Annotated in this window: 68 protein-coding genes (1 of these 68 cut by a window edge); 3 read left to right on the forward strand and 65 right to left on the reverse strand. The window is 48.4% G+C overall.

What is annotated here, in order from left to right; translation table 11 throughout:
* The 6 genes from QOS10_RS01025 to parE all read right to left on the reverse strand — a co-directional run.
* Window positions 1-183, reverse strand: a 183-nt coding sequence (locus QOS10_RS01025; protein WP_283593148.1) for a transposase, incomplete at its 3' end; no start/stop codon positions are given.
* A 148-nt stretch (window positions 184-331) separates the two neighbouring features.
* Window positions 332-1,267, reverse strand: a complete 936-nt coding sequence (locus QOS10_RS01030; RefSeq protein ID WP_283593150.1) for a manganese-dependent inorganic pyrophosphatase — start codon at window positions 1,265-1,267, stop codon at window positions 332-334.
* A gap of 104 nt (window positions 1,268-1,371) precedes the next feature.
* The gene (locus QOS10_RS01035; RefSeq protein ID WP_283593151.1) at window positions 1,372-1,827 is read right to left on the reverse strand and encodes an NUDIX hydrolase; all 456 of its coding nucleotides are present in this window, start codon (window positions 1,825-1,827) and stop codon (window positions 1,372-1,374) included.
* Window positions 1,814-2,332, reverse strand: a complete 519-nt coding sequence (locus QOS10_RS01040; RefSeq protein WP_283593153.1) for a DUF1836 domain-containing protein — start codon at window positions 2,330-2,332, stop codon at window positions 1,814-1,816. The genes QOS10_RS01035 and QOS10_RS01040 overlap by 14 nt, the downstream gene beginning before the upstream one ends.
* A 31-nt stretch (window positions 2,333-2,363) precedes the next feature.
* Window positions 2,364-4,808: a DNA topoisomerase IV subunit A gene (gene parC, locus QOS10_RS01045; RefSeq protein WP_408621425.1), complete on the reverse strand. Its 2,445-nt coding sequence runs from the start codon at window positions 4,806-4,808 to the stop codon at window positions 2,364-2,366.
* Between the two features lie 103 nt (window positions 4,809-4,911).
* Entirely contained in the window at window positions 4,912-6,903 is a 1,992-nt protein-coding gene (gene parE, locus QOS10_RS01050) for a DNA topoisomerase IV subunit B (protein WP_283593157.1), read from the reverse strand.
* A gap of 237 nt (window positions 6,904-7,140) precedes the next feature.
* Here parE and plsY point away from each other — a divergent pair, with 237 nt between their 5' ends.
* On the forward strand, window positions 7,141-7,773 hold the full coding sequence (gene plsY / locus QOS10_RS01055; protein ID WP_283593159.1) for a glycerol-3-phosphate 1-O-acyltransferase PlsY: 633 nt from the start codon (window positions 7,141-7,143) through the stop codon (window positions 7,771-7,773).
* Between the two features lie 93 nt (window positions 7,774-7,866).
* On the opposite strand, the gene QOS10_RS01060 is transcribed toward plsY, so the two are convergent.
* From QOS10_RS01060 to QOS10_RS01095, 8 genes are all read right to left on the reverse strand, one after another.
* Window positions 7,867-8,733, reverse strand: a complete 867-nt coding sequence (locus tag QOS10_RS01060; RefSeq protein ID WP_283593161.1) for an aldose 1-epimerase family protein — start codon at window positions 8,731-8,733, stop codon at window positions 7,867-7,869.
* A gap of 139 nt (window positions 8,734-8,872) precedes the next feature.
* Window positions 8,873-11,005, reverse strand: a complete 2,133-nt coding sequence (gene topA / locus QOS10_RS01065) for a type I DNA topoisomerase (protein ID WP_283593163.1) — start codon at window positions 11,003-11,005, stop codon at window positions 8,873-8,875.
* Window positions 11,006-11,116: 111 nt separating this feature from the next.
* Entirely contained in the window at window positions 11,117-11,974 is an 858-nt protein-coding gene (gene dprA / locus QOS10_RS01070; RefSeq protein WP_283593165.1) for a DNA-processing protein DprA, read from the reverse strand.
* 52 nt (window positions 11,975-12,026) lie between these two features.
* On the reverse strand, window positions 12,027-12,794 hold the full coding sequence (locus QOS10_RS01075) for a ribonuclease HII (RefSeq protein WP_283593166.1): 768 nt from the start codon (window positions 12,792-12,794) through the stop codon (window positions 12,027-12,029).
* Complete coding sequence (ylqF, locus tag QOS10_RS01080) at window positions 12,787-13,659, reverse strand: ribosome biogenesis GTPase YlqF (protein WP_283593168.1); 873 nt, start codon at window positions 13,657-13,659, stop codon at window positions 12,787-12,789. The genes QOS10_RS01075 and ylqF overlap by 8 nt, the downstream gene beginning before the upstream one ends.
* 13 nt (window positions 13,660-13,672) lie before the next feature.
* Window positions 13,673-13,894: a YozE family protein gene (locus QOS10_RS01085; protein ID WP_283593169.1), complete on the reverse strand. Its 222-nt coding sequence runs from the start codon at window positions 13,892-13,894 to the stop codon at window positions 13,673-13,675.
* Window positions 13,895-13,907: 13 nt separating this feature from the next.
* The gene (locus QOS10_RS01090) at window positions 13,908-14,507 is read right to left on the reverse strand and encodes a YpmS family protein (RefSeq protein WP_283593170.1); all 600 of its coding nucleotides are present in this window, start codon (window positions 14,505-14,507) and stop codon (window positions 13,908-13,910) included.
* A 4-nt stretch (window positions 14,508-14,511) separates the two neighbouring features.
* Window positions 14,512-15,441 carry an SGNH/GDSL hydrolase family protein gene (locus QOS10_RS01095; RefSeq protein WP_283593171.1) on the reverse strand — a complete coding sequence of 310 codons (930 nt, stop codon included), beginning with the start codon at window positions 15,439-15,441 and terminating at the stop codon, window positions 14,512-14,514.
* A 208-nt stretch (window positions 15,442-15,649) separates the two neighbouring features.
* Here QOS10_RS01095 and QOS10_RS01100 point away from each other — a divergent pair, with 208 nt between their 5' ends.
* The gene (locus QOS10_RS01100; protein ID WP_283593172.1) at window positions 15,650-16,813 is read left to right on the forward strand and encodes an RNA-guided endonuclease TnpB family protein; all 1,164 of its coding nucleotides are present in this window, start codon (window positions 15,650-15,652) and stop codon (window positions 16,811-16,813) included.
* A 112-nt stretch (window positions 16,814-16,925) separates the two neighbouring features.
* On the opposite strand, the gene QOS10_RS01105 is transcribed toward QOS10_RS01100, so the two are convergent.
* Window positions 16,926-17,768, reverse strand: a complete 843-nt coding sequence (locus tag QOS10_RS01105; RefSeq protein WP_283593173.1) for a DegV family protein — start codon at window positions 17,766-17,768, stop codon at window positions 16,926-16,928.
* A gap of 193 nt (window positions 17,769-17,961) precedes the next feature.
* On the opposite strand from QOS10_RS01105, the gene trhA reads away from it, so the two are divergent.
* Window positions 17,962-18,618, forward strand: coding sequence for a PAQR family membrane homeostasis protein TrhA (gene trhA, locus QOS10_RS01110; RefSeq protein WP_283593174.1), 657 nt, complete (start codon window positions 17,962-17,964; stop codon window positions 18,616-18,618).
* Here the strand turns inward: trhA and QOS10_RS01115 are convergent.
* The 50 genes from QOS10_RS01115 to QOS10_RS01360 form a co-directional block, all read right to left on the reverse strand.
* Window positions 18,604-19,104: a dihydrofolate reductase gene (locus QOS10_RS01115; RefSeq protein ID WP_283593175.1), complete on the reverse strand. Its 501-nt coding sequence runs from the start codon at window positions 19,102-19,104 to the stop codon at window positions 18,604-18,606. The two genes, trhA and QOS10_RS01115, sit on opposite strands and share 15 nt — an antisense overlap.
* Before the next feature lie 11 nt (window positions 19,105-19,115).
* On the reverse strand, window positions 19,116-20,078 hold the full coding sequence (locus QOS10_RS01120; protein ID WP_283593176.1) for a thymidylate synthase: 963 nt from the start codon (window positions 20,076-20,078) through the stop codon (window positions 19,116-19,118).
* A gap of 555 nt (window positions 20,079-20,633) precedes the next feature.
* On the reverse strand, window positions 20,634-21,734 hold the full coding sequence (locus QOS10_RS01125; RefSeq protein ID WP_283593177.1) for a LysM peptidoglycan-binding domain-containing protein: 1,101 nt from the start codon (window positions 21,732-21,734) through the stop codon (window positions 20,634-20,636).
* A 1-nt stretch (window position 21,735) separates the two neighbouring features.
* Window positions 21,736-22,173 (reverse strand): phage holin, LLH family, encoded by a 438-nt coding sequence (locus QOS10_RS01130; protein ID WP_283593179.1) that lies wholly within the window; start codon window positions 22,171-22,173, stop codon window positions 21,736-21,738.
* On the reverse strand, window positions 22,157-22,570 hold the full coding sequence (locus QOS10_RS01135) for a phage holin family protein (RefSeq protein WP_283593180.1): 414 nt from the start codon (window positions 22,568-22,570) through the stop codon (window positions 22,157-22,159). Before QOS10_RS01135 ends, QOS10_RS01130 begins: the two co-directional genes overlap by 17 nt.
* 51 nt (window positions 22,571-22,621) lie before the next feature.
* Window positions 22,622-23,248, reverse strand: a complete 627-nt coding sequence (locus tag QOS10_RS01140) for a hypothetical protein (protein WP_283593181.1) — start codon at window positions 23,246-23,248, stop codon at window positions 22,622-22,624.
* 209 nt (window positions 23,249-23,457) lie between these two features.
* Window positions 23,458-26,088, reverse strand: coding sequence for a GDSL-type esterase/lipase family protein (locus tag QOS10_RS01145; RefSeq protein WP_283593182.1), 2,631 nt, complete (start codon window positions 26,086-26,088; stop codon window positions 23,458-23,460).
* A 2-nt stretch (window positions 26,089-26,090) separates the two neighbouring features.
* A complete protein-coding gene (locus QOS10_RS01150) occupies window positions 26,091-27,062 on the reverse strand; it encodes a BppU family phage baseplate upper protein (RefSeq protein WP_283593183.1) in 972 nt (323 codons plus the stop codon).
* Between the two features lie 22 nt (window positions 27,063-27,084).
* The gene (locus QOS10_RS01155) at window positions 27,085-27,480 is read right to left on the reverse strand and encodes a hypothetical protein (protein WP_283593184.1); all 396 of its coding nucleotides are present in this window, start codon (window positions 27,478-27,480) and stop codon (window positions 27,085-27,087) included.
* The gene (locus QOS10_RS01160) at window positions 27,477-27,779 is read right to left on the reverse strand and encodes a hypothetical protein (RefSeq protein WP_283593185.1); all 303 of its coding nucleotides are present in this window, start codon (window positions 27,777-27,779) and stop codon (window positions 27,477-27,479) included. Before QOS10_RS01160 ends, QOS10_RS01155 begins: the two co-directional genes overlap by 4 nt.
* Entirely contained in the window at window positions 27,776-29,965 is a 2,190-nt protein-coding gene (locus QOS10_RS01165) for a phage tail protein (RefSeq protein ID WP_283593186.1), read from the reverse strand. The genes QOS10_RS01160 and QOS10_RS01165 overlap by 4 nt, the downstream gene beginning before the upstream one ends.
* Before the next feature lie 44 nt (window positions 29,966-30,009).
* Window positions 30,010-30,969 (reverse strand): phage tail domain-containing protein, encoded by a 960-nt coding sequence (locus QOS10_RS01170; protein WP_283593188.1) that lies wholly within the window; start codon window positions 30,967-30,969, stop codon window positions 30,010-30,012.
* 4 nt (window positions 30,970-30,973) lie between these two features.
* Window positions 30,974-35,344, reverse strand: a complete 4,371-nt coding sequence (locus tag QOS10_RS01175; RefSeq protein ID WP_283593189.1) for a phage tail tape measure protein — start codon at window positions 35,342-35,344, stop codon at window positions 30,974-30,976.
* Between the two features lie 3 nt (window positions 35,345-35,347).
* Window positions 35,348-35,620, reverse strand: a complete 273-nt coding sequence (locus tag QOS10_RS01180; protein ID WP_283593190.1) for a hypothetical protein — start codon at window positions 35,618-35,620, stop codon at window positions 35,348-35,350.
* A 71-nt stretch (window positions 35,621-35,691) separates the two neighbouring features.
* Window positions 35,692-36,228, reverse strand: coding sequence for a tail assembly chaperone (locus tag QOS10_RS01185; RefSeq protein ID WP_283593191.1), 537 nt, complete (start codon window positions 36,226-36,228; stop codon window positions 35,692-35,694).
* A gap of 16 nt (window positions 36,229-36,244) precedes the next feature.
* On the reverse strand, window positions 36,245-36,844 hold the full coding sequence (locus QOS10_RS01190; RefSeq protein WP_283593192.1) for a hypothetical protein: 600 nt from the start codon (window positions 36,842-36,844) through the stop codon (window positions 36,245-36,247).
* A 13-nt stretch (window positions 36,845-36,857) separates the two neighbouring features.
* Entirely contained in the window at window positions 36,858-37,277 is a 420-nt protein-coding gene (locus QOS10_RS01195; protein ID WP_283593193.1) for a hypothetical protein, read from the reverse strand.
* Window positions 37,270-37,812, reverse strand: coding sequence for a hypothetical protein (locus tag QOS10_RS01200; protein WP_283593194.1), 543 nt, complete (start codon window positions 37,810-37,812; stop codon window positions 37,270-37,272). The genes QOS10_RS01195 and QOS10_RS01200 overlap by 8 nt, the downstream gene beginning before the upstream one ends.
* A gap of 6 nt (window positions 37,813-37,818) precedes the next feature.
* Entirely contained in the window at window positions 37,819-38,166 is a 348-nt protein-coding gene (locus QOS10_RS01205; RefSeq protein ID WP_283593195.1) for a hypothetical protein, read from the reverse strand.
* The gene (locus QOS10_RS01210; RefSeq protein WP_283593196.1) at window positions 38,159-38,521 is read right to left on the reverse strand and encodes a phage head-tail connector protein; all 363 of its coding nucleotides are present in this window, start codon (window positions 38,519-38,521) and stop codon (window positions 38,159-38,161) included. The genes QOS10_RS01205 and QOS10_RS01210 overlap by 8 nt, the downstream gene beginning before the upstream one ends.
* A 144-nt stretch (window positions 38,522-38,665) precedes the next feature.
* Window positions 38,666-39,685, reverse strand: coding sequence for a replication protein (locus tag QOS10_RS01215; RefSeq protein WP_283593197.1), 1,020 nt, complete (start codon window positions 39,683-39,685; stop codon window positions 38,666-38,668).
* Between the two features lie 27 nt (window positions 39,686-39,712).
* Entirely contained in the window at window positions 39,713-40,333 is a 621-nt protein-coding gene (locus QOS10_RS01220; protein WP_283593198.1) for a DUF4355 domain-containing protein, read from the reverse strand.
* A gap of 166 nt (window positions 40,334-40,499) precedes the next feature.
* A complete protein-coding gene (locus tag QOS10_RS01225) occupies window positions 40,500-40,769 on the reverse strand; it encodes a hypothetical protein (RefSeq protein WP_283593199.1) in 270 nt (89 codons plus the stop codon).
* 1 nt (window position 40,770) lies between these two features.
* Entirely contained in the window at window positions 40,771-42,156 is a 1,386-nt protein-coding gene (locus QOS10_RS01230; RefSeq protein ID WP_283593200.1) for a minor capsid protein, read from the reverse strand.
* Window positions 42,128-43,738: a phage portal protein gene (locus QOS10_RS01235; RefSeq protein ID WP_283593201.1), complete on the reverse strand. Its 1,611-nt coding sequence runs from the start codon at window positions 43,736-43,738 to the stop codon at window positions 42,128-42,130. The genes QOS10_RS01230 and QOS10_RS01235 overlap by 29 nt, the downstream gene beginning before the upstream one ends.
* Before the next feature lie 94 nt (window positions 43,739-43,832).
* Window positions 43,833-45,104: a PBSX family phage terminase large subunit gene (locus QOS10_RS01240; protein ID WP_283593269.1), complete on the reverse strand. Its 1,272-nt coding sequence runs from the start codon at window positions 45,102-45,104 to the stop codon at window positions 43,833-43,835.
* On the reverse strand, window positions 45,076-45,627 hold the full coding sequence (locus QOS10_RS01245; RefSeq protein ID WP_283593202.1) for a terminase small subunit: 552 nt from the start codon (window positions 45,625-45,627) through the stop codon (window positions 45,076-45,078). Before QOS10_RS01245 ends, QOS10_RS01240 begins: the two co-directional genes overlap by 29 nt.
* 37 nt (window positions 45,628-45,664) lie before the next feature.
* Complete coding sequence (locus tag QOS10_RS01250) at window positions 45,665-45,877, reverse strand: hypothetical protein (protein WP_283593203.1); 213 nt, start codon at window positions 45,875-45,877, stop codon at window positions 45,665-45,667.
* A gap of 77 nt (window positions 45,878-45,954) precedes the next feature.
* Entirely contained in the window at window positions 45,955-46,227 is a 273-nt protein-coding gene (locus QOS10_RS01255; RefSeq protein WP_283593204.1) for a hypothetical protein, read from the reverse strand.
* Between the two features lie 17 nt (window positions 46,228-46,244).
* Window positions 46,245-46,445: a hypothetical protein gene (locus QOS10_RS01260; protein ID WP_283593206.1), complete on the reverse strand. Its 201-nt coding sequence runs from the start codon at window positions 46,443-46,445 to the stop codon at window positions 46,245-46,247.
* A gap of 1,163 nt (window positions 46,446-47,608) precedes the next feature.
* Complete coding sequence (locus QOS10_RS01265; protein WP_283593207.1) at window positions 47,609-48,094, reverse strand: hypothetical protein; 486 nt, start codon at window positions 48,092-48,094, stop codon at window positions 47,609-47,611.
* Between the two features lie 76 nt (window positions 48,095-48,170).
* Window positions 48,171-48,494 (reverse strand): hypothetical protein, encoded by a 324-nt coding sequence (locus QOS10_RS01270; protein ID WP_283593208.1) that lies wholly within the window; start codon window positions 48,492-48,494, stop codon window positions 48,171-48,173.
* A gap of 94 nt (window positions 48,495-48,588) precedes the next feature.
* On the reverse strand, window positions 48,589-48,792 hold the full coding sequence (locus tag QOS10_RS01275; RefSeq protein ID WP_283593210.1) for a hypothetical protein: 204 nt from the start codon (window positions 48,790-48,792) through the stop codon (window positions 48,589-48,591).
* Complete coding sequence (locus QOS10_RS01280; RefSeq protein ID WP_283593211.1) at window positions 48,770-49,054, reverse strand: hypothetical protein; 285 nt, start codon at window positions 49,052-49,054, stop codon at window positions 48,770-48,772. The genes QOS10_RS01275 and QOS10_RS01280 overlap by 23 nt, the downstream gene beginning before the upstream one ends.
* A gap of 24 nt (window positions 49,055-49,078) precedes the next feature.
* Window positions 49,079-49,867, reverse strand: a complete 789-nt coding sequence (locus QOS10_RS01285) for a hypothetical protein (protein WP_283593212.1) — start codon at window positions 49,865-49,867, stop codon at window positions 49,079-49,081.
* A gap of 2 nt (window positions 49,868-49,869) precedes the next feature.
* Entirely contained in the window at window positions 49,870-50,214 is a 345-nt protein-coding gene (locus QOS10_RS01290) for a hypothetical protein (protein ID WP_283593213.1), read from the reverse strand.
* Between the two features lie 220 nt (window positions 50,215-50,434).
* Entirely contained in the window at window positions 50,435-50,659 is a 225-nt protein-coding gene (locus QOS10_RS01295) for a hypothetical protein (RefSeq protein ID WP_283593214.1), read from the reverse strand.
* Window positions 50,646-50,966 (reverse strand): hypothetical protein, encoded by a 321-nt coding sequence (locus tag QOS10_RS01300; RefSeq protein ID WP_283593216.1) that lies wholly within the window; start codon window positions 50,964-50,966, stop codon window positions 50,646-50,648. Before QOS10_RS01300 ends, QOS10_RS01295 begins: the two co-directional genes overlap by 14 nt.
* 108 nt (window positions 50,967-51,074) lie before the next feature.
* Entirely contained in the window at window positions 51,075-51,302 is a 228-nt protein-coding gene (locus tag QOS10_RS01305) for a hypothetical protein (protein ID WP_283593218.1), read from the reverse strand.
* On the reverse strand, window positions 51,292-51,558 hold the full coding sequence (locus tag QOS10_RS01310) for a hypothetical protein (protein WP_283593219.1): 267 nt from the start codon (window positions 51,556-51,558) through the stop codon (window positions 51,292-51,294). Before QOS10_RS01310 ends, QOS10_RS01305 begins: the two co-directional genes overlap by 11 nt.
* A complete protein-coding gene (locus QOS10_RS01315; protein ID WP_283593221.1) occupies window positions 51,558-51,821 on the reverse strand; it encodes a hypothetical protein in 264 nt (87 codons plus the stop codon). Before QOS10_RS01315 ends, QOS10_RS01310 begins: the two co-directional genes overlap by 1 nt.
* Window positions 51,821-52,057, reverse strand: coding sequence for a hypothetical protein (locus QOS10_RS01320; protein ID WP_283593222.1), 237 nt, complete (start codon window positions 52,055-52,057; stop codon window positions 51,821-51,823). Before QOS10_RS01320 ends, QOS10_RS01315 begins: the two co-directional genes overlap by 1 nt.
* A 140-nt stretch (window positions 52,058-52,197) precedes the next feature.
* Complete coding sequence (locus QOS10_RS01325) at window positions 52,198-52,470, reverse strand: hypothetical protein (protein ID WP_283593224.1); 273 nt, start codon at window positions 52,468-52,470, stop codon at window positions 52,198-52,200.
* Entirely contained in the window at window positions 52,460-52,729 is a 270-nt protein-coding gene (locus QOS10_RS01330) for a hypothetical protein (RefSeq protein ID WP_283593225.1), read from the reverse strand. Before QOS10_RS01330 ends, QOS10_RS01325 begins: the two co-directional genes overlap by 11 nt.
* Window positions 52,719-53,138, reverse strand: coding sequence for a RusA family crossover junction endodeoxyribonuclease (locus QOS10_RS01335; RefSeq protein WP_283593226.1), 420 nt, complete (start codon window positions 53,136-53,138; stop codon window positions 52,719-52,721). The genes QOS10_RS01330 and QOS10_RS01335 overlap by 11 nt, the downstream gene beginning before the upstream one ends.
* Complete coding sequence (locus tag QOS10_RS01340) at window positions 53,131-53,493, reverse strand: hypothetical protein (protein ID WP_283593227.1); 363 nt, start codon at window positions 53,491-53,493, stop codon at window positions 53,131-53,133. The genes QOS10_RS01335 and QOS10_RS01340 overlap by 8 nt, the downstream gene beginning before the upstream one ends.
* A complete protein-coding gene (locus tag QOS10_RS01345) occupies window positions 53,490-53,807 on the reverse strand; it encodes a hypothetical protein (protein ID WP_283593228.1) in 318 nt (105 codons plus the stop codon). The genes QOS10_RS01340 and QOS10_RS01345 overlap by 4 nt, the downstream gene beginning before the upstream one ends.
* Window positions 53,800-54,639: a DnaD domain protein gene (locus QOS10_RS01350; protein ID WP_283593230.1), complete on the reverse strand. Its 840-nt coding sequence runs from the start codon at window positions 54,637-54,639 to the stop codon at window positions 53,800-53,802. Before QOS10_RS01350 ends, QOS10_RS01345 begins: the two co-directional genes overlap by 8 nt.
* Window positions 54,626-54,961 (reverse strand): HNH endonuclease, encoded by a 336-nt coding sequence (locus QOS10_RS01355; protein WP_283593231.1) that lies wholly within the window; start codon window positions 54,959-54,961, stop codon window positions 54,626-54,628. Before QOS10_RS01355 ends, QOS10_RS01350 begins: the two co-directional genes overlap by 14 nt.
* A gap of 2 nt (window positions 54,962-54,963) precedes the next feature.
* Window positions 54,964-55,372, reverse strand: partial view of a PD-(D/E)XK nuclease-like domain-containing protein gene (locus tag QOS10_RS01360; protein ID WP_283593270.1) — the 3' portion only. Its footprint extends 422 nt past the window's final position; 409 of the gene's 831 nt are visible here — the last part of the coding sequence; its start codon lies beyond the right edge, outside the window; it ends in the stop codon at window positions 54,964-54,966.

Genomic DNA, 55,372 nt, shown 5'->3' on the forward strand with positions numbered 1-55,372 from the left:
ACCAATTTCCATGTGGGCTACTGTAAAGCCGTACTTATTGGCAATTTCCCGGACTTGCTCCCGGAAGACCGCTTCAACGTGTCCTTTCAGCACTTTGTTACGGTACTTAGTACCCCAGATCAAATGGTAATTCAAATTATAGACGGATGTCCGTCCATACGTAAGTCTATTTGTATCTTTCATATTAACTATTATATCATATCTTACCGTAACCATATGCACTACGTGTAAAACAGAGGGGCAATTCATCACGTCCTTAAAAGAACGTGTTTCCTTGCCCACTTTCAAAAACGACCCGGATGAGTCATCCAGGTCGTTTAATAGTTTGATCTTAGCCTTCAAAAGCCTTCGTCAATGGTGGAACCACTTGCTTCTTCCGGGAAACAACACCAGGCAGGTTCATCCGCTTGTTGTCACCAAGCTTGTGGCCGAATGCTTCTTCAACCTTGTCAGTGTCGTCACCAACAACCAGCAGTTCGGAGTCGCTGTTCAGGATGTTCGTAGCAATCAGGATGAAGAGCTGGTAGCCATTGGCGTCCATCAGTTCGTGCATTTTCTTTTCCAGATCGGCTTGCCGCTTGAAGACATCGTCCAGTTCAACGGCATTTACTTGGCCGATCCGCATCTTGGTGCCGCCGAGTTCAAAGGTCTTGGCATCGCCATCAACAATGGTAGCGTCGTCCTTGGCGTCAACGTTGGCACCAGCCTTCAGCATTTCAACACCGTACTTCTCGTAGTCATCCACACCGGCAACCTTAGCCAGGTACTTAACGGCTTCCCGGTCATGGTCAGTGGTCGTTGGGGAGTTGAGCAGCAGGGTATCGGAAATGATAGCAGAAAGCATCATTCCGGCCAGGTTAGCAGGAATATCAATGTGCTTTTCTTGGAACATTTCCGTCAGGATCGTGCTGACACAGCCGTAAGGGCGCAGGGTTGCCCACAGTGGCTGGGCCGTGTTGAAGTTAGCCAGACGGTGGTGGTCAACCAGGTGCGTAACCGTCACCTTGTCGATGTCGCTGACACTCTGTTGTGGTTCGTTGTGGTCAACCAGCATTACCTTGTCGACTTCGTTCGCAACCGTCTTAACCACCCGGGGTGCCTTCATCCCGAACTTGTTCAGGGCAAACTTGGTTTCATCGTTTGGTTCGCCAAGGGCAACCGCCTCGGTCTCGTAACCCAATTGGTTTTGAAAGTATGAGAACGCCATCGCCGCTGTGATCGCATCAGTATCCGGCTTTTGGTGTCCAAAAACTAACTCTTTATCCATAAAAGATTCCTCCTGTTTGTTCACATTTTGCACCGATCCATTCCGTGCGTGAACCAGTCTCTAATAGTCATTTTATCATGAAGCCGGCAAACGTGCACAGCTTTCTAGCGGTTTGTCAGATATTCTTTAAGAACCGCCCACATCTCCGCGTGCTGTTGATTGAAGAAGTGCGGGGATTCGTGTAGGCCAAAGTACCGCGTCCTAACCGTCTCGCTCGGCTTAATCGGGTACTGGCGAGCAGTCGTACGCCTGACCAGGTAGAAGGCATTGACGGGCTGGACCACATCCCCATTCGGGTAGGTGTAGGTATCGTGATCCAGGATCTTCAGCAAGCGCTGCGGCTCAACTGCAATTCCCGCATCCTCCTTGAACTCGCGAACCACGGTCTGTTCAAACGTCTCGCCAAACTCCATATAGCCGCCAGGGAAGCCCCAGTCACCGGTGTCAGCCCGTTCCTGAAGCAGCACCGCTTCCTGCTCATTCACCAGGGCACCGGATGCGCTGGTCATGATCAGCGGCTGGTGCCCAACCAGCTGCCGAATTTTTCTAATGTACGCCATTTTCGCCCTCCTCATCCTGCAACTCAGCCGTAGCGGCAAAGAAGCGGTCCACGCTGGCCTTATACACAATTGCCAATGCCAGGTGGTGCAGCATCTTCTGCTGGTCGGTCCGCACGTTCGGAAAGGAAGCGGGCTGGCCGGCAAAAACCACTTGAACCGCCGCCTCCAACTCCTGGCAGAAGTAGTCGTAGGCCTCGGCCCGGCTAAAGCGGCTGTTCTGCTGGATCCGCACAGCAACCCGGAGGTCCGCCAGGGGCAGGACGTTCTTGGCAACCGCGATGAACACCAAATCTGCCAGCTGCTCCTGACCGTACAGTTTCTTGACTGGCCGTTCGATCAGGTGGTGCTTGACGTAGTTGCTCACCATGGCACTGGTCAGCCGGACATCTTCCAACGGCGCCAATTGCTCGTTCAGGTAGTCCGTCGTCTGTTCCAGGTATAAGCCCAGAGCGGGCAGCTCCGTGTACCTCGGCAGGTGCAGCAAGAGCTCATGTGCTTGTTCCATACTCATTCCTCATTTCATCGCCTGTTGGCACTTAGTTAGCTGCGCTCGGGGTCTCTTGCAGGATGTTGGCCTTCTTGAGTCGGATTTTGACCGGGGTCCCCTGGGTATCGGTATCAATGACGAAGGTCCCGTTTGACTTCACCGATCCCAGGTGGTGGTCATTGACCGCAATGTCCTGGAACATCGGCCGGTCGGTGATCACCTCAAAGTTCCCGGCAAAGTCGGCGTCGTATGCCAAGAAGTCCGCAATCCGGTGCGGGTTCCGCTTTAGCCGGTGCAATACCAGCTCGCCCCGCCGCGAACGGGCCCCGACTGCAATCTCATCGAGCGGCATCTCCTTGAATGCCCCCCGCTGGGTGATGGTAGCGATCCGCTGGCCATCCGTGACCAGGGCAAGGTCGGCCATGACATCATCGTCCTTCAGGTTGATTGCCCGCACACCAGTTGTTCGGATCCCCGTTACCGGAACGTCCGCCACGTCAAAGCGCACGGCGTACCCATCGCGGCTGATCGCCAGCAGAGACTGGTTCTTGTCGGCCGGTTCATAGTAATCGACGTTCACCAGCCGGGCCGCCGCACTCTTCAGTTTAATGGCCACACTGGCATGGCTCCGGTACCGTGAACCGGGCTGGTAGTCGGTGAAGGCCGACTGCTTGACCTGACCGTCGCTGGTCCCCATCAGGAAAGTGCCTGGCAAATCGAGACAGTCAAACAACATGGCCTTGATGATCTCCTCGTCATCAGCCAGCCCGATCGTCTGCGAAATATGCTCCCCAGTATCCTTCCACCGGGCATCGGCAATCTCGTGAACCGGCCGGTAGATGACGTGCCCCAGATTGGTAAACATGAACAGGTGGGCCAGGGTGGTTGTCTGTTCGATCAGCAGCGGGTAGTCGTCCTCCCGCAGGCCGTTCTCATCCAGGGCCGAGGCCTTAAACGAGCGCAGGCTGCTCCGCTTGATGTAACCGGCATGAGAAACCAGGACAACCACATCCTCCTTGGCCACCGTGACCTTGGTATCGACCTCCAGCTTTTCAACCTGGTCTTCGATCTTGGTCCGCCGCGGGTTGCCAAATTCCCTCTTGATCGCCCGCATCTCCTTGCGCAGGACGGTCGCCAGCTCATGGTCGTCATTTAAGATCAACTGGAATTCATCAATCTGCTTGTTCAGCTTAGCCTGCTCATCACGCAGCTCGGTGACATCCGTATTAGTCAACCGGTACAGTTGCAGGGTGACAATCGCCTCGGCCTGCTCTTCGGTGAACTGGTACTGGTCAACCAGATTTTGCTTGGCATCCTTGCGATTCTTGCTGGCCCGGATGGTCTTGATGACCTGGTCGAGGATCGACAGGGCCCTGATCAGCCCTTCAACGATGTGGAGGCGGCGCTGGGCCTTCTGCAGGTTGAACTGGGTCCGTCGCCGGATGACCTGCTTCTGGAAGGCCAGGTAGGAGGTCAGAATGTGCTTCAATCCGACCCGCATTGGCCGCTGGTCATCGATGGCCACCATGTTGAAGTTGTAGTTGATCTGCAGGTCCGTGTTTTTCAGCAGGTAGTTAAGGACCCCCTGGGCATTGGCACCCCGTTTGAGTTCGATGGCAATCCGGAGGCCGCTCCGGTCGGTCTCATCACGGGCCTCCGCGATTCCCTCAACCTTCTTGGCCAGGCGGAGGTCATTGATCCGCTTGACCAGCTGGGCCTTGTTGACCTCATAGGGAATCTCGGTGACGTTGATCTGCTGGCGCCCGCCGCGCAGGGTTTCAATATCAGTTTTGGCCCGGACAACAATCCGGCCCCGCCCCGTCTGGTAGGCCTTCTTAATCCCGTCGACCCCCTGAACAATTCCGCCGGTTGGAAAATCGGGGCCCGGGATAAACTCCATCAGCTTATCCAGGCTGGCATCCGGGTGGCTGATCAGGTAGATCAAGGCATCCAAGACCTCCCCCAGGTTATGGGTGGGGATTTCAGTCGCGTACCCGGCAGAGATCCCCGTGGCCCCGTTGACCAGCAGGTTCGGGATCCGCGCTGGCAGCACCGTCGGCTCCTTCTCGGTATCATCAAAGTTCAGGGTCATCTCGACCGTATCCTTATCGATGTCCTGGAGCATCAGGCCAGCAATCTTGCTCAAACGGGCTTCGGTATACCGCATCGCTGCCGCCGGATCCCCGTCCATTGAACCGTTGTTCCCGTGCATCTCAACCAGGGGTTCCCGCAGCTTCCAGTCCTGGCTCAACCGAACCAGGGCCTCGTAAATGGAGCTGTCCCCATGGGGGTGGAAATTACCCATGACGTTTCCGACCGACTTGGCCGACTTCCGGAAACCCTTGTCATAGGTGTTGCCATCCTTGTTCATGGCAAACAGGATCCGCCGCTGAACCGGTTTTAGGCCGTCGCGAATGTCCGGCAGGGCCCGCTCCTGAATGATTGATTTTGAATACCGACCAAAACGGTCACCCATGATCTGCTCGAGTGACATGGTCTCTACTTTAGCGCTCTTCACAAAAACGCATCCTTTCTATTCATAATTACAAAAAGAAAGAGACCGGGCAATTACTCAGTCTCATTACCGCTGGTCCTAGTTAGCCGTTCAAGCGGCCCTTGTTTTCAACCAGCTTATCGGACTCCTGGTCATCACTGAGGGTGAACTGGACATTCTTTTCGATCCAGTCCCGCCGCGGTTCAACCTTGTTCCCCATCAGGGTAGTGACCCGCCGCTCGGCCAGCTCGGCATCCTCGATCCGTACCCGAATCAGGGTCCGGGTTTCCGGATTCATTGTGGTCTCCCACAGCTGGTCGGCGTTCATTTCACCAAGTCCCTTGAAGCGCTGGAGTTGGGCCCCCTTGCCCATCTTCTTGGTCAGGCTGGTCAGCTCATCATTGGTCCAGGCATAGGTGATCTTGGTCTTAGCGCCCCGGCCCTGTTGAAGCCGGTAGAGCGGTGGCAGGGCAATGTAGATCTTGCCAGCCTCGATCATCGGCCGCATGTACTTGTAGAAGAACGTCAGCAGCAGGATCTGGATGTGGGCTCCGTCATCATCGGCATCCGTCATGATGATGATCTTGTCGTAGTTGGAATCTTCAACGTTGAACTCGGAGCCGGCCCCCGCACCGACCGTGTAGATGATCGTATTCAGCTCCTCGTTTTTCAAAACATCATCCAGCTTGGCCTTCTCGGTATTGAGAACTTTCCCACGCAATGGCAAGATGGCCTGGTACTTACGGTCCCGGCCCTGCTTGGCACTCCCACCGGCCGAGTCCCCTTCGACTAAGAAGAGCTCGTTCTTCTTGGCATTCTTGGACTGGGCGGGAGTCAGCTTGCCGGAGAGGTTGCGCTCCTTCTTGCTCTTTCGCTTGCCGCCGCGGGCCTGGTTGCGGGCCTTGCGGGCGGCTTCCCGGGCTTCCCGGGCCTTGAGGGACTTCTTGATCAGCATCTGGGCGAAGTCGCCATTTTCCATCAGGGCATAGTTCAGCTGTTCACTGACAATCCCATCGACAATCTTCCGGGCCTCGGGTGTCCCTAGCTTATCCTTGGTCTGGCCTTCAAACTGCAGGAGGCGCTCCGGAATCCGTACGGAAACTACGGCGGTCAGGCCCTCACGCACGTCGCTCCCCTCCAGATTCTTGTCGTTAGCCTTGAGGAGGCCGACCCGCTTGGCATACTCGTTGAATGTCTTGGTCCAGGCGCTGCGGAAACCTGCTTCATGGGTCCCGCCGTCCGGTGTCCGGACGTTGTTGACGAAGGAGAGGAGGTTTTCAGAATAGCCATCATTGTACTGGGCAGCAACTTCAACCTCGACCCCGTCCTGCTTGCCGTCAAAGTACAGGATCTTGCCCAGGGTATCCTTGCCCTCATTGAGGTAGGACACGAACTCCTGGATCCCATCCTTGTACTGGAACACGTCCTGCTTCTCCTGACCCGGCCGCTTGTCGGTCAGAACAATCTTGATCCCCTTCAGCAGGAAGGCCGACTCGCGCAGGCGGTTGGCAAGGGTGTTGTAGTCGTAAACGGTGGTGGTGAAGATCGCCGGGTCCGGCTTGAATGAAACGGTCGTCCCGTTCCCATCCCTGGTCTTACCCAGCTTCTTCAGGGTGCCGACCGGGTGGCCGCCATCCTTGAAAATCTCCTGATAGCGCTGGTGGTCACGAACAATCGTCAGTGTCAGGTGCGTCGACAGGGCATTGACAACGGAGGCCCCAACCCCGTGCAGCCCGCCGGACGTCTTATAGCCATCCGCCTGGCCGAACTTGCCGCCGGCATGGAGCACCGTCATGATCACTTCCGGGGTTGGCTTCCCGGACGCGTGCATCCCGACCGGCATCCCCCGGCCGTGGTCCTGAACCGTGATGGCATTATCAGCTTCGATCGTGACGCTGATCTCGTCTCCGTATCCCGACAGGGCCTCATCGACGGCATTGTCGACAATTTCATAAACCAGGTGGTGCAGTCCGCGGGCATCGGTCGACCCGATATACATCCCCGGCCGCTTGCGCACTGCCTCCAGGCCCTTCAAAACCTGGATTGAAGAATCATCATATTTTACTTTCTTTGTGGTCACAAAATGACCTCCCATAACACAATTAGTAGCGTATTAAACATATGTTCGATAAAATATTCTAGCATTGCCATTCAGCGAACGCAAATCATTTTTGCCAGTAAATCGACACAGCAGATACATATGAATAATACTCAAAACGAAGCCGTTTCGCAAATCAGAATTATAATCACCGCAAATCCAGGTGACACAAGTCGGGGTTTCATGCTATCCTTGATGAGCAATAATGCAATGAGATTGAGGAGTAAAAATTAAATGACATTCAAAATAATCGTCATGATTATCGTGGCCTATTTGCTGGGGTCCATCCCCTCGGGGCTCTGGATCGGTAAGTACTTCTACCACAAGGACATTCGGCAGCTGGGCAGCGGTAACATCGGTACAACCAACACTTTTCGAACCCTGGGGCCCAAAGCCGGCGTGGTCGTCCTCGTCATAGACATTCTAAAGGGGACCCTGGCGGCCTGCCAGCCCTACTTCTGGGGAGTCAGTGCCAGCGTCAATCCCCTTCTGATCGGGATCTTTGCCTCCCTGGGTCACACCGTTTCCATTTTTGACAACTTCCACGGTGGCAAGGCCGTCGCTACCAGTGCCGGGATCCTGCTGGCCTACAACCCGCCCCTGTTTGGAGTCGCCTGCCTGATCTTTATCGGCACCCTCCTTCTGACGAGCATGGCCAGCGTGGCCAGCATCATCGGGATCACCTCCATCTTCATTATCGCACTGTGCGAACACGACTGGATCCTGTCCCTGGTGGCCGGGATCCTGACCGCCGTAGTCCTCAACCGGCACAAAAGCAACATCAAACGGATCCTGGCCGGGAAGGAATCGATGGTTGACTTTGGGCTGGGCCACTACCTGCGCCAGCACCATCAAAATAACAAATAACAGTCCGCAAGATGGACTGCCTAAAGCTAAAGCGCCGTTCGGAATTCTCAATTGAACTTCGAACGGCGCTTTTAATTTGGGCCGGACTGTTTTTTAGAATGGCCGGATGCTGAAGTGATATTGCGCACTCTGCTGCGGAGCCAAGCGGTGCATATCCTGCTTGTGAAGGAGCCGCCCGTCCGCATTCAGGTTATCGGCAATTCCCCACCATGGTTCGATACAAACGAAGTCCGCCTGGGCCGGGTATGCTGACCAGACACCGACGTACTGGGTGCCCTGAGTTGTTACCGTCACCCCGTGTTGACTTGCTGGATCAGTCAGGGTGGCCGCAAAATTGCTCCCGGCGGTCTTAAAGATCACGGCATCATTCTCAAAGGTCTGGTGGTTAAGCGCCAGCGGCTGGTGCATATCAATCAGCTGGGGATGGTTGGAATCGTTGTAAGCCCCCTTGAGGACAACCCGGGAATATGTCTCCGCAGGCTGAACGTTTAATTGAACTTTGCCGGTATCCAGGGGCATATTGAAGCCCGGGTGAGCCCCAATCGCGTAGATCAGCGAATGCTCGGCCGCTGGGTTTTTGACCGTATAGCTAACCTGCAATTGGTCGCCAGCCAGTTTCATCGTTACTTGCAGGCTGAAGGCAAACGGAAACGCCTTCCGGGTCTGCTCATCATCGTGCTGTTCGAAGGTCACCTGGTCAGCTTGCTGACTGATGACCGTAAAGCGCCGGTCGCGGGCAAAACCATGCTGGGTCTGATGGTAGGTTCGACCATCGAAGACGTACTGGTCATCCTTTAAGCGGCCGACAAAGGGAAAGAGAATTGGCGCCTGCCGTCCCCAACTGGCCGAATCACCCTGCCAGAGGTACTCGTGAGGATCACCGTGACGCTTAATGCTGTGTAGCTGAGCCCCCAGTTCGTTCACCTGTACCGTCAATTGATCATTCGTTAGTGTAATCATTGTCCGTCCCTCCAATTGTTAAGCGCTTATCATTAAGCCTATAAAAAAGTTCCTAACCACACCATAGCAGGTTAGGAAACCCCTTTCAATGATTTTTACTAGGTAAATTTAGTAAAAGTCAATTTAGTATTTTACTGTTTTACTTCTGAACGGCCTCTTGGTAGTCGCCATTTGGACAAACCACCTGCTTGCCGCCCTTGACCTTCTTCTCAACCAGAAAGTGGCCATCCTTTGGGCACTGCCGGCCAATCGGCTTGTCCCAGGAGACAAAGTCACAGTCCGGATAGCGTGAGCAACCGTAGAAGACCCGGTTCTTCTTGGACTTCCGTTCGACAACGGTCCCCTGGTGGCACTTTGGACAGGTGACTCCAGTATCCTTGACAATCGCCTTGGTGTTGCGGCACTTTGGGAAACGTGAGCAGGCGTAGAACTTGCCGTAGCGGCCCATCTTAACGACCATCGGCGCCCCGCAAATCTCACAATCCATCCCTGCCAGTTCATCGCGCATCTGGATCTTGTCGACCTTCTCTTCGGCGTCCTTGACCTCCTTGGAGAACGGCTGGTAGAAGCTATCGACCACCTTAATCCAGTTCTGCTTACCCTCTTCGACCTGGTCAAGCTCGCCTTCCACGTCGGCAGTAAACTTAGCGTTGACGATCTCGGGGAACTGCTGCTCAATGATCCGGTTGACGATCTCACCGAGTTCCGTCGGTTCAAAGTGCCGGGAAACCAGGCGAACATAATAACGCCGCTGGATCGTATCCAAGGTCGGTGCATAGGTCGACGGCCGACCGACCCCGTTTTGCTCTAGGGTCTTGATCAGGGCCGCTTCCGTGTAACGGGCCGGTGGCTGAGTGAAGTGTTGTTCCGGATTATCACTGACCATCTTGGCTGCGTCACCCTCGTCCAGGTCCGGCAGGAGGTTGTCCTTCTCCTCACCGCGCTTGTAAACCTTGGTGAAACCAGGGAACTTGACCTTGGAACCAGTGGCGCGGAAGTCCACGCCGGCCTGCTCCAGGTCAACGGTCATCGTATCGACTACCTGCGGCGTCATTTGACTGGCCACGAAGCGCGACCAGATCAGGCTGTAGAGTTTGTACTGGTCATTGGTCAGATATGGTTTCATCTCGGCCGGGGTCCGGTAGACAGATGTTGGCCGAATGGCTTCGTGAGCATCCTGAGCTCCTTCCGGCAGCTTCCCCTTAACCGGTTTGATGGCTGCATACTCGCCGCCGTACTTCTCATGGATAAACTGGGAGGCCTCGTGCTTGGCGATCGAGGCAATCCGGGTGGAGTCCGTCCGCATGTAGGTTATCAGCCCAACCGGGGCCCCCTGTTTGATGTCGATCCCTTCATAGAGCATCTGGGCCGCCATCATCGTCTTCCGGGTCCGGAAGTTGAGCTGCCGGTTAGCATCCTGCTGCATGGTGGATGTCGTGTACGGCGGTTGCGGCTGCCGCTTGCGTTCCTTGCGTACCACCTTGGTGATATTGAAGTTCTTCCGCTTATCCAGCTTGCCCAGAACGGCCTGAACATCATCATTATTGTGGAGGCGGACCTTCTTGCCGCCCTCACCGTAGAAACTGGCCTGGAAGCGGTCCTTGCCGTGGGCAAACTCAGCATCGATCGTCCAGTATTCCTCCGGCTTAAACTGCTTGATCTCATTCTCCCGCTGGATGATCAGGTTGAGGGCTACGGATTGGACCCGGCCGGCACTGAGCCCCTTCTTAACCTTCTTCCAAAGGATTGGACTGATGGAGTACCCCACCAGCCGGTCCAAGACCCGTCGTGCCTGCTGGGCATCGACCAGGTCCATGTTGATCGTCCGGGGCTCCTTGAAGGCCTCCTTGACCGCATCCTTGGTAATTTCGTTGAAGGTGACCCGGTTCTTTTGCTTGCCATCGAGTTTCAGGATGTTGGAGACGTGCCAGGCAATGGCTTCCCCTTCCCGGTCCGGGTCAGATGCCAGGTAGATGGCCTTGGCATTCTTCGCGTCCTTGCGCAATTCCTTAATGACATCCCCCTTGCCACGGATAGAAATGTAGTCAGGATGGTAGTTATTTTCAACGTCGACCCCCATCCGGCTCTTGGGAAGGTCGCGAATGTGTCCCAGGCTGGCAACAACCTTGTATGACCGACCCAGGAACTTGCCAATGGTTTTCGCCTTCGACGGTGATTCCACGATCACCAGATTTTTCTTTGGTTTAGCGCGCCGGGTAGTCTTCCGACGACTCGTCTTCTTTGTCTTGCTTGTCGTTGTTTTGGTTGCCATAAAGTCGGCTCCTCACGTTCTTATTAATTTCTCTTCTATTATTAGCCCATTTAACCATCATCTGTCAAATCAGAAAAGGCTTTTTTGAGAAATTAACGAAAAAAGACGCAATTAGGCAAATTCGTCAATCAAGTCCTGGGCCCGTAAAATTGGCTTAGCCCCGGCGGCGATCAGTTCATTGCAGCCCAACGACCGAATCGTATCAATACGGCCGGGAACGGCACAGACATTGCGGTTTTCATCCAAAGCTATGTTGGCCGTGATTAAACTACCACTACGCCGTTTAGCTTCCACGACCAGGAGCGTCTGGACCAAGCCAGCAATCAAGCGGTTTCGTTCAGGAAAACGATAGGCCAGTGGCGGCTCACCGCGGCCATACTCTGACAATACTAGGCCCCGGTTAGCAACCGCCTGTTGAAGCCACCGATTTTCAGTCGGATAATAACGATCGAGCCCACAACCGATAATGCCGATCGTCATTCCATCGTATTCCAGCGTGATCTGGTGACTTAATCCGTCAATGCCCCGGGCCAGCCCGCTGACGACCACCAGCCGGTGTTTAACAATCTCAGGAATAAAGCCACGTAAAACTCCCGCCCCATAGGAAGAAGCATCGCGGGCCCCAACGACTCCCAGACACGGTCTCTGCAGTAGGGTCAGGTTACCAGCATAAAACAGTACTAATGGTGGACAGAAGATCTCCCGTAGCGCTGCCGGATACTCAGAATCAACAATTGTAATATGAGGATAGCCCTGGTTTAAGTTTACGGCCCGGTCCAACTCTGGGCTCGCCCAATTATTCAATAGAGCGGTCTGGGCGCGTAGGGTGATTTGACAATGCTCCATCAGCCTTGGTAGGTCATCATAGCAATGTAACTGGCGGGCGCAACACCATAGGCGGTACTTTGCAACTCGGCCCAGACCACGACAAAGACTCAGTCGTAGTAAAAAAACACGTTCTCGTAGCATAAAAAGAACCTCCTACTAGATAAGTACGAGGTTCATTCTTAAATGCATTAAATTAATTCAAATAATCTTGAACAGGTCGGAACGACCGCCGGTGAATCGGGGTTGCACCATGCGCCGCCAGTCCCGCCAGATGCTCCTTCGTCCCGTAGCCCATGTTTTCAGCCAGACCATAACCCGGGTAGACCCGATCATAGTCCCGCATCAAATGGTCCCGGTATTCTTTGGCCACGATACTGGCCGCGGCCACACTGATGCTCTTCTGATCCCCCTTAATCAGGGTCGTCTGGGGAATGGCAATCTTGAGCGGAACCGCATCCACAATCAGGTGGTCGGGCCGGTGGTGGAGGTTGTTAACCGCCCTGATCATGGCGTCCTGCGTCGCCGCATAGATGTTCAGCCGGTCAATCGTCGCGCGGTCATTCACGGCAATGCTGACCTCCACCGCCTCGTTGACGATCTGGAGGTACAGTTGCTCCCGCTCATGCCGTGTCAATTGCTTGGAATCGGTCACCCCCACCAGGTCGAAGTCAGGACGAAGGATCACGGCACAGGTGACCACCGGACCAGCCAGCGGGCCGCGGCCGACCTCATCCATTCCGGCGACGTACCGACAGCCCTGCTGCCAAAGCGTCTCCTCATAGCGGAAGCGCTGGCGAAAAGCTGCCTGCGCCTCTGCCAGCCGGTCGAGGCGCCGGTAGAACTGGGCAAGGGCCTGCTGCACCCCCTTGCGCAAGTCCGCGGCCAGGGCTTGAACATACGGGTCGGACCGGTCTGTCAGCTGGCCGAGGTGCTCTCTGATCTGCTTAACTGTCTCACTCATTGATGCCCTCCGCATTCAGGTCCGCGGGCACTTCCATGGTGATTGGTCCCAGTTTGCCCTTCCGCAGGTCAAAGATCAGCCGCTCACTGGCCCGGTCGTAATCATCCCGGAAGCCCATCTTCTGCGTAATCGTCAAGAGCAGGTCCGGATCAGTCACTTCTTCTGCCAGGTCAGCAGCACTCAAGCGATAGCGTTCCTGCAGCTTCTCCGGCTGGTGCTCCCGCAGATAACGCAGGGCAAACAGGGCCACGTCGTCCTTCGGGTAGAGACTGTCCTTAATCGCCCCGCTCAGCGCCAGCATCTGGCCCTGCTTAGCACTGGCAAATTTGTGCCAGAGGACCCCCGGGGTATCCAGCAATTCCAACTCTGCTGAAGAGCGCAGCCACTGCTGACCGGTGGTGACCCCCGGCCGGTTACCGGTGACGGCAACGTTTTTCTTGACCAGGTGGTTCAGCAGGGTCGACTTGCCGACGTTCGGCACCCCGACACACATCGCCCGAATCGGCCGCTTCTTGAGCCCCTTGGCAGCCTCCTCCGCCATCTTATCGTGGAGGATCTCCTTGCTCTTGGCCGTTACCAGCTTAGCGACATTGCGCTGGCGGGAGTCGAGGGCCAATACCGGTTGTCCCTCCTCCTTAAAAAAATCCAGCCATTCTGCCAACCGCTGCTGGTCCGCCAGGTCGGTCTTGGTCATGATCAGCAGGCGGAGCTTATTCCCGGCTGCCAGGGCAACTTCGGGGTTCTGTGAGGAATACGGGACCCGAGCATCCACCAGTTCAAACACGATGTCGACCAGCGGCATCTGCTCGCGGATCTGCCGCAGGGCCTTCGCCATATGTCCAGGGAACCATTGAATCACTGCCATACTTATTGCCTCCTTAATTCATTGCGTCCAGGTACCGCTGCCAGGCCGTATCAAAGATGGTCATCGACGGCAAGTACTCAGCATTCTCTTCCAGGTATTTAGAAATCTCGTCAAAGTCGGTTGACTGCTTGGGAAAGCTGCTGTCCAGAAAGGCATTATTGGCAAACTGCTCTACCTCATCAGCGTCAGTCGGCTTGCGTTGGGTCATCAGATAACGGTAGAAACTATCACGCATGTTAAATTTCCTCCTAGTTATTAGTTGGGACGGTGATCAGGAAACGGAACCGGCCGTCTTCCATATTGATCTCCTCTGCCGAGTACTTCAGCGAACGGTGCTTACTGTAACGGTTCAGGTCGAGGAGCACCGTCTTCTTCTTGGCGTCAATTGAAACCCACTTGGGGATGTTGTAATTCTTAGCGATGTAACCCATCACGAACTTCAGCGGGATGTTCAGCTGGCCGACGGAAAGGCCCTTCGCCTTCAATAAGACGTTGCCTTCCTTGGTCATCTGGGGGATGAAGTTAATCGCAAAGCGGACCTTAACCCCCATAAACTTGGTGTCGCCAACCAGGGTAGCATACTTCTTGCCCACGATGAAGTGGTACTTGACCCGCTCCCCCTTCAAAAACTTATTCAGGTAGTTCGCCGAGAGGGCGTTGACCTGCTTGCGATTCAACGCGACCGTTAGCGACGTGTCGGCGGTCTGGACCGGTCGGCTCACCTCGGGTGCTAGAGCAGGGGCAGCCCCCCTATGCACCACCACGGCCCCGCTGATGATAATTGCCGCCAGCAGGACGAAGAAGGCCCACTTCCAACCGTTAAAACTCTTTTTCTCTGCTCTACTCATCTGTCTACCCCTTTACGTATTCCCAACTGTGATGGTGAACCATCGCCTTAAAAAGCCGCTGGGCAATGTGTTCATACCCAGTGTGATTGGGATGGAAGTTATCATCCGTGGAAATATAGTCGTTTAAGTTCTTATCCTTGTTATCCATTACCTTGATGGCCCGGGTTTGGTTAACCTTACCATGGTTGACCTTATCCTCTTCTGCTGCCAATTGTTGCCGCGCCGCCTTCGTCCGGTACTGACCGTATGACATCAGGTGGTCGATGTCAACAAAGTACATCCGGGGATAATTTCCCATCACCTGCCGGGTCGTCTTGTTCCAGTAACCGATGGCATCACTGATCGTCGTTGCATCTGGAAAGTAAGTGTAGAAGGGATTATAGATGCTCATCACAAAAATTGGGGCATGTGGATTCTGCTTACGAACGGCCGTGAAAAGCCGGTTCAGTTTTTTACGGTAGGTCCGGCTGGCGGTCTTAACCGCACCGCTGATCTGATCGGGCGAATCCAAAGCATCCGCCTCCAGCTTCTGCATCAGGTCATTGCCACCGACTGTCATCGTGATCACGTCGGCCTGACTGAGGTCCCGCCGAATCTGCTTCTGATTATTCAACCGGTCAAGGATCTGGTCAGACCGGTCCCCACTGACCCCGTAGTTGACGGTCGTCACCGTTGTCTTACGGTAGTGGTGCTCAATCTTTCCCTTGATAATCCCGACATAGCCGCCGTTATCGGTTTCATCCCCCTGACCATGGGTGAGCGAGTCACCGAGGGCCACCAGCTTGACGTGTTTACGCTCCACGTAGCGGGGACGATGCACTTGCACGCGTTCTGTCTGGGGACTGCGCGCACTGCTGTACTGATGCCATCCCCAGCCAGCCCCTAGTGCAACAATTACCACCAACACGGCTGCTAACCATCCTTTTTTCTTCACGGACAACACCTCTCCTTGGGATAAATAAAAGCGGCCGTTTTTCATGACCGCCAGATTTTTTATTTAATTTGGGCAAGAAAACACGACCTTTTAAGGAAGTGATGAATTGCCCACCTAGCGGCCGTCAGCCACCTTTTAAATTTTTCTATATAAATTTCACTTTTTCCCTTTAATCTCCTGTATCATTGGAGGAGATTAAAGGGAAAAAATGGTCAAAGTTCTAAAGGGCATTAAGTTGCGGTTATACCCTAATCAACACCAAGTAGATCAACTCTGGCAGATGTTTGGTAATAATCGCTTCGTCTGGAATCAAATGCTGGCCATGGCTAAGGAAGGCTATCGTAACAATCCTAGCAGTCACTTTGTAAACGAGTATGGTATGAATTACCTTTTAAAGCCGCTTAAACAAGAGTATCCGTTCTTGAAACAAAACGACTCTACCAGCTTACAGGTTGTTAACCATGACTTGGCGCAATCCTTTAAGATGCTCTTCAAACATCAAGGCGGTTATCCCCGCTTCAAAAGCAAATGGGCCATCAAGCAGTCCTACACTGGTCGGTCCATTTGTCAGGTAATCGCTAACCACCGGATGAAGTTGCCTAAACTAGGCAGTATTAGAACTAGCAAGACCGGTCGAGTAGCGGGATTAAAAATCAAACGTTACACGATCAACTATGATTCAACCGGCCGCTATTACCTGTCCTTACAAGTTGAAGTATCAGCGCCACAAGCTTTGCTCAAAACTGGCAAAAAGGTTGGACTTGATGTCGGGATTGCCAATTTAGCGATCAGTTCTGATGGGATTAAGTACAAGACATTTAATGCTAAGTGGCTGAAAAAGCAAGCCATACGGTGGCAAAGCAAATATAGCCGCCGACGTCACAGAGCGACGATAGCAGTTCGCCAATGGAATCATAACCACAAGACGCTTAAAGCAGAGCTGGATGATTACCAGAATTGGCAACGGGCTAGAATCCAAAAAGCACGTTATCAGCAGAGGATCGCTAACCGACGTAAAGATTACCTGCATAAGCTGACTACGAACTTAGTTAAGCAGTATGACGTGATTGTCATTGAAGATTTGAAAACCAAGAATCTACAGCACAATCACCACTTAGCGAAAGCAATTGCCAATGCCAGCTGGTATGAGTTTAGGACCATGTTGGCGTATAAATGTGCCTGGCACGGTAAAGAACTAATTGTCGTCAAGCCTAACTATACCAGCCAAATCTGTTCCAACTGTGGGCACCATAGCGGGCCTAAACCTTTGGCAGTCCGTGAATGGACCTGTTCACAATGTGGTACTCACCACGATCGGGATATTAATGCGGCAGTTAATATCCTTCATAAAGGACTAAAAGCCGGTGGTTAGGGACTAGCCATGGTAAAAGAGCGAAGTTCTGTAAGTTAGGTTTTCAGAATGATACAACATCTTAAATACTACTTCGTGTTCCCAGAAGCTCGGTCATTTGTGACCAAGTAGTTCACTCAGTATAGTAAAGAAGGCAGCAAGCACCCATTCCGGCATGGGTCGCAATAATCGGCACTGTCTCCCGAACAATGATCTTAATGTTTGGATAGAGCTTGCTCAAAGCTTCCTTCAGCCGGGCTACTTCCTTATCAGCCTGCACGTGGGAAATCCCAATGGCCTTAACCTTGGGGCCCGCCGCCATTTCATCTAACAGTTTATCCCATTCCTTATGAATGGCCTTGGTTCCCCGGCCCTTCATCAGGATATGGATCTCCCCCCCGGAAACCTGCAGCATTACCTTAATGTTCAGCAGGCTGGACAGGGCCCCGGCAAACTTACTGATCCGGCCCCCGGCAACCAGGTTATGGAGGTTATCAATTGCGAGGTAGAGCTTGCTCTTGTTGAGGACGTCCTTCATCTTGGCAATGGCGTCGTCCACAGTTCCGCCATTTTCAAGAACCTGCGCCGCCTCCACAATCTGAAAGGCCATTCCCTGGTCGGTCGTCTGGGAATCATAGACCGTCACCTTGGTTTTCGAGATCTCCGCCGCCTGTTCAGCTGCGTGAACGGTCCCGGAGATAGAGGCCATCATCGTTACACAGAGAACCTCGCTGCCATCTGCACCGAGCTTATCGAAGACGTCTACAAACTTGCCGATTGGCGGCTGGGACGTCTTCGGCAGGGACTTGGCATTTTTCATCATCTCAGGGAACTGCTCATTAGTAATAGTTTCCCGTTCCGTGTAAACCGTTCCGTCAATCATCACTGTCAATGGAACAATTGTAATGTTGTATTTTTTAATCTCTTCCTCGGTCAAGCCGGCGGAAGAATCACAAACTATTTTTACCTTTGCCATGGAAAATCTACTCTCCCTGTGTGTAATATCTATGTTATAATCTATCTAGTTATCAAAACTAGATATGTAGTTTATAAAACCATTATACACATTTTTTAAGTGTTGAATCATTAAATTCGTTAATATTCAGCCTTTAGTATAGCAAATATCATTGAAGAATTCATCGCTGATCAGCCAGAAAGGGGTAATTATCATGATCAGGAAATCAACTAATCCGCACCGCCCACAGAATCGTCAGGAGCTTTTAATAGAAATTGCCAACGCGGTGACCCACGGGATTGGGGCAGGATTAGCAATTGCGGGGCTGGTCTTTTTGATCATCCGGGCCGCCCACACTGGAGACCCGATGCGGATCGTCACCTTCACCATCTATGGCAGCATCCTGGTCCTCTTCTACCTCTCGTCGACGCTCTTTCACGCCCTCTACTTCACCCGGGCCCGGCACCTCTTCCGGATCTTTGACCATGCGATGATCTTCATCCTGATCGCCGGAACCTACACCCCCTACTGCCTCGTCAGCATCCGGGGCTGGGCTGGCTGGACCCTCTTTGGAATCATCTGGGGGCTAGCCGTGCTGGGCGTGGTCTACAAGAGCATCTGGCTCAAGCACAAGAGCGCTCTCTCAACCCTGATTTACGTCCTGATGGGCTGGATGTGCATGTTCGCCTTCGTGCCCCTCTGGCGTGCGCTGGGTCCTGTCGGCTTCGGCCTGCTCCTCGCCGGGGGCGTGACATTCACCCTGGGGACCCTGCTCTACAGCCGGCCGACGCGCTACACGCACCTCATCTGGCACCTGTTCGTCCTGCTGGGGACCGGTTTCATGTACTTCTCCATCTTATTTTACGTTTAACTGCCAATGTTCAAACCAACAGGTCGGCTGGGTATCGCCATCAGCGGTGACGGCCTGCCGATCAGCCAAGTGCCACCGGGAATAATCGACCGGTGGCATTTTTGTATCACCGTGGTAGTGACCATTGATCACCGTCCGCTCCAGGTCCGTCGCCATTGGCAAGAGGGTGCTGAAGACCCCCGCACCACCGATGACGCAGGCCGTCTCATCGGCAGGCAGCTGGTCAAGATAGTGCTTTAGGCCTGGTAGGTCATGAACTACAGTGATCCCGGGAACTGCCAGACTGCGGTGCGTCAGGACAATGTTTTCGCGGTGCGGCAGCGGCCGGCCGATTGACTCGTAGGTCCGGCGCCCCATGATGATGGGGTGGCCAGTCGTCACCTGCTTAAAGTGCCGCATGTCGGCTGGCACATGCCAGGGCAGGGTATTATCCTTGCCAATCCAGCCGTCCAGGTCTTCAGCCCACACAAAACTGATTGCTGTCATATGACACCTCCTCAGACTGCAACCGGCGCCTTGATGGCCGGCTCGTGCGTATAGCCCTCCAGCTTGATGTCCGTCATCTCATACTGGTCAACCGGCTTGGGCTCATCAGGCAGGATCAGCTTTGGGGCAGCGTGCGGCGTCCGGGAAAGCTGTTCTCTGACTTGATCGAGGTGGTTGTGGTAGATGTGGGCATCCCCCAGAGTGTGCACAAAGTCCCCCGCCTTGAGACCGCACTCGTGGGCAATCATCTCCGTCAGCAGGGCGTAGCTAGCGATGTTGAAGGGAACCCCCAAGAAGATGTCTGCGCTGCGCTGGTAGAGTTGACAGCTCAGCTTGCCGTCGTTCACGTAAAACTGGAACATGGTGTGGCACGGTGGCAGGGCCATCGAAGGCACGTCCTCAGGATTCCATGCCGAAACAATCATCCGCCGGGAGTTCGGCGTTGTCTTGATCTGGTGAATCACGTTGGCCAGCTGGTCAATCGTGTCCCCCTGGCTGGTCTTCCAGTGCCGCCACTGGCTACCATAGACCAGCCCCAGGTCACCATACTTCTTGGCAAACTCGTCATCGTCCAGGACCCGCTGACAGAAGGCCTTCTTCTCGGCCAGGTACTGTTTCTTGAATTCGGGATTCTTCAGCCAGCGGTGGCCAAAGTCCGTCATGTCCGGGCCGTGGTATTCTGAGCTGGTGACCCACTTCTTAAAGGCCCACTCATCCCAGATATGGTTGTGGTGCTGGAGGAGGAAGCGGATGTTGGTGTCCCCCCGCAGGAACCAGAGCAGCTCACTCTTGATCAGGCCAAATGGCACCTTCTTCGTGGTCAGCAACGGGAAGCCCTTGCTGAGGTCAAAGCGCATCTGATAACCGAAGACGGAGCGCGTCCCCGTTCCCGTCCGGTCGGATTTTTCGTGACCGTTTTCCAGAACATAGCGGGCCAGATTGAGGTACTGCTGTTCGTTAGTGTTTTCTGCCATTTTTGTCATCATACTCCTTGCTTTGGTTGGTAATAATATAACACAATATCGCAGTTGACGTTGGTCACTTATGGGCCAGTTTAGAAGCACAAAAGCCGGCGGGATCGTCCTGCCGGCTTTTTTAGAATTGTGTCAAAAAGCTTGTTTTTAGTACGATATTTTCCCTAAGTACCAATATTACAATGCTCAACGACAGCTCGCGTTTATTCGTCCACAAAATATTGTGTGAAATCAGCTTTAATTTGATTGGGTTGTAAAGCCTAGATATATAATAGGAAAATAACTTTTCTATTTTGCTTTGGCACAAATTGGGCTGAATGCCTTTGAATTTTTTGTGCCAAAAATATGCCAAGTATTACAAGACGACACCCTCGAATGAAGGTGCCGCCTTTTTAGAATCCAAGGTGGCGGCCTTTAGATCCTCAAAATAATCCTATTATAGCTACCCTATATCACATATGAGTTACATTCATTATAGCATAAAAAGCCCGGGCGACTATTGCGTTATCCGCAACGGTCACTCGGGCTGTTAACTTGAGAGGCGATTTCGCCTCCTTAAATTTGAATTGTTTGACCTACATAGATCACATTCGGGTTAGCAATCCCGTTCTTCTGTGCTAGTGCTTGCCAAGAAGTGCCGTGCGATGCTGCAATGCCACTCAAGGTGTCACCTGCTTGGACCGTGTAGGCATTCGACTGGCCACCAAGCAGGATCTTCTGGCCAACGTAAATCACGTTCGGGTTAGCAATCCCGTTAGCCAATACTAAGGCTGAAACTGTCGTACCGAACTTAGCTGCGATCCCAGATAAGGTATCACCAGCCTGGACATAGTACGTGTTTTGAGTCGTTGGTTGTCCCGTAACTTTCAGCACTTGCCCAGCCCAGATACGGTTTGGATCACCAATGCCGTTGATGGCTGCCAGCGTCTGGTAATTTGTACCAAACTTGTTTGCAATCCCGCTTAGAGTATCACCGGGCTGTACTGTGTAGGTTCCCGTTGCAGGGTGACCAACGTGTACCACTGGCTTAGGAGCAGGAACCGTTACGCTAGGAACAGAGCCACTGGCAATTAATCCAGTAAAGGCACCACTGAAGTCGTAGCTAGTATCCACACCCATAATCCCGTGATCGGTGTACTGCCAAGCGGTTGCATTGTCGATTCCGAGGTCGGTGATTCCATAACCGGCAAGCCAGATCTCACGACTACCGAAGCCGTGTGAGTTCAGGATCCCGCCAGTGAAGAAGGACTTCATTGAGTAGATACCAGTACGCTTATAGCCTAGTGCCTCTAATTCTTGCAGGAAGGCCAACGAGGCCGCCTGATAGTCAGTAGCTGAATGGACTTCCGCATCATCAAGCATAAGCGTGTCATCGTACATGCCAAATTGCTTAGCGATCTTGACAAAGAAACGAGCTTCGTTCTGGGCGTCCCCGACTGACGTGTAGCGGGCGAAGTGGTAGCAACCCACTGGGAAGCCAACGGCTAAACCATTACGGATCTGCGCTGCCGCCTTCGGGTTGACGTAAGCAGAACCATCTTCGCTCCCCTCGGTCAGCTTAACGATAACACCAGCAGCCCCGTGTGCTTTCAACTGCTGGAAAAAGGCTAGATCACTACGATTGTAACTGGAAAGATCGACGAATTGCTTATGCATCTTACTTATCCCCCTTCATAGTATCAATCGCGGCAACAGTACCAGGGACAAGGCCGGACACTTTTTGTCCCAAACCGTCCTGACTTTGATCTGGAATTGTGGTAGGCGTCAGTGGCGACTTCTCATAGGCCGCCTGGATAGCCGTTTCAATGGCATTGAGATCAACGTTCTTAATCCCCTGTCGATCCAGTGCTGACTGAACAATCTGGGTTGCTTGAGCAAACTTTTCATGGCCTGCCATATCTTTGCCAACCAGCGAGTTGACGGCATCGGCGGCCAGCTGTCCGGTCAAGATCCACCGTTCTCGAGCAGTCGTAGTTTTGGCGTGCTGAATCTTGCTCCGGACCAGTAGCTGCCCTTCTTTAACGCCAAAATAAAAAGCCGTCGAGATAACGGCTGTAATCACGTATTCCGGAATTGCGTTAATGATTTCGTTCATGATGTTCCTCCTTGTATTCATCGCTCAGCTTGTAGATATACTTCTTGATCCAATCAGGCAATGGTAACCCCATCTGCCCGAGATTCTCCATGATTGAAACAACATAAAAGAGGATGTAGAACGTCGTCATGGCGTCCGCCGCGCTCTTCATGCCGTTGACATCCAGCATCGGGTAAAGAGTCAAAAGGATTAGCAGGACTACACCATGCTTGATCATACCGTTGATCCCCTTGCTTGAGGTCGTATGATGGCTGACCAGGCTTCGTGCAAGCCCCGTCAAGATGTCGATGATGATTGCCCACACGAACCACCAGATCAGCCGATTATCTTCCATGCTTTGAAAATGCTGGATATACGCTTGATGATATGGCTGCATAGCAGCTAGATATAAGTGCACCCGTTCTCACCTCCTTGAGGTAAAATAAAAAGCGCCCTTAACAGGTCGCTTTTATTTCATACTATTCCAAAATTTTAAAAATTCTTGAAAATCGCTAAATAATCTTCGCTTCTCTTCCATATTGTCTAAGCTATCAATTAACCTACTAATTGCTTCTTCTTTTATGGATACAACATATTCATATTGAGCTTTAGGGTTATCTTTTTTATACTCAACATACTTATTAGGATAATACATTCCTTGATTACAAGCTTCATTAACTGATAAAGCAAAGTCATTAGCAATTTTACTTTTTACATATTTAATAAGATGTTCATCTTTTTTAGATACATGGCTTTTTATATAATTATAGAATTCAATGTCTGACCGCCAATCTGGCAGTCCGCCTAAAAACTGGCTTCCGGCTAAGTTTAGTAAACTGTTTTTCACCAAAATATTGTTCATTTCAGTAAGTTCTTTTGCTTTTTTATTTGCATCGTTAATAGCTGCTTGCATTTTACTTATTTGCTTATCACTTATCCTCCATTGAATTATAGAGAAATATGCAATTATCAAAGTGATTAAAGTAACCAAGATCCCGACAGTCCACATATACCATGTATTCTGCCGATTAATCTCATCATATAAGTGTGAAATTAAGTCACTATCGCTCATACCTGCAGTTACTAATAAATTCATAAAGGTGACACCTACACTATTTTAGAATATATATAGATCCTAACACATAGATAATTCCCACTACCAATGTTATTCCAGAAAAAGTACTAGTAATTTTCCACAATTCCACCTATACCACCCCTCCCTTCATCGGCCGCCCATAAGAAAAGCCCCGCTCGTTTGAGTGAGGCTTTTCTTATGTATTGTGTATTTCTGTGGCGACTATATATCTATTTTCTAAACGTCTTATAGTAGTCTAAATGGTCTATCATACTCTGGCCAATCAGGCGTTCAAAAGCTTCAGCCATTGAAGCATAAACTGGCCCAGTAGGATGACCCCCAACCATATTGTCCTTGTAAAAAGATGAGTTAAATAGCGGATCATCTAGCTGAACTATCACTGGGATAGTGAAATGATTTGCGATAGTTGTAATCGCTTCATTGAATTTTGTAGCAATATCGCTACTGTCGGCAATGGTTGCAATAACAAGCTTTGCTTGCGGAGCTTTTGTTTGAATAGCCTTGATGATCTTCCCATAATTACCATAGAAAGTGTCGGATCCAGTGTCAATATCAGCTTCGCTACCGATGTAGGAAACTCCTAAAGCTTCATCGTTAATGCCTAAAGCAAGGATATAAAAGTCTTGGGCATCACTGGACTGCATCAATGGCAAACACTTTGGATTCGTCAGCCAAGTGCGAGTCGACATTCCACCCTTACTAAAGTTTGTTCCGGTGAACCCGTCCTTGCGAGCAAGTATTTGTAGCCAACTGATTTCGTAGTGGTCAACATATTTTCCATCAAAAGCAAGCTCTCCTGATGCATAAGAGTCACCTACGACACCTACTTTCTGGAACAAGGATAGCGTAGGTAGGATCATATCATTGCTATGCTCGTCTACGCTGTCTGACCTCCATGCTCCCCATTGTCCACTAGCACCCCAGCAAATACGATGATACATGACATTATTATTATCAATAGCGATTTGGATTCCTCCGAGAGTGTCATTGATTGATGATTCTGTCCGTACTGTCAACCCTCCTGTTATATTACTAATAGGAGGTAAATTCTTAATTTGCTTAATCTTATCAGGAGTTTCCGCAATCGTAACCGTTTGACCTGTTGGGAATGTATTCAAATCATCATATGGGGAACCAGTTTTTACATTGGTCATTTTCCCAGATTTGTAAAAATCTCCGTCAGCTAACAACCTCCACGGATGATATGCGTTTTCTCCACCCCACACAATTCGTTCATAAATATCATTTGTATCAACGACAAATACTTTTTGGATAGTCCCCGAGTCATTAGTGCCTACAGATTCGGTTGAGATCGCTGCACTATACGAAGTCCCAACTAACTGAGAAGGAATGTTTTTCAGATCACCAATATTATCGGTAATTAATACTTCAGAGTTAGCCGGGAAAGTATTGAGGTCTTTGTATACGTCATGTGGAACGTTTGCTCCCGAATATTGGATATAATTTCCGCTTCGAATACTGTGCCAGCTCTCATAGGCCGCTGGATATCCCCACGCTACACGATAGTACACGTCTCCGTTTGAATTAAAAAGCATCTGTACAGCACCCGAAACCGCTTTAGGATTAATGGACATTGTAACGACCGTCGCCCCGTTTGAAGATCCAGATAAAATAACGGGCGCATTTTGTACGGATGAAATATCTGAGTCATACGTAACAATTCTATTAACCGGTAAAGTATTCAAATCGTTATAAGGTTCAGAAGAGGCATCAGCTAATACATTATTCCCTACCAACGCGTTATCAAGTTGTTGTCTGTCGCTTGCAGCTAGCGCTAACCCTTGATACTGCCCACAATCTTTCCAAGCCCCACTTACATAGAGCCACATATGCCCGGTATCAACAGTCACCATAATGCCAGGATTACCATTCGGATACTTAGCTTCCAGTGCTGCTTCATTTTCAAATGCCTCGGGCTGTAGGTCCATTTTACTAAGATAATCAATAACAAAATCTTGCCGAGCTTTGGTAGCGATGCTGGCATCTTGTTGCGCATCTTTCTGCTGTAATGCCGCATAGTTAGCATTCGCATTAGACTTATCTTCCTTGCGATCGATATTGAAATCTTGCTTGTTTTCCCGATCACTCAGAGTCATGAACCGCCCACGAGCATCGCCGACTTCGCCCTGGAGATCATGAATTTTGCCGGAGTTGTCATTAGCAAGTTGCTTGGCTTGAGTAGCGGTAGCGGCAGTGTCGCCAGCCACATTACCTTTGGCTTCGGAGTTGGTCTGCTTAATCTCATCAAGCAGGTCATCGCCTTGCTTCTTAACCCCATTCAAGTAGTCAGTGGCTTGCTTGTTGGCATCATCGATAATCTGCTGAGCCTTCTGCTTAGCATCATTGAGTGAAGCCTGCCCCTTGTCGGAGTAGTCCTTCATGATCTTTTCCATCCGACTGTCATAGCTAACATCATCTGAACTATCGACATCTGAATCGTTAGGCAGGACATTCATCTTGACGTTGACGGTGGAGATCACTGAATGATCATCATTGTTGACTACCCGAAACATTGTCTTATCGACATCATAAGCACCAGGGGTCTTAAAAGTACCCGTTGGAAAAGTAAAGGTGACGTTACCCGTGTATGGGTCGTCACCTTTTGTTGATTCGTCAACTGTCCCTGATACATAGATCTTCTTTTTATCCGAACCTTCTGATAAAAAGTCCATGCTCTTACCACGCATATCTTCATCATCACCGTTATACATCAGGTGGAATGGTAGCTTTAAATCACCATCGCCAACTCGTGGGTTAAGCACACCCGTTAAATCAACCGGTTCAGTAGAAGCCTTTGCTAAATCAACTGTAATTCGCACGATTAGTTACCTCCTTTTAGCTTGTTAACATCAATCTGCAACGTATTCACTTGATCGGCCAGCTTAGATAAATCCACACCATTGACCAGCAATGCACCTTCAATTGTTAAGCCATTTTGCATTACCGCACCCTGTTTAAAAGTGTTTTGGGCTTGGAAAACGTTACTTTGGTTTAGCACGGGCGCCATCGTGTTCTGAATGGCTTCCGTATTGGCATCCAGTGCCTTATCCAGCAGCTTATCCGAATCTAAGATCCCTTGTGCCAGCTGGTTAGCTTCATCCAGCTTGCTCTTGATGTCGGCCATCTCAGTATCAAAGTTCTGCGTATGGTCGGTGAGAGCCTTCTGGAAAGTATCGTTCATCTGTTGCTTGATATCATTGACATCTTGCTTGAATTCTTCAAAAGCCTCCCGGTTCTTGGCCTTGCACTCCAGAAGCATCTCTTCCATTTCACTAACGTAAACTTCTTTTGCATGGCCCATTCGAGCTAAGCCGGGAAGCACCTTAAACCAGATAGTAACCCCTGAAATTCGACTTTCATCATTAGGATCACGAACACCGATATATCCCTTGAAGATCCCTTCCTTCGGGAACATCTCATCTGGGAACTTGTATGTAGCTCGCCCGCCTTCGCCAAAGTTAATTGGATCGCCGTAGAAGCTAACTGGGTCCGACCCAGGATCAAGTTGGATCTGCCCTTGATCGTTAACATAGTAATTTCCAACGTTACCTTCAATGTATGGGCTTAACCCTTTAAGATTTAACAACCGCCCTTGTTGGTACCAAGTCACTTGGAGTTGTGCATTGTTATCAGCAACCCGTGCCTTGAAGTAAGGCGTTAGGTCCCAAATATCAGTACCTTCCTTAGCGATATCAATTGCAATCGTGTAAATCACTCGGCCGTTGTTATGCGTTACATGAAGGATGCCATCTCTAGCATCCTTCAGTTGCTTTTGTCCAATTTCAACCGGCATCTGTTTCTCATTCCTTTCCTCTTTAGCTAACCTCATTGTCAATTACGTCATGTGGTAAATCGGCAGCAACTTCAGCTTTGTCGTCATCCACCGTAACATCATCATTGATCTCAACTTCACTTGGATTAGGCGTGCTGCTATCAAGTGGAATTTCATCCGTGTCATTGATGTATTCCATGCCGAAGATGATGCCATTGAGCTTCTTAATCTGCCGTTCAAGCGATGACGTGCGAGTTTGAAGATCAATGATGTTGTTCTCAGCTGTTGTGAGTCGAGTGCCCAATTCCTTAATATCGTTCAAGGCAGACTCAATTTTAGCGAAATTATTTTCAATCGCTTTGAAATTTTCTGTTAATTGCCCGGGAAGCTTAGCATTAGTCGTCAAATCTTCCACGTGAGGCAGATGAAATTCGTTCACTTCTTGTCACCTACTTTCTCTACTGGCGTAAAAATTGGTTTCCCATCATCGCTTACGGATAAATAAAAAGCCGTCCCATTGGGCGACTTCATTTTAATGTGTTCAAATGGTAGTTCTGCGATTCTTTTAGTGTCACGTTCATGGTACATCTTACCGTCAGCGGTAAATTCAACTACTCGTGTTACACCATTGTCACTAGATGTGATTAGGCCAGGGAATCCCCGATTGTCGGTGCCTTCTTCAAGGATGATTGGAACATACCGGACTGCCGGTTGCTCAACATTATTAATGTCACTCATGACCAGGTCACATCCTCTCCGTTCGTGTAAGCGGCAATCTTCGCCATCTGCTCAGCCGTGTAGCTCTTTGGCTTGGACGGCTTCGTATTTGGATTGGCGAAGTGATTTTCTTCCTTTGTTCCAATTGCCACCTCTCGACTGCCCTGTGCGGTTGTGTGGTTTAACTCGCGGAAAGCCTGTGAGATAGCAGAAATAAAGCTCTTCATGGCTTCACCAGTGTTGTTATAGGTCAGCTCTGGCGCTTCATTCTGGTTAAACGGATTACCGCTTACCCCCATCAACATGGCCCAGGTATCGAGTGGCATTTCAGGTGCAATTACCCGGATCTGATCGCCCAAATGCACATCCTGCCAACTGTCGGCTGTTGTAGATAGCGAAGTCGGTGGATCATGCTTCACCGTGTTAGCAACATAGGTTTTCAGCGTGTTCATATCGTAGATACTGTCCTGCACAATCGGCGGCCCAACATGGACGCCATACTTATCTTGGCTGTCCTTGTCGATGTAGTGATAGTACAGCGAGTAGTAGCTCTCCGTCGTGGTGCTGGTACTCGTGCTCCCGCTATCGCCAGATGGTGAAATGCTACCGCCACTCTTAATCATCGCCTGCGGGTCTAGCCAGGTGCCGTCGTTGCTAAAAGCGTGTCCAAACGCCTGTTTGACGTCCATACGGGTGATTCCAATGTGGAGATGGTCAGTTGTCCGGTAGCCGATTACATCGCCTGTATGGACCTCTTGGCCGTAGCCAACAGTGATGTTGTTCTGACTACTGAATGCTTCCTGGTATTCGACGTTGAGGCCAGTGCTATCAGTGATTACCAAGTACCATTTAATCTCACTACCACCCCAGGTGGCCGCTGTCGTAACCTTGCCGCCGTGAATGGCGTGGACCTCGTTGCCTGGGTGGTCAATAGAGCCAAAGTCAAGACCATCATGGAAACCGTTAATACGGAAACCACCGCCGGGCTGAACCCCGAAAAGCTGTCCGCCAGAGAAAGTACCTTCACCACAAGGGAACGGCCAGCCCCAGTTGTTATCGGTAGCTGGTTGAGCCGTGATTGTAGCCTTAGATACTGGTGCTCCAGACGGTGACCAACCGTGTCGTCCGGTGATCTGGTTACGCCAGTTAGGTACGTTCATCAAGGCAATCAGTTGGTCAAGGCCATGCCAGATATTCGTATAAGGTGGCCGGCAGTAGTAGTTAAAAGTGCCCTGTTTGAATTGCAGAAGCCCCATCGCTATCCCGTCTGGCAGACCATCGTCGCCACCTTTGGCATCTTCTCGACCGCTGGACTCCAGATTGATCTGGGCTTTGATTAGGTCAATGTCGGCTTGTGACAGCTTCTCGCCTACTAACCCGGCGGCGTTCTTGATAACAGGTGTCCAGTCGCCGTTTACAGGCTCACTTACACCGTTACCACCAGCAGATACTGAGGTGATGTCCTTTTCAACCTTACCGCCGTATACCCAGCAGTCGTTGACAAGATCGTTCCCGTCGCTCTGCAAGTTAGCGGTGGTCATGTTGTTAAGGTAGCGGAACACGTTGTCGGTGCGGTTCTGGAAGCTCGGTAAGTCACGAACAACAAGTGTAGCCTGACCGCTTGGGTACCAAAACGCACCATACGACGCGATATTGCTTCCGAGCCATTCAAACAATGAACCGGTGGCTTCTGCTGGCATCTGAGGGAAGCTCCCCTTGATGTCTAACGTAACCCCAGCGTTGTTGTTATCGATGAACTTATGTAGCTGGTCCTCTAGCTTATAGGCTTGCTGAACATCGGTCTGTTTGACCGTCACCGTTGTACCCGGCTGTTGATTGCCACTATCATCGCCGGAGTCATCACTACTGCCGCCAGAATCGTCGCTGCTATCACCGGATCCACTGACGTCGGGGTTATTCTCCGTTGGCTGTTTAGGGTCCAATCGAATATTCTTCATCTGGTCAATCAGAGCGTGATTAGCAGTGATCTGCAATGTTGGCAAGCCGTTCTCGTCCAGACCCTTCGTAAGCTGTTGAATCGTATAAAGGTTTCGATTGAACCAGATATAGCGCTTCATCTGGGCCAGATTAAAGACGTCCTTGTACTGATCTGTGTAGGTCATGGTAAAGGAGATCTCAAACGTTGAGCTGACTTGCCAGTTGATCTTGAACGAGTTATAGAGGTCGTTAAAATCAACATATTCCATCACATCGTCGCTATGGTTGTTTAGACCATTTGTAATTCCAACTCTCATGAGAACCACCAGAATGGAAAGTCAAAGCTGACTGTTCCTGCGAAGTTGTCGATCTGAAAGTCATTCTTACCAATGTCAAGGTGAATGGCTCCATCATCAACGTTCAAAGTGTCTGACTTGCCGTTTAAGGTTGCACGAATGCCATCAACCATAAACGTTCCGTCAAAGTTAGACGCCGAGTGGCTGCCATTATCACCGACAATTCCGCACCGCGTCAGGTAATCGCCAGTAGTCTTGTTAGTGATCTTCAGATTGCCGTCAGAATGGCCTTTTAAGATCATCTTGAAAGGATGGCCCCGACGGTCCGGGTCGATCATGACGTTGCTCAGATTGTAGACACTGAACTGATTAGTTGTGAACGTGTACTGCGGGTCGACGTCCTCCGGCATGTTGTTACCAACACCCCAGACATCATCTGGATAGTCCTGCGACGTGCCTAATGAACGACTCAGACCATACAAATCGGTAAAGGTGACAGTGCAGGTCCACGTCTTCTCGTTGGTGTACGTTGGCTTATCCATTTTGGCCAGCACGTAGTAGATCCGGTGCGGCCAGTTGGCAAAGCAGATCCAGTAGGCTTCACGGGCCACCAGGAACTGCTGTAACGAATCATAGGCCAGCATAGCGTCCGTTTCGTCAACGCCCCGATAGAACATCGACATGGTGAAATCACGAGTATCGTAGGTAGTCGACAGTAGACGAGAGCCATCTTGCAGGCCAATCTTACGCAGATTGTTAGTCCGTGTTGCTGGTTGCACGTCCGGTGCCATTGTGCAGTAGACACCATCAAGTGTTGGCACGTCGAAGCAACTCGTCCACGTCTTGGCATCCTTACTGATGGCAAACTCGACCGGTGTAAAAGCCGGATATTTTCTAGCTCCCTGACCGACCTCTGTTGGCCTTAAGGAGGGATAAGCGGTCGGCTTGTCCTTTCTTTTGGAAAATACCTCAATCAAATAATCATCTCCTTTGACGCGCAAAAACCCTAGCACCATAGGCATTGATTGGCTTTGCTACATCTTCAACTTGAACATATGGATGTATGTTAATGTTGTCGAGCTTTTCGACCGCCTGTTTAACCAGACTAACCATGAGATTTTCACTGTCGGTTGCAGCGCTAGTTTGAAGAATAGCTGGCCGAACTTGAGGAGCACCAAACGAAGGCCGAATAGCTCCAATATTGCGATTGCGACTTACAATATCCGCCATCGCTTCGGTAGCTAATTGCATTGCATTAGGCTTATTAGGGTTAATGATGTACTCATCACCATCTTCAGCAACCCAACCATAGCTTGGCTGAAGCAAGTGGCCACCGTTGGCCCAACCGTGACCGTTGCCGATATTGCCCCAGCCACCTTCGCCACCGTGATTAAGGGCGTTAATGGCAGCAACAATCTGGTCAAACCCTTTGTTGATGTCGCGATACTTACCAACTGCCCACGTGTTGAATGTAGAAGGTATAAATTGCAGTAGCCCTTGTGACGGATGACCAGCCGCAGCATTGCTATCCCAATGGTTAGTGACAACCTCACGGCCACCAGATTCCGTTTGAATTTGGCGGAGTAATTTGCCGATTTGTCCTTCAGACAAATGGACGTGCAGTACACGAGCCGCCGACTTGATAACCGGTGTCCAGTCACCATTAACTGGTTCCTTGATAATGCCTAACAAGTCTTTCAGCACGTTAGCAATACCACGCGAGAAGCCAATTGCAGTTGCTTTACCAAACGATGGAACGATCGGCACATTTGAGTCCCAGTTAGTTACTCGCAAGACTAAATCTTGTGAAGCTTTTACAGGGTTGTCCATAAATTCTTGTGCAATCTTGTCCTGTTCATCGTCTGACAAAGTACCGTCAGCGTAGTGTGGAACGTTCATCGCAGACAAAACGGTGTGTGAAGGCTCAGCCGGCAGAACTTGTGCTCCTGGTTCCAACGTGACTATTCGGTTAAGACCAGAGAAGATCTTCCAGCCTTGCGATGGTTGCCATACAAGCTCTTGCTTATGCTGACTACTACCATCGTTGATGACTGCCAGTCCACCTGGGTGTGCACCACGAATTCCGGTACCATTAGCGTAGTGAATGGTCGATAGCTTCTTATCGCCACCAAAGTCACCAATAACACCATTAATGGCCGAGATACCAGAATTTAAGCGGCTAACAATTCCGGACATAGCTCTCTGAGCGATACCTGGCAGCTTGCCAAACTCGCTACTCATCGAGCTAACAACACTTGACGTCCAGCTCTTCCAGCTACTTAAAAAGCCACGAGTAAAGCTATTTTCATGGCTTCTAATTGAGTTGAGTCGGCTGTCAACAGTCCTGTTTACTCGTGACAAGCTCCGACTAGGATACCGATCGATATTGTCCCATGTGTCTTTCCAATCACGGTTAAAAGCACGATCGAATGAACGCAGGGAACTTTCAACTTGCCGTGTCATCGTCTGGAAGCGGCCAACGAAACTATGCTTGCCGCTCATTGACTTGTCGGCTTCGTTCATTTGCTTAGCAAGTTCTTTGCCAAACTTATATCTTTGAACGGTCTTGGTCAGTGACTTAACGCTGCTCTCCAGTCGATCAAGTGGGTTGTTCTTACCCTTAAAGCCTGATAACGATTTATCAAGCGACTTGAACGAACGAGAGGAGTTTGCCAAAGGCTTATCTAAGTTTTTCCAGTATTTAGCCGCATCCTTGATCGTTGGATTAAGGCTTTTAAGGTTCTTACTCATACTCCGAAGCTCTTTTGTTGGGTCATTCTTTTTAACGACCGATTTGAGAGTCTTCAGAGTGTTTGTATATGCCTTAACGGCGGCATTCATTCGCTTGATATTGGCAATGTCTGCCTTTGAATAGTGATTACTACCCAAGGATTTAATCTCATGCTGGCTTGGCTCTTTAGAATGGCCGGAATGCGACCCTTTTTTGCCGATGGTTTTATCCCACCAGTTGCCCATGCCTTTCCAGAACGATTTCCATCCTTTGCCTATCGTCGACCAGACTTTGCCCCAATCATGCTTGACAAAAATATCGTTTAGAACTTTACCGATGCTGTTGCCAAACTTTCCAACAGATGGCCCTATCTTGCCGCCGATTGTACGACCAATAAGGCCACCAAGTGCAGCGCCGGCCGGGCCACCAAAGAAGAAGCCAATACCGGCACCAATTCCTGCACCAGCAGCCTTACCAATGTCACGTGACCTAGTAGCCCCATTGTGAGTTGTAAAGGCTCCGGTTATGTCCTTGACAAGATCATACGCTTCAATCGCTAACCCTATTCCAGAAAGAATACGACCACCGAGTGAACGACCAACCTGCGCAAATCGAGAAGAATTGGTTTTAGCAGCAAAACGAGTAATGAAATTACCGCCAGCTGTATCACCGACTCGTAATGCCTCAGTTGCGGCAGGAGTAAACAAGCCCTTGAGCCATCCCTTACCTCTTGAAATCTTGCCTGCAAGGCCAGCTAAAAAACTACTTCCTGCTTTCTCACCAGACTTTTTTGCAGCAACTCCTTCAACTGCCTTGGTCATTGCTCCACCAGCACGGCGATTAGCTAAGTCGCCCAGCAACGATCCAGTAAGGGACTGTTTCCCACCCAAAGTGGACAACATTAGCATCCCTTTATACAGCTCGTTGATTGCCTTAGCACTCGCCATGATTTTAGATGCAACAAAATACGTCGCAAAAATACCACCCAAAGTCTTGAACAGTGGAGTTAGTTTGGCGATCTCTGTCAAATCAGTAGCAATTCTGTGGGTGGTATCACCTGCACTGGATAACGGGTGACCAGTCAAGATTCCAAGGAAAGTTGATAGCGTCTTAAGAGCGCCTTCGCCAATAGCTAAGCCAATTTTCCCAAGTGCTTCCGCAATATCCCAAAGATCATGACCGTGAGCGACCAGATACTTAGCAACAGCATTACCAAAGTTGGCCGTCTCTTTACTAAGTGCATTTATTTCTCTCTGTGCTCGTTTAGTAGTCAAGCCTTTAGCAAGAGCTTCTGATGCATTAGCGATGGCAGGCATAAACGCCTGACCAAGCTGCATTGTTACAGCCTGAATAGAAGTCTTGGCCCGAGCCATCTCCATTTTGACAGTCTGACTGTTCTTCTTAGCAAGCTTAGCAACATAGTTATCCTGTTCGGCTTTCTTAATTTGCCCTTCTAGCTCACGAAGTTGCTTGGTGTTAGAGGCAAGAATATTAGCGGCATTGCCACCAACAGTACCGAATATTTGATTCATCGTCTTTAATCGGTTAGCGCCTTTAATTCCTGCATCATTCATTCCCTTGTTAATCATCGAGAATATTTCAGGAATGGACTTTAGCTTGCCAGACTTAGTTTGGAAGTCATCAACAGACAAGCCTAATCGTTTTAATGCTTGCGTTCCTTGTGGAGTAATTTTGGTAATATGCTGTAGCACTTCTTGAAGTGAAGTACCCGCTTTATCTGCTTCAAGCCCGTTATTAGAAAGAATACCAATTGTTGCTGAAGTTTCACGCAATGAAACACCTGCTTGGTGTGCAGATGATCCAACGTATTCCATAGCAACACCCATTGACTTGAAGTCAGTAGCGGTAGCATCTGATGCGTAGGCTAAATCGTTAACGACTAGCTTGGTATTATGCAGCATCTTACCGGTACTGTTGGTTTTCATTCCGAACTCTTCAATGGTGTTCGAAGAAACCCGTACAACGTCTGAGAAGTCATCACCTGAAGCAACAGAGGCTTGTAGTTCAGACTTCATAACGCCTAATGCTTCGACAGAAGTATGCCCACGCTTTATCAAATCTTGGTATGCATCCGCAATCTTCTGTTGGCTAACGCCATATTCAAGCGAATATTTACGACCATCACGCTGCATTTGGTTAACGGCACTAATTGCGGTCTTGGCGCGCTCACCACCAGTAACAATAAGGTTTTGAGTGGTCTTATAGGAGCTCTGGAGGTCAACAGCTTGTTGTGCTCCCTTGGCTGCTGCAGCGCCTAGTCCAGTGAATGCCGCAACACCAGCAGCTGCCATCAAATGAAGCGATTTTCGTATCCCTTCAGCGCCACGATGGATATGTTCAAAGCCAGAATTAACACTGTTCATACGAGCATTCATAGATTCAATTCCCGAAGCCGTGAACTTTGTGTTATGTGATTTAGGGACTTTATTAGTTTCGTCCTTTATCTTTTTAATCTTCTGGCTTGCCTGATCGTCAGCACCAACTTTGATGTTTTTACCTTGATCATGCTGAAGAGACATGTACTCGGCTTGAATCTTCTGCAGTTCCTGGACCGCATTACCGATCACATTGATATCAATGTTGGTTCCATATACAGCCATCTATTAACCTCCTTTCTGCCGTTTTTTCATATCGAAGACTTTAGCGAATGCATCAGCTTGCTGAACTTCCGCATTGTTCACGTCTAGAAGCATATCTCTGTGTGCCTTATCTATCTGGTCCAGTTTTTGATCGATCGTCTGCTGGATAGCCGCGTTAATCTGACTTAGGGCACCATTATCGAGGTTGATCCACTGCGTCATAAATGGCACTTGTTGGAGCATATTTGACCATTCAACACGTTGATTAAGCTGCTGTCGCTCGTAGCCTTCAATCATTGCATCAAGGAGGTATGGGTTTAGTTGGTCAAAATCACTAATTGAAGTGATTCCGGCCCGTTCGCGAGCAATTACAAGGTAATCCCGGTATCCTTTAGCATTTTTTCGAAGTTTTTGAGCATTGGATCGAATTGGTTTTTGGAAGCTTGGTACAGTGCTACTTGTTGATCGTACTGTTCCTTTGCTTCCTTCTTCGCTGCCTTTGCCGGCTTCTTTAGTTCCTTGTACAGCTTGTCTAAGTTGTCTAATTCTTCCTTGATGGAGCTCATCCATTGCTTCATCGAAACCTTGAAAAAACCAAAGGCCGTCAATTCTGCCATTGTCTGTTCGGCAACCTTATCAAGGCCCTTTTCGCCTAATAGGTCAGAAACAGCATCGAATACCTTACCGTAGTCTGGCTTTTCATTACCCAGGTAAGCTAAGCCACCGTTAATAATGTCAACCAAGACACGAGGGTTCTTAGTTGCCAGACCAGTGAACAGGGTATCGAAAATAGCATCGTCTTGCTGTTTCTTACCATCATCGTCTGTAACCTTTTCTTCCCAGAGTTTCAAGCTTGCAAAGTTGTACTTCAGTTGAAGTGTCTTACCGTCAATCTTTAATTCCATGATGTGCCTCCTCTAATTAGCCTTCTTGGTGAGCAGTACCCTTGTCATCAAGCGAACCTGGAGCAGTAGTCGTGGCAGTACCATCCCCTACTTCGGTTGGCTTAAGAGCGTCATACAACGACTTACCAAGATCGAAGGCGTCTTCTTCCAGCTGATCTTCAGTAATAACACCATCCTGTGCAACACCTTGTACTTCAAACTGAACTGAGGACTGGAACACACTGTTCAGGGTTTCGGTCTGAGGCAGCGTTGCAATGATGCATTGTGCGTATTCATAAGGAGCTTGGCGATTAGGCGCCGCCCCAGTTACCTCATTCATATCAACACGGAATAAATGAACCACGATTTGGTCCTTCCAAGCGTGATAAAGCTTATCCCAAATACCATCACCAGACTGGAAGTAAACCAATACAGTCCGTTGCTGGTTAACAGCCCCAGCCATCTTTACATCAACCGTCTTGGTTTGAATGGTTTGGAGTGCCCGGGTGTTGGTACCTGACGTTTGACCTTGTAGCCCGATCATAATTGCCTTATTTGCCTTCGGTTCATCATCTAACTTCATGAAATAGATGTACTTATTAGCAGCATCCATCTTTACAGTATTTTTTACTGGCATTTAATATTCCCTCCTAAATTTCAGTAATAAAAAAGTCGGCTCTCACTACTCCATGAATTAGCTTCTCTGAAGTAGTGGTGTCGACTTGTGGTTGTGGTGAAATCATACTATCGGTAACGTAATCGCATCGATATTTCTGCAGCTTTAAGTGGGGAAGCAAGATTTCAATCTTATCAAGGGTGTCCATCATTGTCCCCATCTCGTCAGCTGGCCAATATAGATCAACCTGCTGAGTATAGGTTGCAGTGGTTACTAACTTATATTGCGATGTTTCAGTGCGCCAAGGGATCTGGACAATGATCTGCGGATATTCAAGCTGAAAGGTCTGAGGATCGTTAGCTTCGTCTCCTGTTAAAACAGTAGTTGCTAGCGGCTTAACTAAGTTGCATACACAGCTAAGTAAGTCAGTTCTCGGTAATAGAACATTATCCATTAAAATTCATCCCTTTCATCAAAGCTGCTACTTGTGCGGCTACAATTGGACGCATTTGCTTCATTGACTGGTACATAAACGGCTCTGGTGTTGGGTGCCGCCGAGTTCCGTACTCGACAAAGCCACCATACTCAGCTCCATTACCCTTGTTGGCCTTAGCATCTGGATATACTTGAACACGGCCGTCCTCGGTTGTATGAGCCTTGATCGACTTCATCAAATTACCAGTGGGCTGGTAACCGCTACGGCCCTTGCCGACCATGTTGCGTTCAATCTCAGTGGCAAGCTTTATATTCTCAACTCCCAGGTTTTGAAGAAGTCTGTTGGAGCCGGCTTTAATTGCTCCCATCTTGCCATAGATGCTTCGAGCTTCGGCATTCATGCCCATCTCTCGCAGGTGTGAAGCGACGGCCATCATAGGTGCTGAATAATGATCCGTAACGCGATACTCAACAACAGGGCGCAAGTTATCGCTGCTTAGATTGCCTTGCTCGTTCATTTCAGTTAGTTTTTTGACAATTTGTCTCATACTCATTGCCTATCACCCAACTTTCGACTGTGTGTTGTAGATGTAAAAAGCAGTATTGTTGGTGTGCTTTCGTGGCATCCTCACATCATAGAGGGTTCCCTTTTGCGTTTCAAGATCATACTCATCAGTGAAAGCAATCTTAGCTGGTCGTGGTGGGTTGCCATCAACAATTACTGTTTTGGCATCCTGATACAGGCTATCGCCACCAAACAAGAGCGACTGCTTCTGCAAGCCTAGATCATTTACCCGGCAAAAGAGCACCTTTTGAAGCACAACATAGTGAGTCTTTTTGTCAAAAGGGTTGGTACCCGTACCATCGTTTGCTTTTCCCAGCAGGTAAACATCCCTAAACCTAGTCAAGGCTCATCACCCAACCCTTACGGCCAGACTGAGCTTTGTTGTCTCGGTAAGCATTCAGTTGGCTCATATATGGAGCAAGATCATCCTCGCTCCATTGATCGGTCAAGCCTTCTTCACCAGCTTGGGTTTTACCTTCATTGCCACGCTTAGCAAACTTAGCAAGGGCCATTTCGGTAATGATCCCGGTTAATTTCTCAGGAAGCGCGCTATAGTCCTCACCGGTGTAGAGAGCAACCGACTTGCAGGCTAGCTTAATGTACAGCTTCAGCATCGGCGTATGGTCGTCGTCACTAACACCCAATGCTGTTTGAACGTCTTTAAGAATGTCTGTTTGAACATCTTCACTTGCTACCATCGGCTTCACCTCCATTAGCTAACCCTAGAAGATCATTCTTCTTCATGGTGGAAGAATAATCAATTCCTCGCGCATCCAGGTGCTGCTTGATTTCAGCCACCGTATTAGCAGATGTAACGCCCGCTCCGTTACTGTCGAGCGGTGTTATTTTCCCACTGGATCTGACTTAGTTGGAACAACTGGTGCAAACTCCTTATCCAGCTTGGCCTTGTAAGCAATAACCTGAATATGACGTGGGTCGACGATTGATTCCCAGGTAGTCCCCTTTGCCAATTCGTCCATAGTTACAGTTTGGCCTGCTGGAGTAAATGTCTTAGCAACTGAAGTACCAAAGATGTGAGTAGTAACTACCCGACGGTTGATGACATTAGTCTGGCCACCATTAGTACGTGCTTCGCGCTGAATTTCAACAGCGTTTTGAGGGCTAGCAACAGAGTAGCCAACAGCACCGTTAGCAAATACATATGAAGTTGTGGAACCATCAGCGTTAATCAAGTTAGGGTCATCGTCTTGCACAATACGCATACCGTTGTAGACGGAAATAGGAGTTACGGCTCCAGCTGGTTGAACGGTGTCAATCAATTGTTGTGCCTTCATTTCAGCATAGGTTGAGGAGTGAACAACAATCTTGTTGAGGGTATTGTCTTGCAAATCACCCATTTTGGCGATGGCTGCTAAGAAGCCACGAGCGCTAAACACACTAGAATCTTCGTACATCTTTGCAGTAGCGATGTCCGAGTTAGCAAAGGCACCCTTCAATTCAGCAAACAGCAGCTTCTGGTCTTGGTTATTCCAGTAAGCACCGAAACGGTTAGCTACAGTTGATTGTGCAGGTGCACCGGACACTTGTTGAGAAACATCAGTCCAGCCAAATGCTTGAGCTTGGCGGAACTTGAATGCCCGTTGTTCACCAGTAGTAAGGCCATTAACTGAAATATCCTGGGTATCAGTCCAAGTCTGTGCATCTGGTCCTTCAGCAATGTCATTAATGTATGGCATATGAATGAAGTCACCCGGAGCCAAGAGTTGACTACCTAATGATGGGTCGTTGGTTAAAATGCCAGACTGAACCAAGCGGTTAGTCTTCATAGATTGATTAAGAACGTAGTTAGCAAACACTTCAGGAATAATTGCGTTTGCAAGTTTGAATTGATTATCTGCCATTGATAAATACTTCCTTTCTAAATTTAACTAGCCTTTAGCTGCCAGTTGGTGATATAAGCTAGGATCTTCATGGAATAACCGAGTTTGCTCTTCCAAAGATAAGTCGCTTAGTTTCTTGGCCTTATCCGTATTAACTTGAGTGCCAGTCTGTGGTTGCTTATTTCCAGCCAAACGTTGATCAACACCAGTTTGGATCGCCTTCGAAAATTCATTGGCAAAGCTCAGCATATTGTTATCAGTCTCTTCGTCGCTAGCACCCACCAGGTTTTTAACCATGCTCATCGGGACATGATACTTATTAGCAACTGTTTGAGCGTGTGCAATTCGAGCATTGCGATCAAGTTCCGCCTTCAACCGATCATTCTCTTGCTTAAGCTTCTTACGGTCGTCTTCAGCCTTTTCATCGGCGGTCATTTTGGCCCGTCGATCATGTTCAGCGATGGCCTTGTTGATTCGTTCATCTTCACTAGCCTTTTGATCCTCAAGCTCTTGCTTATGTTCGGCCGTCTTTCGATTGATAAGGTTATTCAACCATTCCTGCTGTTCTGGCGTGAACTCAGGTACTTTTTTGGATGCATCCTTGCCTTCTTGTCCCTTGTCCTTTTCAGTATCAACTGGTTGATTTAACTTGTTATCTTTGTCTTCCATGTCAATTCCTCCCGTTTAACGCCCGTCGGCTTATTCCCGTTTATCCTCCGTCGAGTAAACCCGTCCGCTCTTTAACGCCTGACAGCACGTTTGAAGGCATGAAAAAAGCAACCATCCGAATATTCAAGATAGTTGCTAGTTATGTTTCGTAAAATCGAAATGGTCTTTATTTTTTAACAGTATCGCTATATTTTCTATATCCCAATTCCCAATCTTTATCAGTAATCTCGATCGATTTAATCTCAGACTGGTTGAGCTCACCAACAGGGCTCCGCTTGCCATTTTGTAGCATGTGTTCAAAGCCAAGGTACCATAAGCCATCATCTGTCTCGTCTGGGTAATCTACATCTGACACCCAGCCTTGCCAAACATCACCATCAGTATCAACGACGCGAACCCAGTTGCCCTCATATTGGCTAAAATCAGTGTTTAACATATCATTCACCCTTTTCATTCCTTAGAACTGGAACAATGTGCGCGCCTCTTTTACCATAATGTATCTTAGCAAATTTAGTACGCTTACCAGTACGGCCATCGACTCCAATGTAATGGTTGGCGCGAATCAACTCTTTATTAGACCAACCATTCTTGCTCATCTTGAGTGTACCATGACCAGAATACTTTTTCAGGAGCGCAGCAGGATCTTCACGATCGTATAAATAGCTCCGCTTCTTAATATTCGGATCCCTTGTCGCCAAATATGTACGTTCGAGGTGGTTTTGTTGCTTGCCAGTTAGAACCAGTGGCCAATCACCTGAGGCGGCCATCGACTTTACGTAGTGCTTACCGAACGAATCATAATTAACCGCATCGTTCAGAAGATCTTCATTTTTATCGAAACCACTGGCGATATCAGATGCCGGCGTTTCAATAATCTCACACTGACAATTAGGGTGAAATGGTGGTGCGTTGGTGCCTGCTTGCATTTCGCTTACTTTGAACACTGTTCCATCAAGTTGCATGCAGTGCCGGCAGGTATTCCGTGCACCTACCGCAACGTTGGTGTAATACTCTACGCCACGCTGTAGCATATCCATCCTGCGAGCGTTTGTATACGTGTAGGTATATTCGGTTCTCAGCAAGCGTTCTGCACGATACAAGTCACCACTGCTAATCTGATCAGTGCCATAGAACTTCTTAGCAAAATCACGTGAGAAGTCCTGAACAGCGGCATGGCTTTTAATGGCACGATCTACCGTGTCGTGAAGAGTGTTCATCATATTAACCGTGTCACGATTGATAGCAGCATACGTATCAACACCGGAACCATTGTCTCGGGCAATCTTGGCAATCGTCTTTTGAGCCAGCTTCCTAGTATACGGTTTGCTGTTTTTACTCAGTTTTACCGTTAAGGCTGTCTGATGCTCAAGCTTAGTTGGAGTCCGGCCGAGTCTATGGGTTAAATTGAACATCACTGAGCGATTAGTATGCTTATAGCCATTGTCCCATACTTTCTGTGGAATTGACTCTAGTGCATCGCTCAGCTGTTTCTTTCGCCAAGAGGCAAGATGGATAAGTTCGATAGCTACTGCTGCACTGGCAACATCTCCAATAGTGTGAAGACTACGATTAGCCATGCTAACAGAGATTAGCTGCCGATCAGATTGGTTAGCATTACGATACAGTTCGCCTAATTTGCGAATAATCTGCTGTTTCTGACCGTTTGACGCTGGTGTTGACCAATTACCCTCACCGGATAGATAACGGCTGACAATAGCCTCTATTTGCCGACCAGTGAGGTGATACTTTTGCTTAAGCTCTTCAATATACTGATCAGCCTGTCCATAAATATCTCTACTTAGTTTCGTCGGTTGATTGTTCATCACTATCACCGTCTTCTTGATCATCAGGAGCTACGTGCTTGCTGAAGTTATTAGGATCAATTCGGTCCGGATCATTCTTGACCTGTTCTTCCATCCGTCGATCTTCTTCAGGTGCTTTAACGCCCGTTGTTGGTTCAATATAGCCACGCAACGTTTGCTTAGACACTACGCCAGTATTCGCCATTGCGACCATGTTATTTACTAAGTCAGTATCATTCTTTGGCAAGTTAGGTGTGAAGTTTGGCTTAACGTTATTAACCAGTGTCTCATCGCTGATCGCGCTTCTGATTGCCCAGAAATGAGCTAACAGCCGTAGCCGCCGCTTAATACCACGAGTAAATAGATCATTCTGGTTTTCACGAATCTGGTCACTGCCAAACAGCTTATAGGCCATTGCTACGCCTGAGCTATTACCACCAAAGCTCTCATCATTAACATTTGGCGTATTGGTGTCTGTGTAAATATCTCGCACGATCTCATCAAGATGAGTCTTCCAATTATCAATAGGCAGTTCCTTGGTTAAGTATTCAGCGCTTGACGGGACTACAGTCACACCACCATTGGCGTTATTAATTACCGACGGCTTTAAGTACATGACTCGACTCAAAGTATCCAGATATGGACTGTTAGGGTCAATCTCCCAAACTGGCTCGCCATTATCATCACGCACTGGGTTACCGTCCTTATCCTTGACTAATCGTTTAACCGTCTTAGGCACATCAATATCACCATTAACAACCAACGTAGCATTGCTGAAGTCCTCTTCGCTATTAGCCATTTCACTGATTGCCTTATCGTAACTATCAATAAGATCAAGATCAGCTTCCCAATCGCCTAAGCGTTCATCGTTGTTGTAGAACTCAGTAATCGGAACAGTACCGAAGTAATGTTCTTCCTTGCTATCCACGACAAGTTCATCTCCGATACTGGAAATTGGCTGGTAGTGGTAGATCTGGTTGCTGGTATAAGCAGAAACATAGAATTGCGGCTTGTCGTCGTATTTAACCATGTAGTAATAGACGCCGAACAGGCTGTGCTGCTCAACGCTAGTGTCATAGACAACAAAAGCATTGGCAGGATCAAGGACAGCCAGCTTAGTAACCGGCTTACCATCATTCCCTTTGACTGCATAAACTAACTCATAAGCACGACCAGTAATTGATAGGTTCTTCTTGAGCGTCTTTTCAATATACGGCTCATCTACGCGATTGTTGAACTCATCAATAACACTCATCAATCGTTTTTCGTCATTGCTCTGTTCAGCATCATCTGGAGTGTTGTAGACGAACTTAATGCCTTTACCAAGAGAATATCCAACACGCATCGTTGTGATATATCTTGGGTGGCCACTAGCAATTCGATTATCCGCACGGTTTTTGCTCTTATCGCTCTTCCAATAGTGAATATCGTTATCACCCTCGTAATATCGCTGAAGAGTTGTGATCCGAGTTAATTGGTGTTCGTAATGATGCTGCAAGAACTTATTAACGTATTGTCCTATTTGCTTCTCATCAAACTGGTCAGCTGGGATCCGATATACCTTATTAGCTTCACGGTCAAACCGTTGGCCACCGCGTAGCATACGAATGGAGTCTTTGCTTAAGCCATACGGAACGCTTGCATAATAAGCTTGCAAATCATCGCTTGTACTGTTTGCCATCGTAAACCTCCTTTCACTAAATAAGACCGAGGTCGTTCAGGTAGTTGGTTGAACGAGTTCGGTCTGTGTCTCTTCTCTTATTCTGTTCGGCTAACCATAGCGGCGTAGCAATACAATATCTAACGGCGTCTTGGGCGTGATCATGTTCCTTCTTGGGAGCGCCCGTCTTTTCATCCCACACGTACTGGTAAATCTCATTAATAAAATTAGGTGCAGCATCTTTAACAACAAAGAAACGGTGCTGCTTGATGATGCTAGCAACCTTCTCCACTCCATCAAGCACGTTCTTATAACCATACTTAGCATTGATGTGGTGACCTTTGAAGTTCTGAATGTGTTCAGTTCGTGCAGTATCAGCCCAGAACGTCATGTTTAATCCATACTTATGTCTGAACCGATTAGCAACATCAATCCAATGCGGATCTACTTGTTCAAATTGTCCATATGCCTCATCGACCAGATAATAATTACCAGCTGAGTCATGGCCAATCACTTCAATTGCTGTCGGGTGATCAAATCCCCAGTCAACTCCAGCAGAATAGGTCAGATTATCCGGCAAATCTTTACGATCAATAGTCATGGTACGCTCATCGAAGTCTTTGTAGACAGCACCTTCACCAGTGACCCATAGGCCGAGAACAGCACGATCGTAGTACATGCCAGATGGTGTCATCGCTTTTAGCGAGGAACGGTATTCCTCTGGCAAAAACGTGTTGTCGTCAAGAATAAAGTGAAACGTCTTGACCTTTGCCTCCGGATCATGGTTATCAATGTAGTCCGTCTTCAGCCAATGTTGTGGGTTGTCTGGGTTGGTATCACAGATAATCCGTGCTCCAGGTTTGGAACAACGCTGAACGATTTCTTGAAACGCTTCTTGCGTTGCCAGCGAAGCCTCGTTGATATAAGCGCCGTATGACGTCATACCACGAATGGCACTAGCACCACGAATGTTCCCAGTGTACGTTGGGACAACATCAACACCGAAAATATGATAATGGCCGTGTCGATCAATCTTTGGATCCAGACCAAGCGAGTTTCTTAGTTCGCCGATAACGTTGTTCTGAATTGAGTTAGACGAATAGCCAGCAAGAATGTACATCGGCCGCTTATCATTGTTCTTTTTGGCCTCAATTGCTATCCGCTGAAGTTCAGCAAGAAACAGAATGTTGTCGATAAACGTCTTACCAGAACGAACGGCACCATAATTGATGAGATACTTCCAATCAGAATGCTCATAACTCCATAAGACCCACTGCTGCTTAGCTGTCAGAACTTTGTTTACTTTGATTTTCATGATTCTGATCAACTCCTTCTTTCAGCAGGTCAATGAAGGCACCAACAGCTTCAGTAACATCCTGACCACCGTCTTCATAGCTCTTAGCACGCGCTTCACTAATGCGAGTGTCAGCATCAAGCTTCCTAAGTTGAGCCTGAACAACCGGGTTACTCAATGGATAACGCTTCATAATCTCGCGAGCGGCAGACAGCTTATCCTTCATGCTGGGCTTCTTACGTATAGTGATCACGTCTCTAGCGGTTGCCATTGCTACTTCTTCAGTTTCCTCTTCCCGCAAAACACGGGTATAGAACTTGAGTACTTCTTTAGCATCAGCAATCTTATGTGACTCGATTTCGGTCATTTTAGCGTCAATATAGTGTTTTAGGTTAACATTAGTTAACAATCTGCTAGAAGCTGCCTTTGCTGATCCTGGCGTTTGGACGCTATATCCTGCTTTAATATAGGCTTGTGTGGCATTGCCGCTCTTAATGTATTCGTCAGCGAATAGCCGCTGTTTCGTTGTCAATCTCATGGCATATCACCACACCACCTTTCATATAGCCTTACTCTTATTCCACTATCTTTTGCCATTCCTTAGTATTGAAATAGCGCTTAATGGTCCCCCCTGGCATAGCAAGTGCCATATAGCCTGCTTCATCTTTGGAGACTAGCGCATCATAACCACCTTTGGAGATGATCAGCTTACCAATATCTGCTGCGTTAATGGCGTGCAGTTTTCCTTCGATCCCTGGCAGCAGATAGATGATCTTGCTTCTTTGCATTTTCTATTCGCCTCCTGGTCCTTTCAGCATGGTTGAGCATATGCAACTCAGCACCACCGCTGACTGTTCCCCATGATTTAGTCCACCGCATGCTTGAGCTCCTTACAGTAGTAGTCCAATTCGTATGCCGCGATACGGACAACCATTGTGTCAGCCCGATAGGCATAATGCTGGCGCGCATCTGATTCGCAATCAAAGCTATCAATTGGGATCAAATTTTTACCATCCTGTTTACAGACAAGGAACCGGTAATTTGCCTTATCTTCCTTGTGTTCCTTTACAATCCAATAAATTTCTACGCCCAAGCTAACTGCCAATAAAGCCGTAAATACATATGAAATCCAGTCCATATAATTACCTCCTAAGCTCAATACCGTGCAAAGTCAATTAGCTTCGTTTTAAGCGCCTCGGCAGCCATTGAGCGAGCTTCTGGGTTACCTTTGACTACTTCCTTTAGAACAGCCTCATAAAGATCGTCCTCGTCATCGTGGGCCGCCTCGAAGTCGTCCTGCTCATCGCTGATCTGCTTAACTAATAATTGAACGTCTTTGGTATCGTTGACAGTCATCCACTTTCACCTCAATAAAAAAGCGCCCAGCAAACGCTAGACGCTAAATTGATATGAGCAATCATAACCTTGAACCACTCAAATGAAATGATGTAACTCGCTCATAATGTTGATGACCGGTTTTCCACGCCGATCATCACCAGATAGTCATGTAAGCCGTGAGTTTTATTGTTACATTTCTAATCACCGGCAGCCGTGATCTATCTGGTATCAAGGCGAAGTGTGAAGTGAGGTGCTAACTCTCATCTCCTATCAACAAACGAATTAAAGTAGTCGCCTTGAAAGCCAAGAGCCGGGAATCGAACCCGAACTGTACGTGACGGTTACTTGCTTCTCGTAACAGAACCGCCATGTCCCAAGAGGCGTCCACGACTTCCTCAACCAGGGGCCATTGGCATATAAGCACGTGTGCTATCAAAAGACCAATTAAGAAGGGGAACCTTCACTCCCTTTTCAATGATTTTTGTTGTGTGCTTATACGGCACGATCGTACTATCAAAAAAGGAGCTTTCACTTCCTTATATGTTTTTCGTGCCAATGCTGATGTGTGGACTCGAACCACCGACCAGCAGGAGCGGCCTGCTAATCACCACCGCTCATAGTCCTTTGGTTGCGACCCAACTTACGACTATGTTCTAAACGGCATCAGCATATATAGAGCACGCAAGCCTCCGCACCCGGTCGAACTTTTCCGCGAACGCCTGTAACGGTGCTGGTGCTCTATGTTGTGATCCTCTAGCCGTTGAGTTAGATCACGGACTCTTCTGCTCATTGCATGGACGCCTGAGACTATCAAGAGAGGCGCTGAACTGTAACTGGACTCTTAATCCAGAAGGAGACAATTACTGTCAAAAATCGGATTGTAAAATTGATGTTAGTAGTAGTGATAGTCTCAATGCGGAACTATGGTCATCTGCCACCATTGCGTCGGCTTGGTTACCGGACTTCCGCCGCTTGTACGTAGATAGAGAGTTGCGATTTGTGAGTATACGCAGCAGCCGTCTACGGACTTATGTAATTTACTAAAATTAGTTCTCATTGGAGGAACCTAAGCAGTTTAAGGACTTACCCAGGTCCATATCTTTCAACAATACAAGAATACAACAGCTGAGTTCCCGTTCTGTTCCTGTTTACTTCCCGATTAGTTCCCGATTGCTTCCTGTTTAGTTCCTGTTTACTTCCCGTTTTTTGACAATAAACTTTGGAATCAGCTTTCGGTCAACGTGCATGGCGAGCGACACACCATCCATGACGTCTGCAAACTCGTAGCAAGCATAGTCGTCAGCCCGCTTGTAGGTGTCGTGACCAAACTTTCTGCCGAGGTTCATCTTGACCTCTTGAATATCCAGCTGCTCAATGTAACGGTAGCGAAGGATCTGCTGACTGGGAAACATCCCGGTATTACTGCAACCCTTAATGGCAATATCAACTGCTCGCTTGGCTTGGGCATAATAGGCGTAGTCGATCATCATATCCTCTGAAGCATTACCCTTCCGTGACCCGTGGACCCCTGTTGCATCAATCTGGGGAGACTTGATCCCGGCAAACCAGGCTCGTCTTCTGATCTGCGGATATTGATCAGCGTGATAAAAGAACTGCTGAACTTTTTTGATTGTGGCTTCCTTGTCCACCTCTGGCACTAACTCCACGGTTTAATCTCCCCTTGTGATATAATTAGTTTGTTTAGTATTTAAGGAGCTGCACCAACCGGTGTGGCTTTTTTATTTACTTCAGTTCATCTACTGTAACCGTAGAATTATCCCCGAAATAGATATTGTGCTTACGGTTATTCTGATCAACATATTGTAACGAGCGGCTTGAATGCTTGATGTCAAACTTGCCCTTTTCTTCCATGATGACCTTACCATCGGCGTTATAAACTTTAATCTCACGAGGAATACCATTATTCATTTCTGACTTGAAGTCCTTACTAATCCTTCCGCCGCTTGCTGTCTTATTAAAGTACCAGTGGGAGCATCCCCCAAGTAATGCTAAAATCACAACAATTACAGAAGTCACAACTAAAATACGTTTTTTGGTGTTACTCATTTGATGCCCTCCAATGAATTTTTAAGCTTCTTGTGTTCCTTTCGCCGGTTAAGTTTGCGCCGGCGTTTAGTTCGATTCGATTTCTTCTTCGACTTCATTTCTTCACCCTCCACATATTTGTGACCGTTATCGGATCAACCTCGATCTGTTTGAATTGAGTACCTATCGATTGACGTTGAATGATAAACACGAGCGTGTGATAAGCGTAGTGCTTGTGGCCAACGATCCTATACACGTGCGCACCGTCAGTAATCAAAGCACCGTTCTTCTCAGCCTCAATCGCTTCTTCCCGTCTCATCGTATTTGCCCACCTCCTCATACGTTTGCTGAAAGAAATCATCAGGAAGTATCCGATACGAGCCATCTTCAAAGCTCACGATCCAATCGCCATTTTCGACAACGGACAAAGAATTCGAACTGTAATTAGTAAACAAATAATCATGGAACCTTTCAGTCAAAGACCTCTTCATTCTCAAAATGCCGTATTTCCTTTGCTGCTCATCTGTTCCTTGGTATTGTTCTGCTCTGATGGTTCCCTTTTCCCGGTATTTTTTAATCATCATCTTTTCCCTCCTCTTCTAGCATCAAAAACATTTCCACACACCGATCAAGACGCCCAAAAACGCAAATAGCAATGTTCCTACGACTGTTAGCAGATTACCGTTCCCAGTTTGGGGCAATTTTGTCTGTTGATCATTTTGTACCGTATTGCTTTGTGCGGGCTTTTTAACTTGTGATGATAAATTGGCTGGCTTAGCACTTACTCGGCTTGTCGTGGCTTGCTGTGAGCTGTGAGTGGTACTCTTTGCTTCAACGCTTGCCTGCTGATTAGGCTGAGTAACAGAAGCCCGTGCCTGTGATTCAGCCTTCGTAGCTTCCGGCTGTGGCTGGTCTGAGCTGATCTGGCTTGCCTGAGTGGTTGTTACCTGCTGGGTCTGCTGTGGCTGCTGGCTAGGCTGATCGGCTTGTTGCTGGTCTTGTTCCCTCTGCCACTGGGCAACATCATAGTTATGCAGATCATCACCCAACCGAGTTTGTGCTTGCAGCCACTCTTGGTAAGTAGCACCGGCTTTGGCATCGGCAGTCATATAAGCTTCGCTATACCGATTGCCTTGCCCTTGCTCCCAGGCATCTTCACGCTCTTGCAACGCTTGCTGGTACTGAGACCACAACGAATTAATCTTCTGATTGCCTTGAGTTTGAATCTCCACGCGCGTTGGATCAGTAGTGTCAGCGCTAACTGGTACCGATACTGCTAACCCCACCAGCATGATCACTGGTACTAAAAGTAATTTAGGCTTCATTATGTTGGCATTAGCATCGTTTACGAGTTGCTCAAATTGTGATAATTCACCGTTAATCTTTGTTTCCATGTTTAGTTCTCCTTCCGTTGCAGGTCAATGACTTTATGTTGCTCTTCCTCCTCGTATTCATGCATCTTTACTGGCCGCCCATTCTCAGCTACAACGAATCCATCAATCACCACAGTAATTAAGACAGATTTCAAGCTATTGCGGCTAAGCATTTCTAAAATGATCTTTTTCTGGTAATCTTTGTTAATTCTGGCAAAATTAAGCGGCATCATGTTGGCGTCATAGCACCATAGCCACAAAAGATTGTCTTGGTTGTTCTTTGGTTCGGGGATAAGCTCTACTGTCTCGTATCCTTCAAACAACGAAAAGCCGCCCTTGTATTTCTTGTTAATTTCAATCCGTTTCATTTCTTCCACCTCTTCGGTTTCCTAGCCGTTTTGCACCACCATTGTGACCACTCGTAACCCGTGTGATCCATGAATTTAGCTCGCTCAATCTGACGCTTTCTAGTCCTCTTGATCGGACTAATACGCTTATAACCACTCAAAAGGGCAATAAAGTCTTTAGTAACTTTAGGATCACTTTTGACCATGAAACTGACCTCTGGGCTTACTGGTACGTTAAGCATTACTCTTCCTCCTCGTTCAGTGGGCGACCACATTTGGGACAATAGGCAATCGGCTCCAATGAGCCAATAAATGTCAGCCTTAGTGAAGTCCATAGATGCCAGCCGTCCTTCCGTTTGATAAGCCCCATTGTGCAGCCCGGAATGTCTTGAATCATCTTGACATGGCGGGCAGTGCCTTTCTCATGACAGTACGGGCAATTCTTCTGCTTTTCAGTTAGTTTCATCACTATCACCTGATTCTGGTAGATATTCGCCACATAACTTAATCAAATCTGCAAACATCTTCGAGTCAAGCTTATCCACGTAAGCTACTTCTAGCTTGATAACCGGAGTGTTCTCGACTTCAACCATAGCTAGTACAGGATCATCAGCATACTTGACTATAACGTCGCCAGCTTCTTGGTGCCGCAGTTGCAAAAAGTCGCCGTTTAATTCAGCATTTGTTTCGTCTTTTGTGACGATCTCAAAATTCAAATGTGAATCTAAATTGTTTAATTTTGTACCAAAATCGTTAGATTGTATTTTCTTCATTTTTTCCACCTCTTCGGTTTCCTGGCCGCCTTATGCCACCACTGTGACCACTCATAGCCGGTGTGGTCCATAAACTTGGCTCGTTCAATCTGGCGTTTTCTAATTGGCCTACTCTTCATCAGCATCACCACCGAACTTTACATCATAGCTATCAACAATAGCGTCGACAATTTGTTGCTGATTTTCATTTTTAATCAAGATTCTAAGTAATAAAGTCAAAGCAACCGCAATCTGTACTCCGTTGTATTTCTCCACCGCTTTTTGAATACTTCTAACAACTTGATTTATCGTATCTGGATCTAAGTTTGAGTCTTTCAAAATTTCATCAACAGTCATTGTCGTCTGCCTCCTCATACGTCCGCCGGAAGATGTCATCAGCAATGCACCAATGCTCTCCATCAATGCCAGTGGCAATCCAGTCGCCAGTATCAAATTTCATTCCGCCCTCTTTTGTAGGTAATACAAATCTAGGTTCGCCTGCAAAGATATAATATTCCGGATTAATTTTGCCACCGTACTTTCGTGCCATTTTTGCCGACCCATCGAACTGCTCGGCTTTGATGGTTGTCTTCTTGCGATATTCTTTAAGCATTACTCTTCCTCCCCGTTCCAGCTTTGAAAGGTATCTTCGCCATACTTTATTAATTCCAAACCATCCTTCAGTACATAACGATCAATACTCCACCATTCAGGGCGATAGGCTTGAACGTTATAGCCAATGATATTGTTATTATCCCGAAGCGCCCGGCGAAAACGTTTAATTGCTTCTTTTTGATTAGGTGCAATCGTCATATATTCTTCAATGCAGTCCTCACGAATACCTGGTCCAGCAGAGATATGATATAAATGCACCATTACTCTTCCTCCTCGTTCAGCGGGCGATCACATTTTAAGCAAGTGTAAATCTTTTCTTCATCGGTTAAATCGTATAAGGATCCAACGTCCTCAGGGTCACCATTCGGCATAACTCGTAGATAATACTCACCTGCGTCAAATTCAATTTGCAAATAGAGGAGATTGTTAAACATCCACATCTTCTTATACGGATAATGACAATATTTACAGTTCTTTTGCTTTTCGGTTAATTTCATCGTTCAATCCTCCAATAACTGCGCGAACATTACTACCAGCGCAGCCCCGACAACTACATTGGCTGGGTCAACCTTACATATGATCATCGTGATAATCACTGCTGTGACACAGATGATCCCAACGCATAAAGGCAGCTGCTTCATTTGCAATCTCCCATCCGCTGGTCAATCTTTAGCTCAACAGCTTTTAACTTGCCGTCAATGAAGTTAGCGAGTTCTTGAAATGAATTGATGTCCTCACTGATAGCCGCCTTCTGGATCCAGTCCTTCACAGCTTGCCCAAAGTTCTGGTAGTAAAACTTCTGCCCAGCTGGTGTGCCGTCCTTCTGCAAGCGCCCTGACTTCTTAACCAGGATCACGTTGCAATGATTGCTGGAAGTAATACACCACTTATCGTCAAGATCAATCTTCATCCTCGTTCACCTCCACAGCATAAGTAACCGCTGCTACCTGTATCATTGCATTACCGTATTCGATCCAGATGCCATCGTCGTCAATGGCGCCAGAAACAAGGGTAACGCTGTCCCATGTCTTTACGTCAGCGCGTAGTGCTAAAAAGCAATGGCCATCAAACGGCAAAAACTTAAAGCAAACGAATATGCTGTGGTTGTTATACTTAGCCTTTACTGTCGTTGTTCCGTTGATAATGTCTACTGCTTCATCAATCTTCATGTTCTTCCTCCACTTCGATTTCAATCCTCGGGTGATCTGAGTAGTACTTCCCCGTGTGCAACTCAACAATCTCGTTATCATCGACCCACAGGACGCCGTTCAAGCCATCTAACGTGGATTTGATATAGTTGTCCAAGTCGGGCTTCTTCGTCGGCCTGATGGTTCCCTGGGCCTTTAGACGGTGCCGTTTTTTTGTCTCACTCTGCTGGATAGCTCGATAGAACTTGATCGTTACTACCAGCGGACCAGTCAGTGGCTCACCGTGATACATAAACCGAGCGCTCTCAGCTAACTGAGCCTTGTAGACGTGCACCTGCTCCAGGTCGTATAGACGAATGCCTCGACCGAAGCGGGTTGCACGTGGTCGTGCCTGGGCTACTGGCGGGAAGTCAAACGTCAGCTTAATCATCCTCGTTTAGCTCCTCCAGACTGCTGGATCCTTGACCCGTTGCCTTTTCAAATGGTCTGAATCCCGGTTGAAGCTGCGGTGGCCACCGGTGGTAAAAGTAGCCGTTGTCGGCCTGCTCATACCAGCTGCCATCGTCCATAGCGACCACCAGATCACTGGCCAGGGCACAATAGCCACCTTGCACACGATACTCGGTGTCGTAGAACATCGACTTAAACTGCCTCCAGGGCATTGCGTAGCGGCCGTCTGCTGAACCAACCCAGATGATCATGCCCGTATCCTCAACGGTTGTCTCAATTTCATCGACAATGTTGGCCCATTGCATTCCGTCTGGGACCTTTACTTCTTTAATCATGCTGTCACTCCCCTAAATTTATTCGTCATTGCGAAGCACTCGTGTTTCCATTGCTCCGCTTGCTTCTGCTTGCTGATGCCCACTGGGTCAGCTAATACCCACATGAACTGCTTACGCGTCCAGGGAACCTTGTAGTCCTCGTCGTGATAGTCCAGTAAGCGTAGCTGAGTGATAGCCCCATGAAGGTAGCTCTTCACAACTGCTTTAGGATCAGCAATCATCAATTCATTCTTCTCGTGGAACTCGTTCTCGTAGTCCACCTTGAGCAGGTCCTCGGTGGTCTTCCACTTCTTCTCAATCTCATCATTAGTCATCTGGCATCACGTCCTGACTATCATCCGGTGCCTGGTACGTTGACTTAGATGGCTTGGAGTAGTCTTTGCCAAACCAGTCTGGGAGCGTCTCTCGCACTTGGGGAGCATTATATCCTCGCCGCTGTTTGCTCTGCTGCTTATGTTGAGCAGACAGTTGCTCCGCCTGTTCAATAGTCCGCACCGAATTGGCTTCAAGATTCTTGAGTACAGTCAGCAAGTAGGACCAGTTAGGATGTTGAGCGTTATTGTCAGTTTGACGAATTGCCCAGCAGACTAGCGGGTTACCTAGTGTCTTAATGAAGTCGAGGAAGATAGACAGATGAAGCCCTGAGTTGACATTAATGCCCGCTTGAGTTGCTACGTCAAACGGATTTTCATCAGCTTGGCTGGCTGCCGTATCATCATCATCTTTTTTAGTCTCTCTTTTATTAGTCTTATCAGTATTTAGTAAGTCAGTATTTAGTAGTTGCGGGTTTTCCGTATACGGTTTTCCCGTTGACGCATTATCCGATATCGGATTTTCCGTTATCGGGTTTTTGAAGATCGGTTTCTCTGATAATGTCCAAACGCTATCACCAAAAACGCCGTTCTCATTTTTCTGCGTCCGTTTTAAGTAACCAGCCTTTTCCAGTTCATTAACTCCGGTGGAAGTTGAGCCGATACCATCAACTGCATGCTTAGCAACTTCGGTTACTCGGTAGTCCCAATCGTCAGGCTTAGACCATAAGTAGGCGAATAGCCCTTTAGCCTTCCAAGTCAGGTGTTCGTCATTCAGTGGAGTATTGTCTAGCGTCGTGAAGCCTCTTTGGTATTGTTTTCTAATCTTTGGCAACTTTCTCACCTCTTATATATTTAGGTTTGATAATGCTGATATGCTTCTTTCTATTGCAATGATGGCAAGATACCGTAAGATTGCTGTCTTCGTTATTGCCACCCTTAGCTAGAGGAACAATATGGTCTATGTCAAAATCGTCAAACGATACATGGGATCCGCAATAGGCACATATTCCTTTATCACGTTTGTACACTCTTTTACGCTTGACCTTAGAAACCTTCGGCCGTTGCCCTTTGGGGTATCCATGCTTAACGTGCATCAAATGCAACTTTTTATTTCTCTCAAGAAACTCCTTAGTAGTAATTACTTCTATCGCCATAATCACACCTCAATCTCACTTGCATGGACAAACCCATTCAGCATCTTCGTCTCACGGCAGTAGTCACACTTACCGCAGTATTCTGGCTTCTCTTCGCCAGTCATCACTTTCCAGAAATGTGGTTGAAGCTCCTTGAGCTTGTCCATCTCTGTCTGCATCTCGTACGCATCCGTACCATTAGGGCTGCTAAAGTCGATTGCCATCTTATCCGGTGGTGTCTGCTTCGATACGGCAAAGATGAATGGTTGGCAGTCAACGTTGAACGTCTGCCTAATCAGTTCACGGTAGATCGCCATCTGGAGGTTATACTCGCGATCCTGAATAAAGGGGACATATCGGTGCTCCTCAGCATTCCAGTGTCCCTTGTGGATGTCGTCTACCGTCTTCAGATCGCAGAAGTAGCCCTTATCA

The organism is Limosilactobacillus galli (assembly GCF_947381495.1).
Lineage (GTDB): Bacteria > Bacillota > Bacilli > Lactobacillales > Lactobacillaceae > Limosilactobacillus > Limosilactobacillus galli.

Coding starts and splice junctions, on each gene's coding strand:
- QOS10_RS01175 (WP_283593189.1), bottom strand. CDS start 35,344: ATGGCTGTATATGGAACCAACATTGATATCAATGTGATCGGTAATGCG.
- topA (WP_283593163.1), bottom strand. CDS start 11,005: ATGGCAACCAAAACAACGACAAGCAAGACAAAGAAGACGAGTCGTCGG.
- QOS10_RS01245 (WP_283593202.1), bottom strand. CDS start 45,627: ATGAGATTGACAACGAAACAGCGGCTATTCGCTGACGAATACATTAAG.
- QOS10_RS01075 (WP_283593166.1), bottom strand. CDS start 12,794: ATGAGTGAGACAGTTAAGCAGATCAGAGAGCACCTCGGCCAGCTGACA.
- QOS10_RS01305 (WP_283593218.1), bottom strand. CDS start 51,302: ATGACTGTTGATGAAATTTTGAAAGACTCAAACTTAGATCCAGATACG.
- QOS10_RS01295 (WP_283593214.1), bottom strand. CDS start 50,659: ATGAAACTAACTGAAAAGCAGAAGAATTGCCCGTACTGTCATGAGAAA.
- QOS10_RS01325 (WP_283593224.1), bottom strand. CDS start 52,470: ATGAAGATTGATCTTGACGATAAGTGGTGTATTACTTCCAGCAATCAT.
- QOS10_RS01040 (WP_283593153.1), bottom strand. CDS start 2,332: ATGGAACAAGCACATGAGCTCTTGCTGCACCTGCCGAGGTACACGGAG.
- QOS10_RS01160 (WP_283593185.1), bottom strand. CDS start 27,779: ATGAGTGACATTAATAATGTTGAGCAACCGGCAGTCCGGTATGTTCCA.
- parE (WP_283593157.1), bottom strand. CDS start 6,903: ATGGGAGGTCATTTTGTGACCACAAAGAAAGTAAAATATGATGATTCT.
- QOS10_RS01140 (WP_283593181.1), bottom strand. CDS start 23,248: ATGAATTTATTAGTAACTGCAGGTATGAGCGATAGTGACTTAATTTCA.
- QOS10_RS01215 (WP_283593197.1), bottom strand. CDS start 39,685: ATGGCAGATAATCAATTCAAACTTGCAAACGCAATTATTCCTGAAGTG.
- QOS10_RS01105 (WP_283593173.1), bottom strand. CDS start 17,768: ATGGCAAAGGTAAAAATAGTTTGTGATTCTTCCGCCGGCTTGACCGAG.
- QOS10_RS01280 (WP_283593211.1), bottom strand. CDS start 49,054: ATGATTAAAAAATACCGGGAAAAGGGAACCATCAGAGCAGAACAATAC.
- QOS10_RS01180 (WP_283593190.1), bottom strand. CDS start 35,620: ATGATTGAAGGCTACGAGCGACAGCAGCTTAATCAACGTGTTGAATGG.
- QOS10_RS01235 (WP_283593201.1), bottom strand. CDS start 43,738: ATGCTACGCGGTGGCCAACGGTTTGACCGTGAAGCTAATAAGGTATAT.
- QOS10_RS01165 (WP_283593186.1), bottom strand. CDS start 29,965: ATGGAATATGTTGATTTTAACGACCTCTATAACTCGTTCAAGATCAAC.
- plsY (WP_283593159.1), top strand. CDS start 7,141: ATGACATTCAAAATAATCGTCATGATTATCGTGGCCTATTTGCTGGGG.
- QOS10_RS01035 (WP_283593151.1), bottom strand. CDS start 1,827: ATGGCGTACATTAGAAAAATTCGGCAGCTGGTTGGGCACCAGCCGCTG.
- QOS10_RS01225 (WP_283593199.1), bottom strand. CDS start 40,769: ATGTTAAACACTGATTTTAGCCAATATGAGGGCAACTGGGTTCGCGTC.
- QOS10_RS01260 (WP_283593206.1), bottom strand. CDS start 46,445: ATGACTGTCAACGATACCAAAGACGTTCAATTATTAGTTAAGCAGATC.
- QOS10_RS01085 (WP_283593169.1), bottom strand. CDS start 13,894: ATGCGTGATAGTTTCTACCGTTATCTGATGACCCAACGCAAGCCGACT.
- QOS10_RS01310 (WP_283593219.1), bottom strand. CDS start 51,558: ATGCTTAAAGAATATCGCAAGAAGACAACCATCAAAGCCGAGCAGTTC.
- QOS10_RS01115 (WP_283593175.1), bottom strand. CDS start 19,104: ATGACAGCAATCAGTTTTGTGTGGGCTGAAGACCTGGACGGCTGGATT.
- QOS10_RS01190 (WP_283593192.1), bottom strand. CDS start 36,844: ATGCCAGTAAAAAATACTGTAAAGATGGATGCTGCTAATAAGTACATC.
- ylqF (WP_283593168.1), bottom strand. CDS start 13,659: ATGGCAGTGATTCAATGGTTCCCTGGACATATGGCGAAGGCCCTGCGG.
- dprA (WP_283593165.1), bottom strand. CDS start 11,974: ATGCTACGAGAACGTGTTTTTTTACTACGACTGAGTCTTTGTCGTGGT.
- QOS10_RS01030 (WP_283593150.1), bottom strand. CDS start 1,267: ATGGATAAAGAGTTAGTTTTTGGACACCAAAAGCCGGATACTGATGCG.
- QOS10_RS01200 (WP_283593194.1), bottom strand. CDS start 37,812: ATGAGTATGAGACAAATTGTCAAAAAACTAACTGAAATGAACGAGCAA.
- QOS10_RS01060 (WP_283593161.1), bottom strand. CDS start 8,733: ATGATTACACTAACGAATGATCAATTGACGGTACAGGTGAACGAACTG.
- QOS10_RS01275 (WP_283593210.1), bottom strand. CDS start 48,792: ATGAGACGGGAAGAAGCGATTGAGGCTGAGAAGAACGGTGCTTTGATT.
- QOS10_RS01290 (WP_283593213.1), bottom strand. CDS start 50,214: ATGAAACGGATTGAAATTAACAAGAAATACAAGGGCGGCTTTTCGTTG.
- QOS10_RS01230 (WP_283593200.1), bottom strand. CDS start 42,156: ATGAACAATCAACCGACGAAACTAAGTAGAGATATTTATGGACAGGCT.
- QOS10_RS01195 (WP_283593193.1), bottom strand. CDS start 37,277: ATGGATAATGTTCTATTACCGAGAACTGACTTACTTAGCTGTGTATGC.
- parC (WP_408621425.1), bottom strand. CDS start 4,808: ATGTCACTCGAGCAGATCATGGGTGACCGTTTTGGTCGGTATTCAAAA.
- QOS10_RS01255 (WP_283593204.1), bottom strand. CDS start 46,227: ATGGACTGGATTTCATATGTATTTACGGCTTTATTGGCAGTTAGCTTG.
- trhA (WP_283593174.1), top strand. CDS start 17,962: ATGATCAGGAAATCAACTAATCCGCACCGCCCACAGAATCGTCAGGAG.
- QOS10_RS01150 (WP_283593183.1), bottom strand. CDS start 27,062: ATGCCGGTTGAAATTGGACAAAAGCAACTGAAGGATGCTAGAGATGGC.
- QOS10_RS01340 (WP_283593227.1), bottom strand. CDS start 53,493: ATGATTAAAGAAGTAAAGGTCCCAGACGGAATGCAATGGGCCAACATT.
- QOS10_RS01185 (WP_283593191.1), bottom strand. CDS start 36,228: ATGGAATTAAAGATTGACGGTAAGACACTTCAACTGAAGTACAACTTT.
- QOS10_RS01130 (WP_283593179.1), bottom strand. CDS start 22,173: ATGAACGAAATCATTAACGCAATTCCGGAATACGTGATTACAGCCGTT.
- QOS10_RS01220 (WP_283593198.1), bottom strand. CDS start 40,333: ATGGAAGACAAAGATAACAAGTTAAATCAACCAGTTGATACTGAAAAG.
- QOS10_RS01120 (WP_283593176.1), bottom strand. CDS start 20,078: ATGGCAGAAAACACTAACGAACAGCAGTACCTCAATCTGGCCCGCTAT.
- QOS10_RS01270 (WP_283593208.1), bottom strand. CDS start 48,494: ATGAGTAACACCAAAAAACGTATTTTAGTTGTGACTTCTGTAATTGTT.
- QOS10_RS01100 (WP_283593172.1), top strand. CDS start 15,650: ATGGTCAAAGTTCTAAAGGGCATTAAGTTGCGGTTATACCCTAATCAA.
- QOS10_RS01090 (WP_283593170.1), bottom strand. CDS start 14,507: ATGAGTAGAGCAGAGAAAAAGAGTTTTAACGGTTGGAAGTGGGCCTTC.
- QOS10_RS01250 (WP_283593203.1), bottom strand. CDS start 45,877: ATGCAAAGAAGCAAGATCATCTATCTGCTGCCAGGGATCGAAGGAAAA.
- QOS10_RS01330 (WP_283593225.1), bottom strand. CDS start 52,729: ATGAAGATTGATGAAGCAGTAGACATTATCAACGGAACAACGACAGTA.
- QOS10_RS01285 (WP_283593212.1), bottom strand. CDS start 49,867: ATGGAAACAAAGATTAACGGTGAATTATCACAATTTGAGCAACTCGTA.
- QOS10_RS01210 (WP_283593196.1), bottom strand. CDS start 38,521: ATGGTAGCAAGTGAAGATGTTCAAACAGACATTCTTAAAGACGTTCAA.
- QOS10_RS01355 (WP_283593231.1), bottom strand. CDS start 54,961: ATGGCGATAGAAGTAATTACTACTAAGGAGTTTCTTGAGAGAAATAAA.
- QOS10_RS01300 (WP_283593216.1), bottom strand. CDS start 50,966: ATGAAGAAAATACAATCTAACGATTTTGGTACAAAATTAAACAATTTA.
- QOS10_RS01315 (WP_283593221.1), bottom strand. CDS start 51,821: ATGGTGCATTTATATCATATCTCTGCTGGACCAGGTATTCGTGAGGAC.
- QOS10_RS01320 (WP_283593222.1), bottom strand. CDS start 52,057: ATGAAATTAACCGAAAAGCAAAAGAACTGTAAATATTGTCATTATCCG.
- QOS10_RS01125 (WP_283593177.1), bottom strand. CDS start 21,734: ATGCATAAGCAATTCGTCGATCTTTCCAGTTACAATCGTAGTGATCTA.
- QOS10_RS01335 (WP_283593226.1), bottom strand. CDS start 53,138: ATGATTAAGCTGACGTTTGACTTCCCGCCAGTAGCCCAGGCACGACCA.
- QOS10_RS01345 (WP_283593228.1), bottom strand. CDS start 53,807: ATGACTAATGATGAGATTGAGAAGAAGTGGAAGACCACCGAGGACCTG.